This window comes from Streptomyces sp. NBC_01476, from assembly GCF_036227265.1.
Classification (GTDB): Bacteria; Actinomycetota; Actinomycetes; order Streptomycetales; family Streptomycetaceae; genus Actinacidiphila.
Genome location: NZ_CP109446.1, coordinates 1,687,501 through 1,742,897, shown reverse-complemented (window position 1 = coordinate 1,742,897; position 55,397 = coordinate 1,687,501). Strand labels below are relative to the sequence as shown.

56 protein-coding genes, 3 pseudogenes and 1 riboswitch (2 of these 60 only partly in view) are annotated in these 55,397 nt (G+C 72.6%); of the genes and pseudogenes, 32 read left to right on the top strand and 27 right to left on the bottom strand.

The window, feature by feature from the left end; all coding sequences use genetic code 11:
* The 5 genes from cobN to OG552_RS07635 all read right to left on the bottom strand — a co-directional run.
* Positions 1-1,124: the 5' end (the start) of a cobaltochelatase subunit CobN gene (cobN, locus tag OG552_RS07655; RefSeq protein ID WP_329130563.1), read on the bottom strand. Its footprint begins 2,581 nt before the window's first position; 1,124 of the gene's 3,705 nt are visible here — the first part of the coding sequence; its start codon is at positions 1,122-1,124; its stop codon lies off the left edge, out of view.
* The gene (locus OG552_RS07650; RefSeq protein ID WP_329130561.1) at positions 1,121-2,626 is read right to left on the bottom strand and encodes a cobyric acid synthase; all 1,506 of its coding nucleotides are present in this window, start codon (positions 2,624-2,626) and stop codon (positions 1,121-1,123) included. The genes cobN and OG552_RS07650 overlap by 4 nt, the downstream gene beginning before the upstream one ends.
* Entirely contained in the window at positions 2,623-3,621 is a 999-nt protein-coding gene (locus OG552_RS07645; RefSeq protein WP_329130560.1) for a cobalamin biosynthesis protein, read from the bottom strand. The genes OG552_RS07650 and OG552_RS07645 overlap by 4 nt, the downstream gene beginning before the upstream one ends.
* Before the next feature lie 138 nt (positions 3,622-3,759).
* Positions 3,760-3,889: riboswitch (cobalamin riboswitch) on the bottom strand.
* Between the two features lie 120 nt (positions 3,890-4,009).
* Positions 4,010-4,207 (bottom strand): hypothetical protein, encoded by a 198-nt coding sequence (locus OG552_RS07640; RefSeq protein ID WP_329130558.1) that lies wholly within the window; start codon positions 4,205-4,207, stop codon positions 4,010-4,012.
* 19 nt (positions 4,208-4,226) lie between these two features.
* On the bottom strand, positions 4,227-5,459 hold the full coding sequence (locus OG552_RS07635; protein ID WP_329130556.1) for an inorganic phosphate transporter: 1,233 nt from the start codon (positions 5,457-5,459) through the stop codon (positions 4,227-4,229).
* Positions 5,460-5,564: 105 nt separating this feature from the next.
* Here OG552_RS07635 and OG552_RS07630 point away from each other — a divergent pair, with 105 nt between their 5' ends.
* From OG552_RS07630 to OG552_RS07620, 3 genes are all read left to right on the top strand, one after another.
* Entirely contained in the window at positions 5,565-6,335 is a 771-nt protein-coding gene (locus tag OG552_RS07630) for a class II aldolase/adducin family protein (protein ID WP_443070886.1), read from the top strand.
* 159 nt (positions 6,336-6,494) lie between these two features.
* Positions 6,495-7,610: an alpha/beta hydrolase gene (locus OG552_RS07625; protein ID WP_329130552.1), complete on the top strand. Its 1,116-nt coding sequence runs from the start codon at positions 6,495-6,497 to the stop codon at positions 7,608-7,610.
* A 75-nt stretch (positions 7,611-7,685) separates the two neighbouring features.
* Positions 7,686-9,086 carry a hypothetical protein gene (locus OG552_RS07620; protein ID WP_329130550.1) on the top strand — a complete coding sequence of 467 codons (1,401 nt, stop codon included), beginning with the start codon at positions 7,686-7,688 and terminating at the stop codon, positions 9,084-9,086.
* A 16-nt stretch (positions 9,087-9,102) separates the two neighbouring features.
* On the opposite strand, the gene OG552_RS07615 is transcribed toward OG552_RS07620, so the two are convergent.
* Entirely contained in the window at positions 9,103-9,513 is a 411-nt protein-coding gene (locus OG552_RS07615) for a VOC family protein (protein WP_329130548.1), read from the bottom strand.
* 206 nt (positions 9,514-9,719) lie between these two features.
* On the opposite strand from OG552_RS07615, the gene OG552_RS07610 reads away from it, so the two are divergent.
* From OG552_RS07610 to OG552_RS07600, 3 genes are all read left to right on the top strand, one after another.
* Positions 9,720-11,318: an ABC-F family ATP-binding cassette domain-containing protein gene (locus OG552_RS07610; protein ID WP_329130546.1), complete on the top strand. Its 1,599-nt coding sequence runs from the start codon at positions 9,720-9,722 to the stop codon at positions 11,316-11,318.
* Between the two features lie 422 nt (positions 11,319-11,740).
* Entirely contained in the window at positions 11,741-11,962 is a 222-nt protein-coding gene (locus OG552_RS07605; protein WP_177246478.1) for a helix-turn-helix domain-containing protein, read from the top strand.
* Positions 11,963-12,047: 85 nt separating this feature from the next.
* Positions 12,048-12,839 (top strand): enoyl-CoA hydratase/isomerase family protein, encoded by a 792-nt coding sequence (locus OG552_RS07600; RefSeq protein WP_329130539.1) that lies wholly within the window; start codon positions 12,048-12,050, stop codon positions 12,837-12,839.
* Positions 12,840-12,867: 28 nt separating this feature from the next.
* Here the strand turns inward: OG552_RS07600 and OG552_RS07595 are convergent, their stop codons facing one another.
* Positions 12,868-13,620 (bottom strand): nucleopolyhedrovirus P10 family protein, encoded by a 753-nt coding sequence (locus OG552_RS07595; RefSeq protein WP_329130538.1) that lies wholly within the window; start codon positions 13,618-13,620, stop codon positions 12,868-12,870.
* Positions 13,621-13,753: 133 nt separating this feature from the next.
* On the opposite strand from OG552_RS07595, the gene OG552_RS07590 reads away from it, so the two are divergent.
* The 5 genes from OG552_RS07590 to amaP are packed head-to-tail and all read left to right on the top strand — an operon-like array spanning position 13,754 to position 16,186.
* Positions 13,754-14,257, top strand: coding sequence for an Asp23/Gls24 family envelope stress response protein (locus tag OG552_RS07590; RefSeq protein ID WP_329130537.1), 504 nt, complete (start codon positions 13,754-13,756; stop codon positions 14,255-14,257).
* A 51-nt stretch (positions 14,258-14,308) separates the two neighbouring features.
* Entirely contained in the window at positions 14,309-14,521 is a 213-nt protein-coding gene (locus tag OG552_RS07585; protein ID WP_329130535.1) for a hypothetical protein, read from the top strand.
* Positions 14,521-14,892, top strand: coding sequence for an Asp23/Gls24 family envelope stress response protein (locus OG552_RS07580; RefSeq protein WP_329130533.1), 372 nt, complete (start codon positions 14,521-14,523; stop codon positions 14,890-14,892). The genes OG552_RS07585 and OG552_RS07580 overlap by 1 nt, the downstream gene beginning before the upstream one ends.
* Positions 14,889-15,575 carry a DUF6286 domain-containing protein gene (locus OG552_RS07575; RefSeq protein WP_329130531.1) on the top strand — a complete coding sequence of 229 codons (687 nt, stop codon included), beginning with the start codon at positions 14,889-14,891 and terminating at the stop codon, positions 15,573-15,575. The genes OG552_RS07580 and OG552_RS07575 overlap by 4 nt, the downstream gene beginning before the upstream one ends.
* An 11-nt stretch (positions 15,576-15,586) precedes the next feature.
* Positions 15,587-16,186: an alkaline shock response membrane anchor protein AmaP gene (amaP, locus tag OG552_RS07570; protein WP_329130530.1), complete on the top strand. Its 600-nt coding sequence runs from the start codon at positions 15,587-15,589 to the stop codon at positions 16,184-16,186.
* A gap of 42 nt (positions 16,187-16,228) precedes the next feature.
* Here the strand turns inward: amaP and OG552_RS07565 are convergent, their stop codons facing one another.
* The 5 genes from OG552_RS07565 to OG552_RS07545 form a co-directional block, all read right to left on the bottom strand.
* Positions 16,229-18,022: a glycoside hydrolase family 15 protein gene (locus OG552_RS07565; protein ID WP_329130528.1), complete on the bottom strand. Its 1,794-nt coding sequence runs from the start codon at positions 18,020-18,022 to the stop codon at positions 16,229-16,231.
* 119 nt (positions 18,023-18,141) lie between these two features.
* Positions 18,142-18,972 carry an SURF1 family cytochrome oxidase biogenesis protein gene (locus OG552_RS07560; RefSeq protein WP_329130527.1) on the bottom strand — a complete coding sequence of 277 codons (831 nt, stop codon included), beginning with the start codon at positions 18,970-18,972 and terminating at the stop codon, positions 18,142-18,144.
* A 70-nt stretch (positions 18,973-19,042) separates the two neighbouring features.
* The gene (locus OG552_RS07555) at positions 19,043-20,068 is read right to left on the bottom strand and encodes a DEDDh family exonuclease (protein WP_329130524.1); all 1,026 of its coding nucleotides are present in this window, start codon (positions 20,066-20,068) and stop codon (positions 19,043-19,045) included.
* Between the two features lie 216 nt (positions 20,069-20,284).
* Positions 20,285-21,811, bottom strand: a complete 1,527-nt coding sequence (locus tag OG552_RS07550) for a S8 family serine peptidase (protein ID WP_329130522.1) — start codon at positions 21,809-21,811, stop codon at positions 20,285-20,287.
* Between the two features lie 144 nt (positions 21,812-21,955).
* Positions 21,956-22,162 (bottom strand): hypothetical protein, encoded by a 207-nt coding sequence (locus OG552_RS07545; protein WP_329130520.1) that lies wholly within the window; start codon positions 22,160-22,162, stop codon positions 21,956-21,958.
* A 225-nt stretch (positions 22,163-22,387) separates the two neighbouring features.
* On the opposite strand from OG552_RS07545, the pseudogene OG552_RS07540 reads away from it, so the two are divergent.
* From OG552_RS07540 to moaA, 3 genes and pseudogenes are all read left to right on the top strand, one after another.
* Positions 22,388-22,705: pseudogene (locus OG552_RS07540) on the top strand (DUF485 domain-containing protein); the annotation flags it as partial.
* 101 nt (positions 22,706-22,806) lie between these two features.
* Positions 22,807-24,429, top strand: a complete 1,623-nt coding sequence (locus OG552_RS07535; protein ID WP_329130516.1) for a solute symporter family protein — start codon at positions 22,807-22,809, stop codon at positions 24,427-24,429.
* Positions 24,430-24,579: 150 nt separating this feature from the next.
* A complete protein-coding gene (gene moaA / locus OG552_RS07530) occupies positions 24,580-25,569 on the top strand; it encodes a GTP 3',8-cyclase MoaA (RefSeq protein ID WP_329140628.1) in 990 nt (329 codons plus the stop codon).
* Here moaA and OG552_RS07525 read toward each other — a convergent pair.
* On the bottom strand, positions 25,552-25,863 hold the full coding sequence (locus OG552_RS07525) for a hypothetical protein (RefSeq protein ID WP_329130514.1): 312 nt from the start codon (positions 25,861-25,863) through the stop codon (positions 25,552-25,554). The genes moaA and OG552_RS07525 overlap by 18 nt on opposite strands.
* Positions 25,864-26,110: 247 nt before the next feature.
* Complete coding sequence (locus tag OG552_RS36400; protein WP_443070885.1) at positions 26,111-26,638, bottom strand: DUF3099 domain-containing protein; 528 nt, start codon at positions 26,636-26,638, stop codon at positions 26,111-26,113.
* Positions 26,639-26,855: 217 nt separating this feature from the next.
* On the opposite strand from OG552_RS36400, the gene OG552_RS07515 reads away from it, so the two are divergent.
* The gene (locus OG552_RS07515) at positions 26,856-27,140 is read left to right on the top strand and encodes a GlsB/YeaQ/YmgE family stress response membrane protein (protein WP_329130512.1); all 285 of its coding nucleotides are present in this window, start codon (positions 26,856-26,858) and stop codon (positions 27,138-27,140) included.
* Positions 27,141-27,210: 70 nt separating this feature from the next.
* On the opposite strand, the gene OG552_RS07510 is transcribed toward OG552_RS07515, so the two are convergent.
* From OG552_RS07510 to OG552_RS07500, 3 genes are read right to left on the bottom strand one after another with little or no spacing between them, the layout of a single operon-like run.
* Positions 27,211-27,762, bottom strand: coding sequence for an RNA 2'-phosphotransferase (locus tag OG552_RS07510; RefSeq protein WP_329130510.1), 552 nt, complete (start codon positions 27,760-27,762; stop codon positions 27,211-27,213).
* Between the two features lie 5 nt (positions 27,763-27,767).
* Entirely contained in the window at positions 27,768-29,159 is a 1,392-nt protein-coding gene (locus OG552_RS07505) for a metallopeptidase TldD-related protein (protein ID WP_329130508.1), read from the bottom strand.
* Positions 29,156-30,679 (bottom strand): TldD/PmbA family protein, encoded by a 1,524-nt coding sequence (locus OG552_RS07500; RefSeq protein WP_329130506.1) that lies wholly within the window; start codon positions 30,677-30,679, stop codon positions 29,156-29,158. Before OG552_RS07500 ends, OG552_RS07505 begins: the two co-directional genes overlap by 4 nt.
* A gap of 209 nt (positions 30,680-30,888) precedes the next feature.
* Between OG552_RS07500 and OG552_RS07495 the strand changes: the two genes are divergently transcribed.
* The 3 genes from OG552_RS07495 to fabI all read left to right on the top strand — a co-directional run bounded on the left by OG552_RS07495 (position 30,889) and on the right by fabI (position 33,416).
* Complete coding sequence (locus OG552_RS07495; protein ID WP_329130504.1) at positions 30,889-31,779, top strand: lytic polysaccharide monooxygenase auxiliary activity family 9 protein; 891 nt, start codon at positions 30,889-30,891, stop codon at positions 31,777-31,779.
* Positions 31,780-31,899: 120 nt separating this feature from the next.
* The gene (fabG, locus tag OG552_RS07490) at positions 31,900-32,619 is read left to right on the top strand and encodes a 3-oxoacyl-[acyl-carrier-protein] reductase (protein ID WP_329130503.1); all 720 of its coding nucleotides are present in this window, start codon (positions 31,900-31,902) and stop codon (positions 32,617-32,619) included.
* Positions 32,620-32,624: 5 nt separating this feature from the next.
* On the top strand, positions 32,625-33,416 hold the full coding sequence (fabI, locus tag OG552_RS07485) for an enoyl-ACP reductase FabI (RefSeq protein WP_329130501.1): 792 nt from the start codon (positions 32,625-32,627) through the stop codon (positions 33,414-33,416).
* Positions 33,417-33,491: 75 nt separating this feature from the next.
* Here the strand turns inward: fabI and OG552_RS07480 are convergent, their stop codons facing one another.
* Complete coding sequence (locus OG552_RS07480; RefSeq protein WP_329130498.1) at positions 33,492-34,169, bottom strand: FadR/GntR family transcriptional regulator; 678 nt, start codon at positions 34,167-34,169, stop codon at positions 33,492-33,494.
* Between the two features lie 22 nt (positions 34,170-34,191).
* On the opposite strand from OG552_RS07480, the gene OG552_RS07475 reads away from it, so the two are divergent.
* From OG552_RS07475 to OG552_RS07460, 4 genes are all read left to right on the top strand, one after another.
* Complete coding sequence (locus OG552_RS07475; RefSeq protein ID WP_329130496.1) at positions 34,192-35,565, top strand: CynX/NimT family MFS transporter; 1,374 nt, start codon at positions 34,192-34,194, stop codon at positions 35,563-35,565.
* A gap of 42 nt (positions 35,566-35,607) precedes the next feature.
* Complete coding sequence (locus OG552_RS07470; protein WP_329130494.1) at positions 35,608-35,730, top strand: SGM_5486 family transporter-associated protein; 123 nt, start codon at positions 35,608-35,610, stop codon at positions 35,728-35,730.
* 192 nt (positions 35,731-35,922) lie between these two features.
* The gene (locus tag OG552_RS07465; protein ID WP_329141383.1) at positions 35,923-36,165 is read left to right on the top strand and encodes a hypothetical protein; all 243 of its coding nucleotides are present in this window, start codon (positions 35,923-35,925) and stop codon (positions 36,163-36,165) included.
* A 411-nt stretch (positions 36,166-36,576) separates the two neighbouring features.
* Positions 36,577-37,098: a SixA phosphatase family protein gene (locus tag OG552_RS07460; RefSeq protein WP_329130493.1), complete on the top strand. Its 522-nt coding sequence runs from the start codon at positions 36,577-36,579 to the stop codon at positions 37,096-37,098.
* 18 nt (positions 37,099-37,116) lie between these two features.
* On the opposite strand, the gene serB is transcribed toward OG552_RS07460, so the two are convergent.
* Complete coding sequence (serB, locus tag OG552_RS07455; protein WP_329130491.1) at positions 37,117-38,364, bottom strand: phosphoserine phosphatase SerB; 1,248 nt, start codon at positions 38,362-38,364, stop codon at positions 37,117-37,119.
* Between the two features lie 83 nt (positions 38,365-38,447).
* Entirely contained in the window at positions 38,448-40,085 is a 1,638-nt protein-coding gene (locus OG552_RS07450) for a streptophobe family protein (protein WP_329130489.1), read from the bottom strand.
* Positions 40,086-40,319: 234 nt separating this feature from the next.
* Between OG552_RS07450 and OG552_RS07445 the strand changes: the two genes are divergently transcribed.
* Complete coding sequence (locus OG552_RS07445) at positions 40,320-43,004, top strand: FHA domain-containing protein (RefSeq protein WP_329130487.1); 2,685 nt, start codon at positions 40,320-40,322, stop codon at positions 43,002-43,004.
* A gap of 87 nt (positions 43,005-43,091) precedes the next feature.
* Here OG552_RS07445 and OG552_RS07440 read toward each other — a convergent pair whose 3' ends face one another.
* The 3 genes and pseudogenes from OG552_RS07440 to OG552_RS07430 form a co-directional block, all read right to left on the bottom strand.
* Positions 43,092-43,976 (bottom strand): transglycosylase SLT domain-containing protein, encoded by an 885-nt coding sequence (locus OG552_RS07440; RefSeq protein ID WP_329130485.1) that lies wholly within the window; start codon positions 43,974-43,976, stop codon positions 43,092-43,094.
* Between the two features lie 262 nt (positions 43,977-44,238).
* A pseudogene (locus OG552_RS07435) lies at positions 44,239-44,993 on the bottom strand (S-adenosylmethionine:tRNA ribosyltransferase-isomerase).
* Between the two features lie 44 nt (positions 44,994-45,037).
* Positions 45,038-45,355, bottom strand: a pseudogene (locus OG552_RS07430) (SDR family NAD(P)-dependent oxidoreductase); the annotation flags it as partial.
* 226 nt (positions 45,356-45,581) lie between these two features.
* Between OG552_RS07430 and OG552_RS07425 the strand changes: the two are divergent.
* The 3 genes from OG552_RS07425 (at position 45,582) to OG552_RS07415 (ending at position 47,770) form a co-directional block, all read left to right on the top strand.
* Entirely contained in the window at positions 45,582-46,733 is a 1,152-nt protein-coding gene (locus OG552_RS07425) for a GAF domain-containing sensor histidine kinase (protein ID WP_329130482.1), read from the top strand.
* Positions 46,734-46,737: 4 nt separating this feature from the next.
* Complete coding sequence (locus OG552_RS07420) at positions 46,738-47,379, top strand: response regulator transcription factor (RefSeq protein WP_329140626.1); 642 nt, start codon at positions 46,738-46,740, stop codon at positions 47,377-47,379.
* 145 nt (positions 47,380-47,524) lie between these two features.
* Positions 47,525-47,770 carry a chaplin gene (locus OG552_RS07415; protein ID WP_329130480.1) on the top strand — a complete coding sequence of 82 codons (246 nt, stop codon included), beginning with the start codon at positions 47,525-47,527 and terminating at the stop codon, positions 47,768-47,770.
* A gap of 81 nt (positions 47,771-47,851) precedes the next feature.
* Here the strand turns inward: OG552_RS07415 and OG552_RS07410 are convergent, their stop codons facing one another.
* A complete protein-coding gene (locus OG552_RS07410) occupies positions 47,852-48,643 on the bottom strand; it encodes a hypothetical protein (RefSeq protein WP_329130478.1) in 792 nt (263 codons plus the stop codon).
* A gap of 122 nt (positions 48,644-48,765) precedes the next feature.
* On the opposite strand from OG552_RS07410, the gene OG552_RS07405 reads away from it, so the two are divergent.
* The 4 genes from OG552_RS07405 to OG552_RS07390 all read left to right on the top strand — a co-directional run bounded on the left by OG552_RS07405 (position 48,766) and on the right by OG552_RS07390 (position 52,014).
* Entirely contained in the window at positions 48,766-49,557 is a 792-nt protein-coding gene (locus tag OG552_RS07405; protein ID WP_329130477.1) for an ABC transporter ATP-binding protein, read from the top strand.
* Between the two features lie 56 nt (positions 49,558-49,613).
* Positions 49,614-50,036: an NfeD family protein gene (locus tag OG552_RS07400; RefSeq protein ID WP_443070884.1), complete on the top strand. Its 423-nt coding sequence runs from the start codon at positions 49,614-49,616 to the stop codon at positions 50,034-50,036.
* Between the two features lie 129 nt (positions 50,037-50,165).
* Positions 50,166-51,143 carry an SPFH domain-containing protein gene (locus OG552_RS07395; protein ID WP_329130475.1) on the top strand — a complete coding sequence of 326 codons (978 nt, stop codon included), beginning with the start codon at positions 50,166-50,168 and terminating at the stop codon, positions 51,141-51,143.
* 97 nt (positions 51,144-51,240) lie between these two features.
* A complete protein-coding gene (locus tag OG552_RS07390) occupies positions 51,241-52,014 on the top strand; it encodes a sulfite exporter TauE/SafE family protein (protein WP_329130473.1) in 774 nt (257 codons plus the stop codon).
* Positions 52,015-52,047: 33 nt separating this feature from the next.
* On the opposite strand, the gene OG552_RS07385 is transcribed toward OG552_RS07390, so the two are convergent.
* The 3 genes from OG552_RS07385 to OG552_RS07375 form a co-directional block, all read right to left on the bottom strand.
* A complete protein-coding gene (locus tag OG552_RS07385) occupies positions 52,048-52,551 on the bottom strand; it encodes an HNH endonuclease (protein ID WP_329130472.1) in 504 nt (167 codons plus the stop codon).
* Positions 52,552-52,775: 224 nt separating this feature from the next.
* Positions 52,776-53,315: a YbhB/YbcL family Raf kinase inhibitor-like protein gene (locus OG552_RS07380; protein WP_329130470.1), complete on the bottom strand. Its 540-nt coding sequence runs from the start codon at positions 53,313-53,315 to the stop codon at positions 52,776-52,778.
* A 114-nt stretch (positions 53,316-53,429) separates the two neighbouring features.
* A complete protein-coding gene (locus OG552_RS07375) occupies positions 53,430-54,227 on the bottom strand; it encodes a sporulation protein (protein ID WP_329130468.1) in 798 nt (265 codons plus the stop codon).
* Positions 54,228-54,361: 134 nt separating this feature from the next.
* Between OG552_RS07375 and OG552_RS07370 the strand changes: the two genes are divergently transcribed.
* Both OG552_RS07370 and tyrS read left to right on the top strand, forming a co-directional pair.
* A complete protein-coding gene (locus tag OG552_RS07370) occupies positions 54,362-55,000 on the top strand; it encodes a DNA-3-methyladenine glycosylase (protein ID WP_329130467.1) in 639 nt (212 codons plus the stop codon).
* An 81-nt stretch (positions 55,001-55,081) separates the two neighbouring features.
* On the top strand, positions 55,082-55,397 hold the start of the coding sequence (gene tyrS, locus OG552_RS07365) for a tyrosine--tRNA ligase (protein WP_329130465.1). It continues 956 nt past the right edge of the window; the window shows 316 of its 1,272 coding nt (coding positions 1-316); the start codon lies at positions 55,082-55,084; the stop codon falls past the right edge of the window.

The window sequence follows — 55,397 nt, the reverse complement described above, 5'->3', positions numbered from 1 at the left end:
GCGGAGGCGGGCGTGTCGAGGCCGACCGCGTTGCCGACCCGGGAGTGCTTCGTCGGGTACGCGGTGAAGACCAGGGCGATTTTCTTCTCGGCGTTGGGGGTGTACTTCAAGGCCGCGTGCCGCACCGCGATCCCGGCGACCCGCGCGGCGCGCTCCGGATCGGCCACGTACACCGGCACATCGCCCTCGCCGGTCTCCTTGAAGGAGAACGGCACGGTGATCAGCCGGCCGTCGAACTCCGGGATCGCCACCTGCATCGCCGCGTCCATCGGGGACAGGGCCGCGTTCGACTCCTGCCAGGTCTTGCGGGAGGAGGTCAGGCACAGCCCCTGGATGACCGGCACGTCGAGGTCGGCGAGCGCCCCGATGTCCCAGGTCTCGTCGTCGCCGCCCGCGCTCGCCTCGGACGCGACCGTGCCGCCCGCCGCCAGCACTGTGGTGATGATCGCGTCGGCCCGGCCCAGCAGGTCGTACAGGCCGTCGCCGTCGGGTGCCCCGTCGGACGCGGCCTCCGCCGTCCGCTGCGTCTCCGCCAGGCCGCGCAGCGAACCGCAGTACACCGGCAGCGCGTTGGCGCCCTTCGCCTCGATCGCCTCGCACAGGGTCTCCACGAAGCCGGTGTTGCCGGAGAGTTCGTGTGCCCGGTAGAAGAGCACCGCGACCGTCGGCCGGCCGTCCCGCTGGGCGAAGGACCCGTGCCGGCCGAACTCCGGCATGGCGTGCGGTGGTTCGAAGCCCTCCCCGCTCATCAGCACGGTGTCGGAGAGGAAACGGGCGAGTTCGGCGAGGTTGCCGGGACCGCCGGCCACCAGATAGCGCAGCGCCTCCGCGACGACGCCGGCCGGCACCGACGACAGCGCCATCAGCTCCGCGTCGGGCACCGGCTCGCCGCCCAGCAGCACCGTCGGCACGCCCGAGGCGGCCAGCACCTCAAGACCGCGCTCCCAGGCGCGGCGCCCGCCCAGCAGCCGGACGACCGCCAGGTCCGCCCCGTCCAGCAGGGCCGGCAGTTCGCTGTCCGGGTCCACCCGCGAGGGGTTGCCGATGCGGTACGCGGCTCCGGCGGCGGCCCGCGCCGCGAGCAGGTCGGTGTCGGCGGTGGACAGCAGCAGAACGGTGGTCATGGTGCCCCCGGTGCGATGAAGGGGAGGCCGGCGGGCGCGCCGTCCTCGATGAGCCGCAGCAGTGCGGCGGTGTCCATGTGCTCCTCGACCAGGTCGCCGAGCAGGTCCAGCTGCGCCTCGCGCAGCGCCTCGAAGGACGTGTCCGGCGCCGGTACGAACCGCCGGCCGGCGACCGCCGCCACCTCGCGCAGGAACGCCCGGCGGAAGGCGTCGCTCTCCAGCGAACCGTGCCAGTGCGTGCCCCAGACCGCGCCGACCCGGCAGCCGTCCAGGAACTCCTCGCCGCCACCGAGCAGTTCGGCCACCCCGTGGTGGATCTCGTAACCCGCCACCGGCTCGCCGTAGGCGCTGCCCACCGGCCGGGCCAGCGTCTTGCCGGCCGCGAACCTGACCCGCACCGGCAGCAGTCCGAGGCCCGGGACCGTACCCGCCCTCGACTCCACGTCGTCGTCGATGCGTTCGGCGAGCATCTGGAAGCCGCCGCACACCCCGAGCACCGGGCGGCCCTCCGCGGCACGCCGCCGGATCGCGTCGGCGAGGCCCCGGGCGTGCAGCCATTCCAGCGCGCGGACAGTGCCGCGGGTGCCGGGCAGCACCACCAGGTCGGCGTCCGCCAGCTCCTGCGGGCGGTCCACGAACCGGACGACGACGCCCGGTTCCGCGGCGAGGGCATCCACGTCGGTGAAGTTGGACATCAGGGGGACCGCGGCGACCGCGACTCGCAGCAGGTCCTGGCCGTGCGGGGCAGCCACCACCGACGCGCGGACGGCGCCGCGCAGCGACACCCGCAGGCCGTCCTCCTCGTCGATGCCGAGCCCGTGGGTGTACGGCAGCACGCCGAGGGTGGGGCGGCCGGTGAGCCCCCGCAGCATGTCGAGGCCGGGCTGGAGCAGGGCCGGGTCGCCGCGGAATTTGTTGACGACATAGCCGCAGATCAGGGCCTGGTCGGCGGGGGAGAGCAGGGCGGTGGTGCCGAAGAAGGAGGCGAAGACCCCGCCCCGGTCGATGTCGCCCACCACCAGGGTGGGCAGGTGGGCGCGGCGGGCCAGGGCCATGTTGACGATGTCGGTGCGGCGCAGATTGATCTCGGTGGGGCTGCCGGCGCCCTCGCAGATCACGGCGTCGTAGGCGGCCCCCAGCTCCTCCAGGCACCCCACCACGGTGTCGAGCAACTCGGCCTGCCGGCCGCCGTGGTAGCCGCGGGCGCTCAGCTCGCCGACCGCCGTGCCCAGCACGATCACCTGGCTGCTCCGGTCGCTGCCGGGCTTGAGCAGCACCGGGTTCATCAGCGCGGTGGGTTCCACCCGGGCGGCCCGCGCCTGCATGGCCTGCGCCCGGCCGATCTCGGCGCCCTCCTTCGTCACGAAGGAGTTCAGCGACATGTTCTGGCCCTTGAACGGGGCGACCCGCACGCCCTGGCGGACCAGGTAGCGGCAGATCCCCGCGGTGAGCACGCTCTTGCCGGCGTCACTGGTCGTACCGGCGATCAGCAGTCCCTTCACCGGATGCCCCCTCGCTGCCGCGGCCGTGCCGGCACGGCGGCGAACCCCGGCCGGCCGGACCTGCGGCGGCCGGCGACCGCGGAGGCGGCGACGCAGACGGCCAGGGCAAGGGCGTTGACCCGCCGGGACAGGCGGACGGCGCGTTCGATGTCCGGCGGGCCGGGCGGGGAGAAGCAGGCCCCCATGACCGGGCGGTGCTCGGTGCGGCCCGCGTAGGACAGGGTGCCGCCCAGGCGGAGCCGGAGGGCGCCGGCGAACGCGGCTTCCACCGGGCCCGCGTTGGGGCTGGGATGGCGGCGGGCGTCCTGCCGCCAGGTGCGCAGCGCGGCGCGGGGCGCGCCCCCGGCCAGCACCGCGAGGCAGGCGGTGAGGCGGGCCCCCGGGTAGCCCAGCACGTCGTCGAGGCGGGCCGCGGCCCAGCCGAAGCGCAGATGGCGGGGGGATTTGTGGCCGACCATGGCGTCCAGGGTGTTGGCCGCGCGGAAGCCCACCAGTCCCGGCACCCCGCCGAGGGCGCCCCAGACCAGCGCCCCCACCACGGCGTCCGAGGTGTTCTCGGCGACCGACTCGACCACCGCCCGGGCGATCCCGTCGGCGTCCAGCCCCTGCGGGTCCCGTCCGCACAGATGCGGAAGCCGCCGCCGGGCCGCCGCGAGATCCCCCGCCTCCAGCGCCGCCGCCACCAGCCGCGCCTCGCGGGCCAGCGACGTACCGCCCAGCACCGACCAGGTGGTGAGCGCGGTGAGCCCGGCCGACAGCACAGGGGAGCCGCGCAGCGCCCGCCCGGCGAGCGCGGCGCAGCCCAGCGCCCCGCCGAAGCTCAGCGCGGCGAAGGCCGCGCCGCTGCCGCGGTCGTCCCGCCACATCCGGCGCTCCAGCGCGCCCGCCGCCCGGCCGAACCCCGCGACCGGGTGGCCGCGGCGCGGGTCGCCCGCGACGAGATCGCCGAGAAAGCCGAGCGTGGCACCGTACGCGAACACGCGATCGGCACGCATCAGCTCAGACCGCCGTCACGCTCCGGGCGGGAAAAGGACCGTAAGGCCGTTCACAGAGACGTTCGCGTACGCGCGTGCCGGGCATGGCATGGGTCCTCACTCAGGGTCCGCGCCCTGGCTCGACGTGACCGGCGGTGAGAGTCTCCTGGCTCCCGGATCAACGCACTCCCGGTCTTCCAGCCGGACCAGCCGGCCGTGACGTTCGGGTTGGGAGTGCACTCCCCGGTGACAGTGGCGGGACCGCGCCGGATTCGCACCGGACTTCCTCTCCTGCCGCCGTATGGCTCCCGGCAGTTCACCACGCCCGCCAAAGCCCGTCAACCTGCCCTTGACCTGCGGGGACGGAGTGTGGTGAGCGGCACACGCGCCGGCCGCGCCGGCCGGGGGGTCAGGAGACGATCAGGTCGATGCCGTAGCCGACCGCCGCCGCGCAGGCGGCGAAGCACAGGCAGGCGCCGGTACGGGTGAGCGCCGCGGTCTGCCGGGAGAGGCCGACCACGCCGAGGGTGAAGACGCCGACCAGGCCGACGGTGGCGACGAGGGTGACGGCGAAGACGCTGCCGAGGGCGTGCCAGTCGATGCTCATAACAGGGGTCCTCAGCGGTTCAGGCCGTGGTCGGCGTGGTGGTGGGGGTGGCCGGCGGCGGGATGACCGCCGCGATCGCCGCGGACCCGGCGGCCGGCAGCGGGGCGGCGGCGGTGGGCGCCACCGGAAGCCGCGCGGGCTCCGTGGCCGCCACGTCATTGACGTTCGCGTAGGTGACCGGCCGGCGCCTGGACGCCGCCCACACCGCCGCGCAGCCCGCCAGGCCGATCACCGCGACCGCGGCGATACCCCAGTTCCCGCGGTCCGCCAGCAGCGCGGCCCCCGCGGCGACCAGTCCCGCGGCGGGCAGGGTGAGGCCCCAGGCCACGACCATCCGGCCTGCGGTGCCCCAGCGCACCACCGACCCGCGCCGCCCCACGCCCGCGCCGAGCACCGCGCCCGAGCAGACCTGGGTGGTGGACAGGGCGAACCCGAGGTGGGAGGAGGTGAGGATGGTGACGGCCGCGCCGGTCTGCGCGCTGAAGCCCTGCTGCGGTTCGATGTCGGTGAGCCCGCGGCCCATGGTGCGGATGATCCGCCAGCCGCCGAGATAGGTGCCCAGCGCTATCGCGCTGCCCGCGGTGACGATGACCCACAGCGGCGGGTCGGAGTCCGGGGCGATGGCGCCGCCGGTGATCAGTGCCAGGGTGATGACACCCATGGTCTTCTGCGCGTCATTGGTGCCGTGGGCGAGCGAGACCAGGGCGGCGGAGGCGATCTGCCCGGCCCGGTACCCCTTGGCGGTCGCCCCGGGGTCGGCCCTGCGGCCGAGCCGGTAGCTGAGACGGGTGGCGAGCATCGCGGCCAGACCGGCCACGACGGGCGCCGCCACCGCCGGGATCAGCACCTTCATGACGACCGCGTCGCCGTTCACCCCGTGGGTGCCGACGGAGACGAGGGTGGCGCCGATCAGGCCGCCGAAGAGGGCGTGCGAGGAACTGGACGGCAGGCCGGCCAGCCAGGTCAGCAGATTCCACAGGATCGCCCCGACCAGCCCGGCGAAGATCACCTCGGGTCTGATGCCGGCCGACTCGTCCACGATGCCGCCGGAGATCGTCTTGGCGACCTCGACCGAGAGGAAGGCACCGACCAGGTTGAGGACCGCGGACATGCCCACCGCGACCCGGGGCCCCATGGCACCGGTCGAGATGGTGGTGGCCATCGCGTTCGCGGTGTCGTGGAAACCGTTCGTGAAGTCGAACACGAGTGCGGTGACGATCACGATTCCGATCAGGAGCGTGATGTGTTCCATGGACCCAGGATTCGTTCGGTTGGGCAGGGGCGAGCTGACCGTACGGATCATTGGTGAACGGGAGGTTAACTGTCAGCGTACTCACGGTGCTGACGTGAATCGGCCATGAACGGTGCGATAACGCCGGACGGCCGCCACCGGGCGCCGTGGTGTACGGGGGCCGCCGCGCATAATGCCTCTGCGGCAGCGAGCGAGACGAACCACGACGGACGAGCGAGGTGGCCGACGGTGCAGGACGCGGTGGAACAGACCTGGTCGGACCTGCTGGCCACGGCCCGGCGCAGCGTCGCCGACGGGCTGGTGGTCGGCACCTCGGGCAATGTGTCGGCCCGGGTCGGCGACCTGGTGCTGATCACCCCGAGCGGGGTGCCGTACGACCGGCTGGGTCCCGGGGAGGTGGTGGCGGTCGGCCTCGACGGGCGGCAGCTGCGCGGGACGCTCACCCCCAGCAGCGAGCTGCCGATGCACCTGGCCGTATACCGCGAGACCCCGGCCCGCGCGATCGTGCACACCCACGCGCCCCACGCCACCGCCGTGTCCACCCTCGTCGACAAGCTGCCCAACGTCCATTACATGGCCGCGGTGATGGGTGGTCAGATCCAGGTGGCGCGCTACGAGCTGTACGGCACCGAGGAGTTGGCCCGCTCGGTGCTCAAGGCGCTGCGGGACCGCACCGGTTGCCTGATGCGCAATCACGGCACCCTGGTGTACGGCGACAGCCTCGGCCAGGCCTACGACCACACCGCCCAGCTGGAGTGGATGTGCCGGGTCTGGCTGATGGCCAGGTCCGCCACCGACACCGGCTCCCCGCGCACCCTCTCGCACCGGGACATGACCAGGGTCGCCGCCAAGCTCAAGGGCTACGGGCAGCGCTGAAGGCCCTGGGGAGCCACCGCCGGGATCGAGGCCGCCGGCCCGGTCCGGGACCGGCGCGGAACCCACCCAATCAGCGAATCCTTCCCCGGATCCGCCCGCGTCACCCAACCGCGGTCCTCCCCTGGCAGGTCCGCCGCCGACCGCCCACACTGGAAGGCGATGCGCCTACGAAACGTGGCAGCCGTGGCTGCGATCGCCCTGGTGGGTGCCGGTACGGCCGCTCTGGCGGCGGGCCGGTACGGGTCGGCGTTCGCCCTCAAACCGTCGGTCGCCGGGCCCGCCCCCGGGGGCCTGATCCGGGTCCGCTCCATCGGCCGCGACCAGGTGGTCCTGGACCGCACCGAGGCGTCCGCGAGGCCCGGTGTGTACGGACTGACCGGGATCGGCGTGCACGCCACCGTCGGCCGGGTGGTCGACGGGGACGCCCACACGGTGACCCGGCGGCTGCTGCGGGTCGACAAGGGCGCGCTCGGCCGCGACACCTTCGTCCGGATCACCCCACAGGTCTATACCGGTGACCCGGGCAGCGCCCTCGCGCTGGAGTACACCGAGGTCCAGGTGACGGGCGAACTCGGGCCGCTGCCCGCCTGGTTCGTGCCCGCCACCCGCACCACCTGGGTGATCGCCGTGCACGGAGTGGGGTTCACCCGCGAGGCCACCTTGAACATGGTGCCCACCCTGCACCGCCTCGGCCTCCCCGTCCTGGTCGTCAGCTACCGCAACGACCCCGGCGCCCCCGCCTCTCCCGACCGGCTCGGCCACCTCGGCGACACCGAGTGGCGCGACCTGGACGCGGCCATGCGGTACGCCGTGGACCACGGCGCCGGCCGGATCGTGCTCTACGGCTGGTCCACCGGCGCCACCATGGCGCTGCGCGCCTCCCAGCAGTCGCCGGTACGGGACCGGGTCGCCGGGCTCGTACTGGACTCGCCGGTGCTCGACTGGCGGTCGACGGTGAAGGCCGCGGTCACCCAGCACCGGCTGCCCGCCGCGCTGACCCCGCTCGCCGTACGCGCCGCCGAGGGCCGTACCGGACTGCGGGCCACCCACCACGCCGAGGCCACGGACCCCGGAAAACTGACCGTGCCCACCCTCCTCGTGCACGGCCCGGACGACACCTTCGCCTCCTGGGACGCGACCCGGGAACTCGCCGCGCGGCGGCCCGACGTGGTCTCCCTGCACCGGGTCCCCGACGCCCCGCACACCGCGATGTGGAATGTCGACCCGCACGGCTACGAGGAGACCCTGCGGCGCTTTTTGACCCCGCTCATGTGAGCGGCTCCGGCCCGCCGAGCGCTCCATATCCCGCTCCGTTTGGGATTCCGGGCCCTGAGAAGCGAGACTGCTCCAGTGACGTCCCGTAGCCCGCGAGACACTCCGCTCCGCCTCGTCCCCCGCCGGCCGCTCACCGCCGCCCGCCGGACCGCCACGACGCGCAGGCCCAGGCCTCCGCGCCCGCCCGAGGGCACGCCCTCGGTGCCCGATCTCGCCCGGCTGGCCCGGGTCGAACTCGACGACGCCGTACGGCTCGCCCGCTGGGCCGGCACCGGCCCCGGCACCGCGGGCCCGACCGGCATACTCGACGACCCGGTCCTCAAAGAGGCCGCCGCCGCCCTCGACCTGACACCGGGCCAGATCCGCGCCGCCTGGGACCGCGCGCGGCTGGCCGGCCTGATCGAACTGCACGGCGGCGCCGCCCGGCCCGGCTGGCGGCTGCGCGCCTGGGACAACGACGACACCGCGGTGCTGCGCGGCTGGGTCGCGCTCTTCGACGCCTGGTCGCTGGCCCACCCCTTCCTGCCGCACCGCACCGCCCCCGCGGCCCCCGCGGCTCCGGAAACCGACGGCACCGACCCGGCGCTGGTCGCCGAAGTCATCGAGGCCGCACCGCAGTTGCTCTCCTTTCTGCACCTGTCGAACGGCCCGGTGCCGATCGACACCCTGCTGGACCTGCTGCGCCAGCGCGTCGCGGAACTCCGGTCGGAACGCCATGAACCGCCCACCGACGGAGCCCACGACCCGCTGCCGGCGCTGCTCGACTGGATCCTGGACGCCGCCGCCCTCGTCGGCGCGCTGCGTCCGCGCGACCGGCACCGGCCCGACGAGGTGGCGCTGACCGAGCTGGGCAGTTGGGCGGTCTGGGTGAAACTGGAGCAGATCTGCGTCGCCGCCCAGGGGCCGGCCGGGCACATGGAGCAGTCCGCGGAGACCATGCTGCGCGCCTGCGCCCGGCTCTCGCCCGGCCCGGCCCGCGCCGAGTACCGCGCCTGGCTCGCGGCCCGCCCGGTCGCCCCCGCCGTCGCGGAACTGCTGGACACCGCGCGCGGCGACGACGCCCTGCTGCGGGGCCTGGCCTTCGAGGCGCTGCGGGTCGTCGGCGACCCGGCCGAGGCGGCGGTACGCGCCGGAGTGGACGAGCCGGTGCTGCGCCCGTACGCGGTGCTGTGGCTCGCCGAGCTCGGCGGCAGCGACCCGGACGACGCCACCGCGCTGCTCACCCGGGAGGAGGCCACCTGGCTCTGGGTGGACACCGCGGCGGCCGTCGCCGACCACGGCGAGGACCACCTGCTGGTGAGCCATCTGGAGACGGCCGTGCAGGGCTCGGTCCCCGGCCTGCTGGAGGAGGTCCGCAACGTCGGGCACCCGCGGACCGTCCAGGTGCTGGTCGCGCTGGCCGCGGCCCACCCGGACCCGGCGGTGGCCAAGGCGATGCGCCGGGCGGCGTTCCAGGTGCACACCGGCGAGGCGTGACGCGGCGGGCAGAGGCTTAGCTGTTCTGTCCGGGCAGCTCCGGCGCATAGGTGCCGAAGGTCCACAGGTTCCCCTCCGCGTCCCGCACGATGTAGTCCCGTGAGCCGTACTCCTGGTCGGTGAGCGGCATCACGACCTTCACGCCGTACGACACCGCACGGGCGTGGTGCACGTCCGCGTCCTCGACCGCCACGTACACCGAGACCGGTCCCAGGTCCCTGGCCAGCTCACCGAACCGGCCCTCGGCGCGGGCCGTGCCGAGCATCACCATCCCGTTGCCGTAGGCGAGTTCGGCGTGCGCGACGGTGCCGTCCTCGTTCTCGTACACCGCGACCTCGGTGAAGCCGAACGCGTCCTTCAGCATCGTGATGGCGGCTCTGGCGTCCTGATACCGCAGAGTGGGGTACACGCTGAGCTTGTTCGTCATGGCCCCATTGTCTGTGATTCGGCTCACAGCCGCGTCTCCGAGGCCGTGGCCGCCCGCCCGTGGCCCCGCCCGGCGGCCCGCCGGACAGTAAACCGGTTGCCGGCCGCCAGTAGACTGGCGGCATGGCAGTTTTCCTCCTCGATTAGCCGCGGCGTACGACCTCGACGCCCCCTGACCGTCGCCCGTCCCGCCCTGGAGCTTTTCCCGTGATCACTGCCACCGGTATCGAGTTGCGCGCCGGCGCCCGCGTCCTCATCGAGTCCGCCTCCTTCCGTGTCGCCAAGGGCGACCGCATCGGCCTGGTCGGCCGCAACGGAGCCGGCAAGACCACCCTCACCAAGGTGCTGGCCGGCGAGGGCCAGCCCGCCGCCGGCAGCGTCACCCGCAGTGGTGAGGTCGGCTACCTGCCGCAGGACCCGCGCACCGGCGACCTGGAGACCCTCGCCAGCGACCGCATCCTGTCCGCCCGCGACCTCGACACCGTGCTGCGCAAGATGCGGGAGAACGAGGAGCGGATGGCCAATGGAAAAGGCGCCACCCGGGAAAACGCGATGAAGAAATACTCGCGTCTGGAAACGGAATTCCTCACCAAGGGCGGTTACGCCGCCGAGGCCGAGGCCGCCACCATCGCCGCCGCGCTGGGCCTGCCCGACCGGGTGCTCGGCCAGCAGCTGCACACCCTCTCCGGTGGTCAGCGGCGCCGCGTGGAGCTGGCCCGGATCCTCTTCTCGGACGCCGACACCCTGCTGCTCGACGAGCCGACCAACCACCTGGACGCCGACTCCATCGCCTGGCTGCGCGACTACCTGAAGTCGTACCGCGGCGGATTCATCGTCATCTCCCACGATGTCGCGCTCATCGAGACGGTCGTCAACAAGGTCTTCTATCTCGACGCCAACCGTTCGCAGATCGACGTCTACAACATGGGCTGGAAGCTTTACCAGCAGCAGCGGGAAGCCGACGAGAAGCGCCGCAAGCGGGAACGCGCCAACGCCGAGAAGAAGGCCGCCGCGCTGAATACGCAGGCCGACAAGATGCGTGCGAAGGCCACCAAGACGGTCGCCGCGCAGAACATGGCCCGCCGCGCCGAGAAGCTGCTCTCCGGGCTCGAAGCGGTCCGCGCCTCCGACAAGGTCGCCAAGCTGCGCTTCCCGGACCCGGCGCCCTGCGGCAAGACCCCGCTGATGGCCTCGGGCCTGTCCAAGTCGTACGGCTCGCTGGAGATCTTCACCGACGTCGACCTGGCGATCGACCGCGGCTCCCGGGTGGTCATCCTCGGCCTCAACGGCGCCGGCAAGACCACCTTGCTGCGGCTGCTGGCCGGGGTGGAGAAGCCCGACACCGGTGAGGTGACCCCCGGCCACGGTCTCAAGCTCGGCTACTACGCGCAGGAGCACGAGACGCTCGACCCGCAGCGGACGGTGCTGGAGAACATGCGCTCCGCCGCCCCGGACACCGATCTGGTGGAGATCCGGAAGATCCTCGGCTCCTTCCTCTTCTCCGGCGACGACGTGGACAAGCCCGCGGGGGTCCTCTCCGGCGGTGAGAAGACCCGGCTGGCGCTCGCCTCACTCGTCTGCTCCAGTGCGAACGTGCTGCTGCTCGACGAGCCCACCAACAACCTCGACCCGGCCAGCCGTGAGGAGATCCTCAGCGCCCTGCACTCCTTCACCGGCGCGGTGGTGCTGGTGACCCACGACGAGGGCGCGGTCGAGGCGCTGCAGCCGGAGCGGATCATCCTGCTCCCCGACGGCGTGGAGGACCTGTGGGGACAGGACTACGTCGACCTGGTGGCGCTGGCCTGAGCGGGCCGGCCTGAGGGCCGCCCCGGGCGCGGCCCGGGGCGTTCGCGGGGCCCCGCCGCGGCCCGTCCGGTCGGATGATCATGTGGATTGGATCATTCGGCCCATCGAAGATCCTTCATCTGCATGAGTCGCCCTGGTACCGGCGCCGCCTGACGCCGGTGGCGCCCGGGGCGCCAGGTGATCAGTGGTGTGATGTCGGCAAACTCCTTACCGACCACTGCTGACCTGCCGGTATTCCGGCCAAACCGTTCCGCGGCCGGAATTTCCCGCCCGTAAATTCCCCGCCTCCCCCGTTCCGCGGGCGCTATCGGGGCATTCACCTTGCGAATGTCGCGTGATGGACCTTGTCGAATGGGTGGCCAGGAAGGCGCTTAGGGGTGATCATGAGAGTTCGACAGCGCACTTCCCTAGAGGAGGCACGGGTGGCCGAGACTCTGAAGAAGGGCAGCCGGGTAACCGGCGCCGCGCGCGAGAAGCTCGCGGCAGACCTGAAGAAGAAGTACGACTCCGGCGCGAGTATCCGGGCGCTGGCCGAAGAGACCGGCCGCTCCTATGGATTCGTGCACCGGATGCTCAGCGAGTCCGGCGTGACCCTGCGTGGTCGCGGCGGGGCGACACGGGGCAAGAAGGCCACCGCGGCCTGATCCCCGCACAGGGCCGGGGCCCCTCCGCCGGACCGGCATGGTTACTCTTCGGTAATCATGTCCGTGGTCCGCTCGGAGGTTCCCGATGCCCGAAGAGAACACCCTGCTCGAACGTGACGGGGTCCGGCTCACCGTCGATGACGCTGTCGCGACGGTGACCTTGTGCCATCCGGCCAAGCGCAACGCGCAGACGCCCGCCCTGTGGCGGGCGTTGACCGAAGCGGGGCGGCTGGTGCCGGGGCAGGTGCGCGTTGTGGTGCTGCGCGGCGAAGGCGCGTCCTTCTCCGCGGGGCTCGACCGGCAGGCGTTCACGCCCGAGGGCTTCGACGGCGAGCCCTCGTTCCTGGACCTCGCGCGCGGCTCCGACGCGGAGCTCGACGCGGCCATCTCCCAGTACCAGGAGGCCTTCACCTGGTGGCGGCGCACCGATCTGATCACGGTCGCCGCTGTCCAGGGACACGCGATCGGTGCCGGCTTCCAGCTCGCGCTCGCCTGCGACCTGCGGATCTGCGCCGACGACGCGCAGTTCGCCATGCGGGAGACCAGTCTCGGCCTGGTCCCCGACCTCACCGGCACCAAGCCGCTCGTCGCGCTGGTCGGCTACGGACGCGCGCTGGAGATCTGCGCGACCGGCCGCTACGTGCACGCCCCCGAGGCCGAACGGATCGGCCTGGCCAACCTCGTGGTCCCCGCCGCCGACCTCGACGCGGCCGTCGCCGACCTGGCCGCCGCCCTCCTGGCGCCCCCGCGTGACGCGGTCAACGAGACCAAGGCGCTGCTCCGTTCCGCCGTGACGACGCCCGAGGCCGCCCAGTACGCCGCCGAGCGCGCGGCCCAGGGCCGCCGGCTGCGGGACCTGGCCGGGGTGGGGGAGTAGGGCGCTGCCCCGCGCCCGCCGCGGCGGATCAGCCCACGTCCGTGACCACCACCGCCGACGTCACCGGGCCCGGCGCACCGGGCGCCGCCGCGTCGGCGATCGCGACGGCCACCGCGCGGGCGACGGCCAGCGGCAGGTGCCCGGGGCCGGTGGCGATCTGGGCCTGGACGTGGCGGGACGGGGACCGGCCCTCGGCGGTGTCGTCACGCACCCGGATGCCCGGGCCGAGGCCGGCCAGCCGGCGGGTCAGGCGCCGCACCCCGGGCACCGCGCGGGCGGCAGCGGCGACGGCCTCCGCGCTGCCGGGTTCGACCAGCGCCGGGCCGGGCTCCGGCTCCGGGTCGAGCACCCTGCCCTCCAGCGGGCCGCCCGGCGCCGGCGGCCCGTCGTCCAGCAGCCCGGACACCTGGAGGTCCACCGCGGCCACCACCAGGCCGAGCCGGGGCCCGGCCGCCTCCCACAGCACATCGCGCAGCCGCTCGGCGGTCACCGGCAGCGGTTCGTCGGCCGCCGCGTCGAACTCCGCCTCGATGCGCACCGGCAGATGCGGCAGCGCGCCCACCGGAGCGGCGGGCGGTACGCTGGGCGCGCCGCCGGCGTCGACCAGCACCACATCGACATCCCGCAGCCGTACCCCGCGCATCCCGTCGGCGGCACCGCGCAGCGCCAGCACGGCGGCGTTCTCGGTGATCCACACCGGGTCGTCGGGCCCGCCGAGCGGAAGAAGCCGGCCCAGGGCAACCTGCTCCCGTACGGTGCGGGTCAGTCGGTCCATGGTCATCCGGCATCGCCTTCCCAGTGCCGACCACTCATCCGGGGGGTCGGCGGTACCCTTCGGCCGCATCCCCTGAGCGCTTCGGGGAACGCCCACCTAGTGTGGGACACGCACGACCCAGACGAAGGGACGACTCGCGATGACGGACGCGCAGCAGGGCAGGCCGGAACCGGATGGCCCGTCATACTCCACCGAGGGCAGGACCTTGGACAAGGGCAGCACCGGCGTGTCCGGTCGCAAGGCCCTCGGTGATCCGGCCACGCGCGGCCGCACCACCATCGCCGACGGCGTGGTGGAGAAGATCGCCGGCCTCGCCGCGCGCGATGTCGTCGGGGTGCACGCGATGGGCACCGGTCTGTCCCGTACCTTCGGTGCGGTGCGCGACCGGGTGCCCGGCGGCAGGACCTCGGTGAGCCGCGGCGTCAAGGCCGAGGTCGGCGAGGTGCAGACGGCGCTCGACCTGGACATCGTCGTCGAGTACGGCGTCTCGATCGTCGAAGTCGCGCGCGCGGTGCGGGAGAACGTGATCGCCGCGGTGGAGCGGATGACCGGTCTCGAAGTGGTCGAGGTCAATGTCGCCGTCGGCGATGTGAAACTCCCCGACGAAGAGGACGAGGACGACCGTGAGTCGCGGGTCCAGTAGCCGGACACCCGACTGCCGGGCGCGGAACCTCAAGGGGACGGAGAGCGCGGAATGAGCATGGCGGTGATCGGACTGGCCGTCGGAATGGCGCTCGGCTTCGCCGGGTATTTCGGCGGTTTCGGGGCTTTTCTGCTGGTGGCGGCGCTCGGTGCGATCGGTTTCGTGGTGGGCAAGTTCATCGACGGCGACATCGAACCGGGGGAGTTCTTCCGGCCGCGCGACCGTGACCGCGACCGTGACCGCGACCGCGACCGGCGGCGCTGATGGCGGCAGCCGTCCCGGGGCAACTGCCGCCCGCCGAGCGGGGTTCGCTGCGGATCGCCGACCGGGTGATCGCCAAGATCGCCTCCCAGGCGGCCGGTGAGGTGCTCTCCGGCGCGCCGGGCGCCGACCTGGTGCCGCGGGAGGCCGCCGCCCATGCCACGGTGTCGGTGCGCAAGAACACCGCCCGGCTGCGGCTCGCCCTGGAGCTCGGCTACCCCGCGGACCTCGGTGCGGTGAGCGCGTCGGTACGCCGCCATGTCGCGGTCCGGGTCGAGGAACTGACGGGCATGCAGGTCCCCGAGGTGGCCGTCGAGATCGAGCGGCTGCACTCGGCGACCGCCCGCCGCAAGGACGAGGGGAGGGTGCGGTGAGCCACCCCGGCCCGCCGGCCGGCCCCGAGCCGGAGCGCGGCGACTCCGCCACCCGGGACACCGCGGTGGACATCCGCGAGCAGGTGACCGCCGGCGGCCTCCGCCGCGCACCCGCCCAGGACGAGGCGAACGCGGTCGGTGTCAGGCGGTTCTGGTCAGCGCGCCGGGTGCCCTCGGCGATCACCGCCGCGGTGGTGGTCGGCCTGTCCGGGCTCTTCCTCTACGACGTGTCGTCGGTGCGCGCCGACCGGAAGGCGATGAGCTGGCGCAAGAGCCTCGCCCGCCAGCTGGCCACCCGGCATCTGGACGACACCTGGGTCATCCTCGGCGCCTCGGTGTGCGCGGTGCTCGGGCTGTGGCTGCTGGTGCTGGCCGTCACCCCCGGTGAGCGCGGGGTGCTGCCGATGGCGCGCCGCGGACCGTCGGGTGTCCGCGCCGGGCTCGACCGGCACGCCGCCGAACTGGTCCTGCGCGACCGGGCGATGGAGGTCTCCGGCATCCGCTGGGCGCGGGTCGCGGTCGGCCGCCGCCACATCAGGGTCCGCGCCACCTCGCACTTCCGCGAACTGACCGACGTACGGCGGGACCTGACCGATGCGCTGGACCAGGCGGTCCGTCAGCTCGGCCTCGCCAAGCCACCCCGCCTGCGCGTGTCCGTCCAGCGCGCCGACAAGAACGCGTGAGGAGAAGCCCGATGCGGCGCACCGCGGTCAACCGGATCCTGCTCGCTCTCATCGGCCTGGTGCTGCTCGCGCTGGGCGTCGCGGTGCTGATCGGCAGCCTCGACCTGCAGCGGCACTGGGACTTCACGCTGCCCTCCTCGTGGCCGTTCGACGGGCCCAAGGACGTGCTGCTCAGCGACCATGACCGGACCCGCTACCGCTCGGACGACTGGTGGTGGCCGGTGGTCATCGCGGCGCTCGCGGTGATCTTCGTGATCGGCCTGTGGTGGCTGCTGGCCCAGGCCCGCACCCGGCGGCTGCGCCAGCTGCGGATCGACAGCGGCGACGGCCAGGGCGCACTGGTCCGCGGCCGGGCCCTGGAAAGCGTGCTCACCGTGGAGTCCGAGGCCTACGAGGGCGTGGAATGGGCCGGCGCGGCCCTCGTCGCCCGGCACGGCGCACCCCAGGCCCGGCTGGTGCTGGGCCTGGCCCCCCACGCCACCCCCGTCGACGTCGTGGCCGGCCTGGACGCGGCGGTACTCGCCCACGCCCGCTCCTCGGCCCGCCTCGACGAACTCCCCACCGAAGCAAGGCTGCGAGCCGTCCGCCACCGCGCCCGCCGGGTCAGCTGAAAGCTCTTCCGCCCTCTCCTGGTCCCCGGCCTCCTGCCCGGGTCACTCCGCCGGGAGGCGGATGGGGGAGTCGGAGAGGGCCAGCGCCGTGTTGACCAGACCGATGTGGCTGAACGCCTGGGGGAAGTTCCCCAGTTGGCGGCCCGCGACCGGGTCCCACTCCTCGGCGAGCAGCCCCACGTCGTTGCGGACCGCCAGCAGCCGTTCGAAGAGCTCCACCGCCTCGTCCCGGCGGCCGGTGGCGTGCAGGGCGTCCGCGAGCCAGAACGAGCAGGCCAGGAAGGCGCCTTCACCGCCCGGCAGGCCGTCCACGTTGTCCGCCTCGGGTGTGTAGCGGCGGACGAAGCCGTTGTGGTCCAGCTCGCGGCGGACCGCCTCGACGGTGCCCAGCACCCGGCGGTCGGTCGGCGGCAGGAAGCCCACCTGCGGGATCAGCAGCGTCGCCGCGTCCAGCTGGGTGGAGCCGTACGCCTGGGTGAAGGTGTTGCGGACCGGGTCGTACCCCTTCTCGCAGACCTCGGCGTGCACCTGGGCGCGCATGGACCGCCACCGGTCCACGTCGCCCTTGAGTCTGGGGTTGGCCTCCAGGGTGCGCACCGCCCGGTCCGCGGCGACCCATGCCATCACCTTGGAGTGCACGAAGTGCCGCCGCCCGCCGCGCACCTCCCACAGCCCCTCGTCCGGCTCGCGCCACTTGGACTCCAGGAAGTCCATCAGGGTCCGCTGCAGGCTCCAGGCGTGCGACTCGTGCTCCAGGCCGCGCTCCCTGGCCAGGAAGAGCGAGTCCAGCACCTCGCCGTAGACGTCCAGCTGGAGCTGGCCGGCCGCCGCGTTGCCGATCCGGACCGGCGCGGAGCCCTCGTACCCCTTGAGCCAGGGCACCTCGTACTCGGGCAGCCGCCGCTCGCCGGCGATGCCGTACATGATCTGCAGGTCCGCGGGGTCGCCGGCCACCGCCCGCAGCAGCCAGTCGCGCCAGGCGTTGGCCTCCTCCAGGAAGCCGCCGGAGATCAGCGCGTTGAGGGTGAGGGCCGCGTCGCGCAGCCAGCAGTAGCGGTAGTCCCAGTTGCGGACCCCGCCGATTTCCTCGGGCAGCGAGGTGGTCGCGGCGGCCGCGATGCCGCCGCTGGGCGCGTAGGTGAGCGCCTTGAGGGTGATCATCGAGCGCACCACCGCGGGGCGCCAGGGCCCCTCGTAGGCGCACTGGGCGGACCAGGCGTCCCAGTCCGCCAGGCTCTGGTCGAGCGCGGCGTACGGGTCCACCCGCCGGGGCCGCTTCTCGTGCGAGGGGTGCCAGGTGAGTATGAAGGCCAGGCGCTCCCCGGCCGTGACGGTGAAGTCCGCGTAGGTGCGCATGCCCCGGCCGTACATCGGCACCCCCGGGTCGCTGCGCAGCCACACCGAGTCCGGCCCGGCGACGGCCACCCGGTGACCGTCGACCCGGCGCATCCAGGGCACCACGTTGCCGTAGTCGAAGCGCAGCGCCAGCTCGCCGCGCATGGCGACCTCGCCGGTCAGCCCCTCCACGATCCGGATCACGTCGGGCGCGCGGTCGCGCTGCGGCATGAAGTCGGTGACCTTGACGGTGCCGGTCGGGGTCTCCCAGAAGGTGTCGAGGACCAGGGTGTCGCCCCGGTAGGTACGGCTGTCGCAGCGGTCGGCGTCACGCGGGGCGAGCCGCCAGCGGCCGTTGTCCGAGTCGCCGAGCAGGGCCGCGAAGCAGGCGGCCGAGTCGAAGCGGGGCAGGCAGAGCCAGTCGATGGAGCCGTCAAGGCCCACCAGCGCGGCCGTCTGCAGGTCGCCGATGAGCGCGTAGTCCTCGATGGGTCCTGGCACGTTCCGCCTCGCCGCCTTCTTCTGTTTCTGGTGTCCGGGTGTTCCGGTGTTCCGGTGTCCTGAGGTCCGCGAGGCGCCCGCCGTGGGCGGCCCAGCGCTCCAGCGTGCCCGCCGGCCGGTCAGACCGCCAGAGCCGCGCCGTTGTGCGGGCGGTGCGGCGGGTCGCCGCCGTCACCGCGCTGCCCGGCGCGTTCCGCCAGGATCTCCGCGCGCCGGCGGCGCACCAGCACCACCCAGCCCACCGGGACCATGGCGGCGAAGAGCCACCACTGGACCGCGTAGGCCAGGTGCGGGCCGATGCCGCTGTGGTCCGGTTCCGGGATCAGTTCGGGCTGCGGGCCCTTGGCGCCCGGTGTGGTCCCGACCAACTCCAGGTAGCCGCCGAGCAGTTCGCCCGGCACTTGCTGCTTGGCCGCCTCGGCGCCGCTGATCAGCTGAATCTGACGGGCCGGCAGGCCGTGCTTGTTGCGGATACCGGTGGCCTTGCTGGTCTCGTCCGGCCGCAGCCGGCCGGTCACGGTGACCTCGCCGGCCGGCGGCCCGGGGATCTCCGGGAAGGCGGTGAGATCGTCGCCGGGCGCGATCCAGCCCCGGTTGACCAGCACCGTCCGGCCGTTCGCCAGCGTCAGCGGGGTGATCACGTGGTACCCGATCCGGTTCCCGTCGGCGTCGGTACGCTGCCGGGCGACGACCTCGTGCGCGGTGTCGAAACGCCCGGTGGCGGTCACGGTGCGGTAGAGGTCCTGTCGCGGCACGGTGGCCCCCGGCCCGGTCACCGACTCCACCGGGGCGGGGGCGGTCCGCAGGCTCGCCGCGATGATCTTGTTGTTGGCCACCCGGTGGTCGTGCCGGTGCAGCTGCCAGAAACCCAGCTCGGCCATCGCGGGGATCATCACCAGCCCGAGCAGGGTGAGGAACACCCACTGCCGGGACAACAAGAAGCGGTACACCCCCCGACCGTACCGCCCGCCCGTCCACCGCCCGCCTCCGGCCTGCCCGGCCGGGCACCGGCGCCGGGTGTCAGCCGTGGACCCCGGAGGCGGGCAGGACCGCCTTGAGGAGCTCGGCGAACTGCCGCTCGTCGATGACCGGGGTGCCGAACTCCCGTGCCTTGGCGGCCTTGGTGGTGAAGGAGTCCGGGTCGTTGGTGACCAGCAGGCTGGTGAGCCGGCTCACCGAGGAGGCGACGTGCAGCCCGGCGTCGGTCGCGCGGTCCTCCAGCAGCTCGCGGTCTATTCCGGTGTCACCGGAGAAGGCCACCCGCATGCCCTGGACCAGCGGCCCGCCGGGGACCAGCCGGCCCGGGTTGGGGTACGGACAGGGCGGGCGCTTGCGGGCCGGCCGCCAGGTGCGGTAGCCGGAACCGTGGATGCGGCCGTGGCGGGGCTCGGGGACCTGGGCGGCCGGGGACGCGCCGGATGCCGGGGACGCCGGGGTCTCAGTCCATTCGGTGAGCGGGCGGCAGGCGTGCAGGGGCAGCGGCAGCTCCGCCGCCGCGGCCAGGTGCAGGCTCGGCCGGAACGCCTCGGCCAGCACGCGCGCGTCGTCCAGCGCGTGGTGGGCGCGCCGCTGCACCACGCCGTAGTGCGCGGCCAGCGACTCCAGCTTGTGGTTGGCCAGCGGCAGCCGCAGCTCCTTGGCCAGCACGATCGTGCACAGCCGGTGCTCGACCGGCGCGGTGGACCGGGCGCGGGCGTACTCCCGGGCCAGCATCGACCAGTCGAAGACCGCGTTGTGCGCCACCAGGACCCGCCCGGCGAGCCGCTCGGCCAGCTCCCCGGCGATCTCCGGGAAGAGCGGCGCGTCGGCGAGCATCGCGCCGGTCAGCCCGTGGATCCACACCGGGCCCGGGTCGCGCTGCGGGTTGACCGGGGAGTACCAGTGGTCCTGGACCTCACCGCGGGCGTCCAGCCGGTAGACGGCCGCGGACACTATCCGGTCGTCCCGGCCGAGCCCGGTGGTCTCCACGTCGACCACGGCATAACCCTCGGGGTAGCCCGCGGGCCACGGCGTCGGGTGCGAGGGCCCGGTCAGATTGTCCAGCATGGTCACCGAGGATAAGCGCCGCCACCGACAGCATCGACCGCGGCACCGCCCCGACCGTGTTCCGCGTCCGCCGGATCCGCCGGGCGCCTGCCGCGAGTTGGCACCAGAACGCCGCCTTACCCGTCGGTAACAGGGGCGGGCGCACCGCGCCCGAGCCGCTGATCAGGCTCTGAGCGCGGTGCGCCGCGGGTGACCGCGGGCCGGAAGCGGTGGCGGTTACCTGGTCACCGCGTCCAGCGCGTCCACGATGCCGGCGCCGTAGAAGCTGTTGAGCCGCTTCGGCCCGGTGCAGGTGGCGTCCTGCACACCGTTGCCGTCCGGGTCGTACAGGCCGGTGGGGCAGCCGGGGTTGTCCGCCTCGGCCTTGAGCAGCGCCTGGAGCACCCGCGGGCTGGCGGCCGGGTGCCTGCTCTTGATCAGCGCGGCCACCGCGACGACATGCGGGGTGGCCATCGAGGTGCCCTGCAGGTAGCCGTAGGCGTTGCCCGGCAGGGTGGACAGGATGCGGCCGTTGCCGGACGGGGTGTCCGGGATCTGGAAGGCGTCGCCGCCGGGCGCGGCCACGTCGATCACGCCGAGGCCGTAACTGGAGTAGTACGACTTGAGGTTCTGCACGCCGGTCGCGGAGACCGTGACGACGCCGGGGAGTTGGGTCGGCAGGTCCCAGCAGACGTGCGGGTCGACGGTCCGGGTGACCGGGGTGCTGTCGTCCGGGCTTGAGGTGTCGGTCAGGGCGTGCGAGCCGAGGTCGTCGTCGCTGTTGCCGGCCGCGGCGACGCTGAGCACGCCCTTGCGGGCGGAGTAGTCGGCGGCGCGCTTGACCGCGTCCACGATGGCCCGCTGGTCGGGGTCATTGGGGCAGTTGTAGAGCCAAGGGTCGATGTAGTAGCTGTTGTTGGTGACCGCGATGCCGTGGTCGGCGGCGAACACGAAGGCGCAGACGACGCTTTCGGGGTAGAACAGCGCGGTGCCGGGCTCGCTCACCTTGATCGCGGCGATCTTCACGTTCGGCGCGACACCGGCCACGCCGACGCCGTTGCGGGCGGCGGCGATCTCTCCGGCGACATGCGTGCCGTGGTAGTCCTCCGCCGGGTCCCAGGGCCGCCAGGCGCCCGGCGAGGTGTCGGCGACACCGCCGACGCAGTTCGCGGACTGCCCGGCCGAGAAGTTGGCGGCGAGGTCCTGGTGGGTGTCGTCCACGCCGGTGTCGATGATGCCGACGGTCACCCTGCGGCTGCCGGGGTTCACCGCGGCGGCCTTGTCGGCGCGGATGGCCCGCAGGTCCCACTGATCGGCCTCCAGCGGCTCCTGCCCGGGTCCGGCGTGCGCGCCCGCCCGCGCGGCCTGGACCGCGGTCAGCGGTTCGGGGGCGCCGATTTCACCGGTGGCCGTCGGGGCGATGGCGGCGGTCCTGGTGGCGCCCGCGCTCTGCACCCCGCGCACCCGCCGGATGGTGCCGGCGAAACCGGGATCGGACGCGTGGACGACGATCACGCCGATGCGGTCGTAGGCGATCACCACCTGCCCGCCGGCCCGGCCGATCGCGCGCTCCACCGAACGCAGCGTGCCGGGCCGGGAGTCGGTGTTGACCACGTACGACAGCAGCGGTCCTTGCGGGGCGGCGTGCGCCGCGCCGGGTGTCCGGGCCGACGCGGTGCCGGGCAGGACGGCGAGGGTGACGGTCAGCGCCAGGCCGGCGGCAGCCGCGAGCAGTCGCCGGCGCGGTGGGGGGAGCGGAGCCATGGGATCTCCATTCGTCCGGAGTCCTCGTCCGGCGGCGGGGTTGCCTTGGGACGGGTACATGACGAGCGAAGCTAGCGGCCGGCCGCCCCGCGCAGCAGGGGAGTGGCCGAAAAACCACGGAATCCCCTCAGCGGCGGCGGTGGTTCAGCCATCGCGGTGGCCGGATCGCAGCGCCGCGATGCTCAGCAGCGGCAGCCGGACCCGGTCCGGGTGCCAGTGGCCGAGGGCGGCGCGCGGGGCGGTGGCGGGACACGGGAGCGGAAGCGGCCCCGCGGGCAGCGTGATGCTCCCGAAGGGCCTGCGGGCCGGGAGGTGGGGCCCGGACGGCGGCGGGGGCGGTGAGGTGTTCACGGCGGTCTTCCTCGGTGCGGCGCGATGGCGGCCTGGTGCGCTGTTCAACGAAGCGACCGGGCCGTGGTGTCGCCCGGGCGCCCCGGATGCCGCGTCCGGGCGCTGCTGTCGCCGCCTCAGTTTTCAACTCCCGCCCCCTGTTGCACGACATTGCCTTTCCTTTACGATTCGGCATCCGCGCTGATGTGACGGACATCACGTCACGCCCGCCCCTGGGGAGGACTTGTGGCAACACCACCGGAACCGGCCGGCTACTCGGCAGTGGAGGGCAGCGCGGAGTTCCGCGAACTGCGCCGCTCCTACCGGGTGTTCGCGTTCCCGGTCACCGTCGGCTTCATCAGCTGGTACCTGCTCTACGTACTGCTGTCGAGCTTCGCCGACGACTTCATGTCCACCAAGCTCGTCGGTCACCTGAACGTGGCGTTCTTCCTGGGCATCGCCCAGTTCGTCACCACCTTCCTGATCGCCTGGCTCTACGCCCGGTACGCCGACCGGCGGCTCGACCCGCTGGCCGGGGTGCTCAAGTCCCGGCTCGAGGGCGGCGGCCCGCCTGACCAGCCGCAGGTCCCGCCCGCCCGGGAGGGCTCGGCGCCGCCGCAGGACCCGCAAGGACCGACCACCACGGCGACTTCGGAGGAGACGGCATGAGCGGGCACGGCATCACCCTCGCCGCCGGGGCCGGCGACCACCGCGCGCTGATCATCACCCTCTTCTCGGTGTTCGTCGCGATCACCCTGGCGATCACCGTCTGGGCCGGCCGGCAGACCAAGGACGCCACCGACTTCTACGCCGGCGGCCGTACCTTCACCGGACTGCAGAACGGCCTGGCGATCTCCGGCGACTACATGTCCGCCGCGTCCTTCCTCGGCATCGCCGGATCCATCGCGCTGGCCGGCTACGACGGCTTCCTGTACTCGATCGGCTTCCTGGTCGCCTGGCTGGTGGCACTGCTGCTGGTCGCCGAACCGCTGCGCAACTCCGGCCGCTTCACCATGGCTGACGTCCTGGCCTACCGGCTGCGGCAGCGCCCGGTGCGGACCGCGGCCGGCGCCTCCACCATCGTGGTGTCGATCTTCTACCTGCTGGCCCAGATGGTCGGCGCGGGCGCGCTGGTCACCCTGCTGCTCGGCGTGCACGGCGACGGCGCCAAGAAGCTGGTCGTCGCGCTGGTCGGCGTGGTGATGGTGCTCTACGTGACCATCGGCGGCATGAAGGGCACCACCTGGGTGCAGATCGTCAAGGCGGTGATGCTGATCCTCGGCACCCTGCTGATCACCGTCCTGGTGCTCAACAAGTTCCACTGGAACCCGTCCAGCCTGCTCGGCGCCGCCGCCGACCGCAGCGGCAAGGGCTCGTCCTTCCTGGAACCCGGGCTGAAGTACGGCATCGACACCACCAGCAAGATCAACTTCATCTCGCTGGGCCTCGCCCTGGTGCTCGGCACCGCCGGACTGCCGCACATCCTGGTCCGCTTCTACACCGTGCCCACCGCCAAGGTAGCCAGGAAATCGGTGAACTGGGCGATCGGCATCATCGGCGCCTTCTATCTGATGACCATCGCGCTCGGCTTCGGCGCCGCCGCCCTGGTCGGCCGGGACGCCATCGTGGCCAGCGACGCGGCCGGCAACACCGCGGCCCCGCTGCTCGCCGAGAACGTCGGCGGCGGCGCCGGCACCACCGGCGGCGCGATCCTGCTCGCGGTGATCTCCGCGGTCGCCTTCGCCACCATTCTCGCGGTGGTGGCCGGCCTCACCCTGGCGTCCTCGGCCTCCTTCGCGCACGACCTGTGGGCCAACGTCATCAAACGCGGCAAGGTGACCGAGAAGGGCGAGGTGGCCACCGCCAAGATCGCCGCGGTGGTGATCGGCGCGGTCTCCATCGTGCTCGGCATGTACGCCACCAAGCTCAACGCCGCCGCACTGGTCGCCCTGGCCTTCGCGGTGGCCGCCTCGGCCAACCTGCCGACCATCCTCTACAGCCTCTACTGGAAACGCTTCACCACCAGCGGCGCCACCTGGTCGATCTACGGCGGGCTGGTCTCCGCCCTGGTGCTGGTGATCTTCTCGCCGGTGGTCTCTGGCGCCGACGACGCGCTCTTCGCCGGCAGCGACTTCCACTGGTTCCCGCTCACCAACCCCGGCATCATCTCCATCCCGCTCGGTTTCCTGCTCGGCTGGCTGGGTACGGTGCTCGGCCGCGAGCAGCCGGACGCCGAGAAGTACAAGGAACTCGAAGTGCGGTCGCTGACGGGCGCCGGCGCGCACTGACGCTCCCACCAGCGGATTCAACAAACTGTTGCCATCGGGGTCCAGCGCGTACGCCGCCGCGGTACGCGCTGGACCCGCGCTCTTTCGCCGCCGGGTCATACGCTGGTGGGGTTACGGCGCGCCACAGGCGCCCGAAGAGAGGCGGTGCCCGTGCTCATCGACACCTACGGCAGGGTGGCGACGGATCTGCGCGTCTCGCTCACCGACCGGTGCAATCTGCGCTGCACCTACTGCATGCCGGAAGAGGGCCTGCAGTGGCTCGCCAAGCCGGAGTTGCTCACCGACGACGAGATCGTCCGGATGGTACGGATCGCGGTCACCGAACTGGGTGTCACCGATGTGCGCTTCACCGGCGGCGAACCGCTGCTGCGGCCCGGCCTGACCGGCATCATCCAGGCCTGCGCCGCCCTCGGACCACGGCCCAGGATGTCACTGACCACCAACGGCATCGGCCTGCGCCGTACCGCTTCCGCGCTGCGCGAGGCGGGGCTGGACCGGGTCAATGTCTCGCTTGACACCCTGCGCCCCGAGGTCTTCCACACCCTGACCCGGCGCGACCGCCACCACGACGTGCTGGCCGGCTTGGAAGCGGCGACCGCGGCGGGCATGGCCCCGGTGAAGGTCAACACCGTGCTGATGCGCGGGCTCAACGACGACGAGGCCCCCGAACTGCTCTCCTGGGCGCTCGACCACGGCTACGAACTGCGCTTCATCGAGCAGATGCCGCTCGACGCCCAGCACGGCTGGCAGCGCACCGACATGGTCACCGCCGACGAGATCCTGACCGCGCTCGGCAGCCGCTTCCGGCTCACCCCGGAAGGCGAGTCGGTCCGCGGCTCCGCGCCCGCCGAGCGGTGGCTGGTGGACGGCGGCCCCGGCCGGGTCGGCGTGATCGGCTCGGTCACCCGGCCCTTCTGCCGGGCCTGCGACCGCACCCGGCTGACCGCCGACGGGCAGGTCCGCAACTGCCTCTTCGCCCGCGAGGAGTCCGACCTGCGCACCGCGCTGCGCTCCGGCGCCTCCGACGCGGAGATGGCCGCGCTCTGGAAGGCCGCGATGTGGGGCAAGAAGGCGGGCTCGGGTCTGGACGACCCGGCGTTCCTGCAGCCCGAGCGGCCGATGTCAGCGATCGGCGGCTGACTCACCGGCGGGGTCGCCGCTCGGGTCACTGGCGGGGTCGCCGGTCAGGGCGCCTGCTGCGTCGCCGTTCGGGTCGCCGGCCGCCGCGGCCCGGTCCCATTCCTCCAGCGTCACCACGTCCTTGAGGAACCCCCGCATGCCCAGGAACTGGGCCAGATGTTCGCGGTGTTCGTCGCACGCCAGCCAGGTCTTGCGCCGCTCGGGCGTGTGCAGTTTGGGGTTGTTCCACGCCAGCACCCACACCGCGGGGGCGCGGCAGTCCTTGGCCGAGCAGATCGGCTTCTCGTCGCTCACAGGGCCCAGTAAACAGGGCCGGAGGGGCCGCACGGCGGTCGGGTGAACATGGCGACGCCGGGCAGCCACGGGGGGAGCCGCCCGGCGTCGGTCCGTCGCTCCGACGGGGGATGCGGAGCGCGTACGAAGTATGTCACGCGCTCAGCCCGGCGTGGAGAGGAATCCGTACGATTGATCTGAGCATTTCTTGAGGTTCCGGCTCCACTTTCACAGGTCCAGACCGCAGGGTCCTGGGGACCTGCCGGGATCACACGGCGTCGGGTCCTTCGGCCGCCTCCGTGGCTGATTCAGCGCCCGATTCGGCGCCTGATTCAGCGGCCGGTTCGGCGGCCCGCCGGGTGCCCGGCTCGGTCGTCCGGCCGGCGCCCGTCGCACCGCCTGACGCGCCCTCTGACGCACCGCCCGACGCGCTGCCCGGCGTACCGTCCTGCGCCGCGAACGGGTCGGTGCCGCGGTCCGCCGAGGACTCCACCTTGGTCGCCTCCAGCGCCGGCCGCACCGGCTGCGGGATGTAGGCGGTCCTGGGGGCGATCGGGGTGTTCTCCCGGCCCGCGTTGGCGAAGACCACGGCCACGTACGGCAGCAGCACACCCAGTACCAGGGTCCCCCAGGCCAGCGGCCGCTCGACGTTCCACAGCACCACGGTCAGGATCACCGAGAGGGTGCGGATCGACATCGAGATCACATAGCGGCGCTGCCGGCCGCGTACATCCTCGGTGAGTCCGGTACGCGCCCCCGAGATCTGATAGACCCCCGGGCCGCCCTTCTTCGCCATGCCGCTCCACCGCCCGCTCGCCTCGGCCGGACCGCACTCGGCACCGGTCAGGCAACACCGTACGCCGGGATGCGCCCCGGCAGCAGAGCGGGGCGGCGGCCTTTCGCCCGGCCGGCGGACGGCCGCGGCCGACATGCGGGGCGGACCGGCCGGACGCAGACTGGCGAAACCATAACCGGACGAGTCCGTTCCGACGGGTTCCGAGGAGGCGAGTGAGATGGGTTGGCTGTGGGCGATCATCGTCGGCCTGGTGCTCGGTCTGATCGCCAAGGCGATCATTCCCGGGAAGCAGGCGCTGCCGCTGTGGCTCACCGTGATCTGCGGTATGGGCGGCGCCGCGCTCGGCAATGGCGCCTCCACCTGGATCGGCGTCAACGACACCAAGGGTTTCGACTGGACCCGCCACGCCCTGCAGCTCATTGGCGCGATCCTGCTGGTGGCACTCGGCGACGCCCTGTGGGCGGCGTTCAAGGGCCGCGACCGGACCGCCGCCCCGCGCTGATCAGCCGGTCAGGACCGTTCAGCCGGTCAGGACCGTTCAGCCGCCCGGTCGGTCCAGCCGCCCGGTCGGTTCAGCCGGATATCCGCCGCAGCCGCTCCGGCGGCACCGCGTCCGTCAGCCATACGCCATTGGCGCTGACCCGGAACTCGTGACCGGCCGCGGCCAGCGCGGCGGCGTCCACCGCCAGCACCACCGGCCGGCCGTGCCGCGCCCCGACCCGCACGGCCGTCTCCGCGTCCGCCGACAAATGCACGTCCTGCCGTGACATCGGTTTCAGGCCCTCGCGCATGATCGCCCCGACCGAGGCCGCCGCGGTGCCGTGGAAGAGGACGTCCGGCGGGACGGCGGCGGCCAGTCCCAGCCGTACCTCCACCGAGTGGCCCTGACTGGCCCTGATCCGCCGGCCGTCCGGCGAGTAGGCGAACCGCTTCTTGTTGTTCGTCGCCACCACATGGTCCAGCTCGGCCCGTGAGAAGCGACGGCCCCGGGTGGCGCACGCGGCGATCAGCTCGTCCACGTCCACCCAGCCGGCCTCGTCGAGCACGATGCCCACCGCCTCCGGCCGGTGCCGCAGCACCATCGACAGGAACCGCGACACCCTGACCGTCCGCTTCTCGTCCACCGCTGTCAGACCCCCTGACTGACCGAACTCATGTTGAAGTCCGGGATCCGCAGCGCCGGCATGGCGGCCCGGGTGAAGTAGTCGCTCCACTCGCGCGGCAGCGTCCGCTCGGTGCGGCCCGCCTCGGTGGCCCGGCCGAGCAGGTCGACCGGCGACTCGTTGAACCGGAAGTTGTTCACCTCGGCAGTCACCTCGCCGTTCTCCACCAGATAGACACCGTCACGGGTGAGGCCGGTGAGCAGCAGCGTGGCCGGATCGACCTCGCGGATGTACCACAGGCAGGTCAGCAGCAGACCCCGCTCGGTGCCGGCCACCATCTCCTCCAGCGACCGCTCGCCGCCGCCGTCCAGGATCAGGTTGTCCGTCTCCGGGGCCACCGGCACCCCGGTCAGCGCGGCGACGTGCCGCGTGCCGAGCAGCCGGTTGAGGGTGCCGTCCCGCACCCAGTCGACCGGGCCGATCGGCAGCCCGTTGTCGAAGACCGAGGAGTCGTCGCCGGAGGCGTGCGCGATCACGAACGGCGCGGATTCCAGGCCGGGTTCGGCCGGGTCGCTGCGCAGCGTCAGCGGCAGCGCGGCCAGCTTCTCGCCGATCCGGGTGCCACCGCCCGGCTTGCTGAAGACGGTGCGGCCCTCGGCGGCGGACCGGGCGTTGGCCGACCACAGCTGGTAGATCATCAGGTCCGCGACCGCGGTGGGCGGCAGCAGCGTCTCGTACCGCCCGGCGGGCTGTTCCACCCGGCGGGCCGCCCAGGACAGCCGCCTGGCCAGATCGGCGTCGAGTGCCAGCGGGTCCACGTCGGTGAAGTCCCGGGTGGCAGCGCCGGCCCAGGCCGACTTCGTCCGGTCCGGGGACTTCGCGTTGAGCTCCAGGGTGCCGGTGGGCTGGTCGTGCCGCAGCCGCAGCCCGGTGGAGGTGCCCAGATACGTCGAGGTCACCGTGTGGTGGGCGAAGCCGTACAGCTCCCGGTCGCCGGCCCGTGCGAGGGCGAACGCCTCGCCGAGCGCCGGGGCGAAGGAGGCGAAGACCTCGGACGTCGTCTCGGCGGGGGCGTCGGTGAAGCCCGCCGACCGGGGCACCCCGGTGACCAGCGGCTGGGCGTCCTCGGCGGGACCGGCCTCCCGGGCCGCCGCCTCGGCAGCCCGCACCAGCGGTTCGAGTTCGTCCGCGGTCACCGCGGAGCGCGACACCAGGCCGGTGGCGGTGCCCTGCCCGCCGTCCACGGTGGCGATCACGGTGAGCGTCCGGCCGCGGGAGACGCCGTTGGTGGTCAGCGAGTTCGCCGCCCAGCGGAGATTGGCACTGGACTCCTCGTCGGCGATCACCACGCAGCCGTCCGTCCGGGACAGCTCCAGGGCCCGCTCGACGATCTCGTGCGGCTTCGTCGTGATGCTCATCGCCCCGCCTCCTGGGTGGTGTTGAGTACGTTGACGTCCCGGAAGAGCGCCGACGGGCTGCCGTGGCTGACCGCGGCGACCTGGCCTGGCTGGGCCTTGCCGCAGTTGAACGCGCCACCGAGCACATAGGTCTGCGGGCCGCCGACCGCCTCCATCGAGCCCCAGAAGTCGGTGGTGGTCGCCTGGTAGGCGACGTCTTTGAGCTGGCCGGCCAGTTTGCCGCCCTCGATCCGGAAGAACCGCTGCCCGGTGAACTGGAAGTTGTACCGCTGCATGTCGATGGACCAGGAGCGGTCGCCGACCACGTAGATCCCCCGGTCGACGCCGGCGATCAGCTCCTCGGTCGAAGGGCCGTCCGGATCCGGCTGGAGCGAGACGTTCGCCATCCGCTGGACGGGTACATGGGCGGGGGAGTCGGCGAAGGCGCAGCCGTTGGACCGCTCGAAGCCGGTGAGCCGGGCGATCCGCCGGTCCAGCTGATAACCGACCAGGACGCCCTCCTTGACCAGGTCCCACGACTGGGCGGCGACACCCTCGTCGTCGAAGCCGATGGTGGACAGGCCGTGTTCCGCGGTGCGGTCACCGGTCACGTTCATCCGCGGCGAGCCGTACTTCAGCGTGCCGAGCTGGTCGAAGGTGGCGAAGGAGGTGCCCGCGTACGCCGCTTCGTACCCCAGCGCGCGGTCCAGTTCGGTGGCGTGGCCGACCGACTCGTGGATGGTGAGCCAGAGGTTGGACGGGTCGATCACCAGGTCGTAACGGCCCGCCTCCACCGAGGGGGCGCGCATCTTCTCAGCCAGCAGCCCGGGGATCGCGGCGAGTTCGGCGTCCCAGTCCCAGCCGGTGCCGGTGGCGTATTCCCAGCCGCGGCCGGCCGGCGGGGCGAGGGTCCGCATCGAGGCGAAGTCGCCGCTGTCCGGGTCGACCGAGACGGCGGTCAACTGCGCCTGCAGCCTGACCCGCTGCTGGGTGGTGGTGGTCCCGGCGGTGTCGGCGTAGAACTTGTTCTCGCGGACCGTGAGCAGGTCGGCGTCGGCGTGCGAGACGCCGTCGGCGGCCAGCAGCCGGCTGCTCCAGTCGGCGAGCAGCGCGCTCTTCTCGGCGTCCGGCACGTCGAACGGATCGATCTCGTACGACGACACCCAGACCTGGTCGGGGTGCGCCGGCTCGTCGGCCAGCTCCACCCGCTCGGTGGACCCGGCCGCCGCGATCACCTTGGCGGAGAGCTTGGCCATCGCGACCGCCTGGCCGGCGACCCGCGCCGCGGCGTCCATCGTCAGATCCACTCCTGCGGCGAAGCCCCAGGCCCCGCCGTGCACCACCCGCACCGCATAGCCCAGTTCTGTGCTGTCCGAGCTGCCGGCGGGCCGGGCGTCCCGCAGCCGCAGCGAGGCGCTGCGCACCCGCTCCAGCCGGAAGTCCGCGTGCTCGGCGCCCAGCGCGCGCGCTCGCGCCAGCGCCGCGTCGGCGAGCGCCCGCAGCGGCAGCGCCAGAAATGACTGATCGACCTCATGAGGCACGACGGGGTTCCCCTTCGACCGTTCGACAGGTGTCCGACAGGTAACGGCAGTGAACCACGTCACCACCGCCCCCTGCTCGGCCATTTGCCGCCGCCTGTGGATAACTTCCGCGGCCGGCTCTTGGCTTGGTCCAGACCAATTAGTATGCTCATGACAACCGCCCTCCTTGTCCGCAGAGCACCACCTCAGGCACGACAGGAGCCCCCCACATGTCAGTACGCCGCAACACCGCCACCATCAGTGCGGTCGGCGCCACCGCACTGATCATCGGCGCCCTCACCCCCGGCCTGGCCGACGCCCACGGCGCGCTCAGCACCCCGGTCAGCCGGGTCTCCGGCTGCTACGCGGAAGGCCCGGAGAACCCCAAGTCCCAGGTCTGCAAGGACCTCGTCGCCGACAGCGGCACCCAGCCGCTGTACGACTGGAACGAGGTCAACATCGCCGACGCCAACGGACAGAGCCGCACGATCATCCCCGACGGCCACCTCTGCTCGGCCAACCGCGACAAGTACCGGGCGCTGGACTGGGCCCGTACCGACTGGCCCGCCACACCCGTCACCGCCGGGCAGCGGAGCATCAGCTTCCGGGTCACCGCCCCGCACCGGGGCACCATGACGCTCTACATCACCAAGCAGGGCTACGACCCGACCAAACCGCTGAAGTGGTCCGACCTCGACACGACGCCGATCGCGGCCTACGACACCGTCCCCTCGGCGCCCAGCGGCTACTACACCTTCAACGCCACCCTCCCGGCGCGCACCGGGCGGCAGTTGATCTACCAGGTGTGGCAGCGCAGTGACAGCCCCGAGGCCTTCTACGGCTGCGCGGATGTCGTCTTCGGCCAGACGGGTGCCGCGGCGCTCAAGGCCGCGCCCCAGGCGCCCACCGACGCCCAGATCGCCGCGGGCGAGTCGAGGTCCACCGTCAGCCACCACGGCCACGGCGGCACCGAGCCCATCGCGACCAGCGACGTCGCCACCGCCACGCCGAGCAGTGCGACGCTCCAAGCCGCCCTGTCCGCCAGCGCGGTGCTCGCCTCCGGCGCCCTGGGGCTGCTCTTCTGGAGCCGCCGCAGGGCAGGATCACGCGCCGGGAACTGAGCGGTCGCTGTAGGAACCCGACAGGCTGCCGCTGGTCAGCCTGTCGGGGCCGATTCCCCGGAACGCGGGCCGGACCGATAGCTTTCCCTGGACAGGCTGTCTAGTGGGAAGGGTGATCCGTTGAGCCGCTCGGTTCTCGTCACCGGAGGAAACCGGGGCATCGGCCTCGCCATCGCCCGGGCATTCGCCGAGGCGGGCGACAAGGTCGCCATCACCTACCGCTCCGGCCGGCCGCCGGCCGACCTCACCGACCTCGGTGTGCTCGCGGTCCGCTGCGACATCACAGAAACCGAGCAGGTCGAGCAGGCCTACAAGGAGATCGAAGCCGCGCACGGCAATGTCGAGGTGCTCGTCGCCAACGCCGGCGTCACCAAGGACCAGCTGCTGATGCGGATGACCGAGGACGACTTCACCTCCGTCCTCGACACCAACCTCACCGGGACCTTCCGGGTCGTCAAGCGCGCCAACCGCGGCATGCTGCGGGCCCGCAAGGGCCGGGTCGTGCTGATCTCCTCCGTCGTCGGGCTGCTGGGCCAGGCGGGCCAGGCCAACTACGCGGCCTCCAAGGCCGGTCTGGTCGGCTTCGCCCGCTCGCTCGCCCGTGAGCTGGGCTCGCGCAACATCACCTTCAACGTCGTGGCCCCGGGCTTCGTCGACACCGACATGACCCGGGCGCTCAGCGACGAGCAGCGCAGCGGCATCGTCGCCCAGGTGCCGCTCGGGCGCTACGCGCAGCCGGAGGAGATCGCCGCCGCCGTGCGCTTCCTCGCCTCCGACGACGCTTCGTACATCACTGGAGCCGTCATCCCCGTTGACGGCGGATTGGGCATGGGTCACTGATCACCATGAGCGGAATCCTCGACGGCAAGCGGGTCCTGATCACCGGTGTGCTGATGGAGTCCTCCATCGCCTTCCACACCGCCAGGCTGGCGCAGGAGCAGGGTGCCGAGATCATCCTGACCGCCTTCCCCCGGCCCACCCTCACCGAGCGGATCGCCAAGAAGCTGCCCAAGCCGGTCAAGGTGATCGAGCTGGACGTCACCAACGACGAGCACCTGAGCGGTCTGGAGAGCGTCGTCCGCGACGAGCTCGGCGGCCTCGACGGCGTCGTCCACTCGATCGGATTCGCGCCGCAGGACGCGCTCGGCGGCAACTTCCTCAACACGCCCTTCGAGTCCGTCGCCACCGCGATGCACGTGTCGGCGTACTCGCTGAAGTCCCTCACCATGGCGTGCCTGCCGCTGATGTCCGCGCCGGACAGCGCCACCGGCACCGGCGGCGGCTCGGTGGTCGGCCTCACCTTCGACGCGCAGTTCGCCTGGCCGCAGTACGACTGGATGGGCCCGGCCAAGGCCGCGCTGGAGGCCACCTCCCGCTACATCGCCCGCGACCTGGGCAAGCAGAACGTGCGCTGCAACCTCATCTCAGCCGGCCCGATCGGCTCGATGGCCGCCAAGTCCATCCCCGGCTTCGCGGAACTCGCCGACGTCTGGAACCACCGCTCCCCGCTGGAGTGGAACATGTCCGACCCCGAGCCGGCCGGCCGCGGTGTCGTCGCGCTGCTCTCGGACTGGTTCCCCAAGACCACCGGCGAGATCATCCACGTGGACGGCGGGCTCCACGCGGTGGGCGCCTGACACCGCACCCGGACCGCGACGCGGCACCCCGTACCCGAGTCGGTGCGGGGTGCCTTCGTGCGGGTGCCAGGGCGGTCAGGAGTTGGTGAAGCGGCAGTGGAAGGCGTGGTCGCGGGCCTCCGCGGCGGCGCGGTCCGGGTCGCCGGCCCGGATGGCGGCCACCAGCCGGGCGTGGTCGAGGTGGTCCTCCGGCCGCAGTTCGGTGCCGACGTCGGCCCGCAGGAAGTCCCGCAGCACCTGGCCGAGGTCGGCGTAGAGGGCGGCCAGCACCTCGTTGTGGGAGGTCGCGACCACCGCGAGGTGGAGGGTGGCGTCGGCCTCCACGAACGCTTCCGCGTCGCCCGAACGCCACGCCTCCTCCCGGCGCTCCAGCAGTGCGTCCAGGTGCCGCAGATCCGCCTCATCGCGGCGCTCGGCGGCCAGCGCCGCGGCGGTCGCCTCCAGCGAGCCGCGCAGCTCGGCGACGTGCAGCGGATCGGCGCCGGCGAACCGCTGCCCCATCACCCCGGCCAGCTCACTGGTCGCCAGCACATAGGTGCCCGAGCCCTGCCGGATGTCGAGCAGCCCGTTGTGGGCCAGCGCCCTGACCGCCTCCCGCACCGTGTTGCGGGCCACCCCCAGCCGCTCCACCAGTTCCGGTTCGGTGGGAATGCGCGAGCCCACCGGCCACGCCCCTGAGGCGATCTCGGCGCGCAGCCGGGCGATGACCTGATCGGCGAGCGCCGAGGCACGGGGGACGGGTCCGAGAGTCATCCCATGATTCTATGATGGTGTGATGCAAGAAGACGAATCAGTGACCCTCGACCGGACCCGCGTGCCCCGGGAGGCCGTTCCCGGCGCTCCTCCCGCACCGCGGAACACCCTGGCGCCCTGGGTACGCCGCCTCGTCGTCGCCGGGCTCCTGCTCGCGGCCGTCAACCTGCGCCCGGCCGTCACCAGCCTCGGGCCGCTGCTCAAGGAGGTCCGCGCCGGACTCGGTATGAGCGGCGCGATGGCAGGACTGCTCACCTCCGTCCCCGCGGCCTGCTTCGCCCTCTTCGGCTTCGCCGCGCCCCGGCTCGCCCGCCGCTACGGCCCCGGCGCGGTGATCTGCGCCGGCATGGCCGCCATCGCCGCCGGGCTGGGCTTGCGTCCCCTCGCCGGCGGCACCGCCGTCTTCCTGGCTGCCAGCGCGCTGGCCCTGGCCGGCATAGCCGTCTCCAACGTGCTGATGCCGGTGATCGTCAAGCGCTACTTCCCCGACCGGGTCGGCGCGGTCACCGGCCTGTACTCGATGGCGCTCTCGCTGGGCACCGCGGTGGCCGCCGCCGTCACCGTGCCGCTCACCGACGCGCTGGGCGGCAACTGGCGGCTCGGCCTGGCCGTGTGGGCGGCGCCGGCCGCCGTCGCGGTGCTGCCCTGGCTGCCGCTGGTACGGGACAGGTCGGCCGCGCCCCGGCCGCCGGCCGGCACTCCTGGTGTACGCGGCACCGCCCCGGCCACCGGGAACGGCGCACTCGGCGAACACAGCGCACGCAGCGAGCACCGCGGTGGCGGCGCTCTCGGCGAACACGGCGCGCACGGCCGGATCACCCGCAGCCGTACCGCCTGGATGCTCGGCGCCTTCTTCGGCCTGCAGGCCACCGGCGCCTACGTCACGATGGGCTGGATGCCGCAGATCTTCCGGGACGCCGGAGTCTCCGCGGACACGGCCGGCCTGCTGCTCGCCGTCACCATGGTGATCGCCGTGCCGCTCTCCTTCGTGCTGCCGGCGCTCGCCGCCCGGATGCGCTCGCAGGGCCCGATCGTCGTGGTGCTGGCCGGCTTCCAGGTGGCCGGCTTCGCCGGGCTGTGGGCCGCGCCCGCCGCCACCTCCTGGCTGCCCTGGCTGTGGGCGCTGCTGCTCGGCGTCGCCAACTGCGCCTTCCCGCTGGTGCTCACCATGATCGGGATGCGGTCCCGGTCCGGTGCCGGAGTGGTGCGGCTGTCGGCGTTCGCACAGAGCACCGGCTATCTGCTGTCGATCCCCGGGCCGATCCTGGTCGGCGTGCTCAACCAGGCGAGCGGCGGCTGGGGACTCCCGATGGCGCTGATGATCGCCCTGGTCGTGCCGCAGGTCTTCTGCGGGGTGTCGGCCGGGCGCAGGCGGCACATCGAGGACGAACTGTGACCCCGCCGCGGTCCGCCGTACCGCCGGTGCCAGACTGATCCCATGCCCGTACTCGAACCGAATCCCCCGCAGCCCCAGCGGCGCCTGCTGATGATCTTCGGGATGATGATGGCGGTGCCCGCGATCGTCGCGGTGGTCGCGATCTTCGCCTCCCGGATGGGCTGACCGCCCGGCCGCAGGACCGGACCCGGTCCTTCCCCCTGAGCGGGGGGTGGGGACAACCCCACCATCCCTAGGGGGCCAGGGTCAGGGTCAAGTGGGTGGACGACCGGATGGGGCCGCCCGCCCCGCCCCCGTAGCGTCGAACTGCACGCAGGAACAAGGCACTTCGACGGTCCAACCACGGAGGCGGTCACCGTGACCACGCAGTCCCCGCACCTCTGCGCCCGGCGCGGCGGTCCGGCCGCTCCCGGCCCGGAGAAGGCCGCCCGGGTGCAGACCCGGCTGCCGTGGTGGGCCATCGCCCTGCCCGCCGCCGCCTTCGCCACGCTGCTGGCGCTGCTCAGCGCCGGCCCGGCGGACGCGTCGGCCCTCCCGGCCGGGGACACCCTCACCCACCTCGCCACCGCACTCGGCGCCCTGCTGCAGCACCTGCTGTAACGACCCGAGCCCCGGACGCACCCCGGCCCGGCGGCCGGACCGGTCCTGGCTCGGCCCTCGCAGCGGCTGCGAACCGGCTGCGACCGACGCCGGTCGACCGTGGACCAGCTCCCGAACTGGCTGCGGACCGACCCTGGACCAGCCCCCCGACTGACGCCGGCCGTGCCCCGGACCAGCTCCCGGACCGGCTGCGGACCGACCCTGGACCAGCCTCTGGGCCGGCTCTGGACGCACCCGGGGCCGGGCCCCGGCCCGACCCCCGGACGCGCCCCGGCTCGGGCTCCGGCCCGGTCCCGGCCCGGGCTCCGGACCGGCTGCGGCGCTGGTCACAGCGCCCCCTGGCGGCGGTGAGTGGCCGGTGGTGGGGGCCAGCCCGCGCCTGGGCGCGGGTTTTCTGGAAAGCTGAGAGGCATGAGCGCCGATTCGCCCCGCACCCTCGTCCTGCTCCGGCACGCCAAGGCCGACTGGCCCTCGGTCCCGGACCATGAGCGGCCGCTGGCCGACCGCGGCCGGCTGGACGCCCCAGCCGCCGGCCGCCGCTTCCTCGACGACGGCATCACCTTCGACCTCGCCCTGTGCTCCACCGCCGCCCGCACCCGCGAGACGTGGAAGCTCGCCTCCCACGAACTGGACCACCGGCCCAGGACCGTCTACGAGGAGCGGCTCTACGAAGCGAGCCTCGGCGACCTGCTGGCACTGCTCAACGAGACCCCCGACGAGATCGGCTCGCTGCTGGTGGTCGGGCACAACCCCGGGATGCACGCGCTGGCCGACGCGCTGGCCGGCTCCGCCGAAGGGGACGCCAGGACCCGGCTGGACCAGATCGGCTTCCCCACCGCGGCCTTCGCGGTGCTCACCTTCGCGGGCTCCTGGAAGACCGTGGAGCACGGCGTGGGCACGTTGACGGGGTTCTGGACCCCGCACGAGGCGTAGCCGCGGCGCACCGCCGGGTCAGCCGGTGACCACACCGTCCAGCTCGTCGGCCGCCTCGATTTCCTCCCGGGTGATGCCCAGCAGATACAGCACCGTGTCGAGGAAAGGTACGTTCACGGCGGTGTCGGCCGCCTCACGGACGACGGGCTTGGCGTTGAAGGCGACGCCGAGCCCGGCCGCGTTGAGCATGTCCAGGTCGTTGGCACCGTCACCGACCGCGACGGTCTGGCTCAGCGGAACCCCGGCCTGCTCGGCGAAGCTGCGCAGCAGCCGGGCCTTGCCGGCGCGGTCCACGATCGGCCCGGTCACCCGGCCGGTCAGCCGGCCGTCCACCACCTCCAGGGTGTTGGCGGCGGCGAAGTCGAGGCCGAGCCGCTCCTTGAGGTCGTCGGTGACCTGGGTGAAGCCGCCGGAGACGATGCCCACCTGGTAGCCGAGCCGCTTGAGGGTCCGCACCAGGGTGCGGGCGCCCGGGGTCAGCCGCACCTGCGAGCGGACCTTCTCCACCACCGAGACGTCCAGGCCCGCGAGCAGGGCGACCCGGGCGTGCAGCGACTGCTCGAAGTCCAGCTCGCCGCGCATCGCGGCGGCTGTCACCTCGGCGACCTCCGCCTCGCAGCCGGCGTGCGCGGCGAAGAGTTCGATCACCTCGTCCTGGATCACGGTGGAGTCCACGTCCATCACGATCAGCCGCTGCGCCCGGCGCTGCAGTCCGGCCTGCACCACTGCGACGTCCACCCCGCGGACCGCCGCCTCCGGGGAGAGCGCCGAGCGCAGGGCCCCGGCGCTCGCACCGGACACCGCGAACTCCACGGCGGTGACCGGGTACTTGGCCAGCCGGAAGATCCGGTCGATGTTGCCGCCGGCGCCGGTGATCAGTGCGGTTATGGCGGCGGTGTCCTCGGCGGTGAGCGGGCTGCCCAGCACGGTGACGTGGCTGCGGCCCTCACCGCGCGGGCGGTTGTCGCCGATGCCCGAGATGATCTCGGCCTGCATCCGGGACGCCTCGGCCCAGCTGTGCACGGTCGCGCGCAGCTCGCCCTCCGCGCCGCGGGCGGCCGGCGCGGTGACCAGGGCGCAGAGCACCATCCGGCCCCGCGTCACGACCTGCTCGATGTCCACCACGTCCACACCGAACCCGGCGAGGGTGTGGAAGAGGCCGGCGGTGATGCCGGGGCGGTCCTTGCCGAAGATCTTGACCAGCAGGGTGGGGGTGCCGGCCGGCGGAACCTCGGCGGCGGGGCTGCTCTGCGGGGCGTCGTTCATGGTGTCTCCACGGTATCCGCCCCGTGGATCAGTCAGCCTCCCCGTCCCGCCTTGCGGACAGGGCCCCCGCGACCTGGGGTTCGTCAGGACACGGGCGGAGGCGGTGGCGGCCACTTGTCGGCGGCCGGGGGAGAAGGCGGCCGGCCGGGCGGGGGCGGGGCGAGGGCGGTGGGCTCGTCGGGCGACGGGGAGGCGTACGAGTTGTGCTCCTGCTCGGGGCGGTAGGCGGGGGAGGGGAGGTAGGGGCCCGGCTGGTAGGCCACCGCGGGATACGTACGGGCGGAGTCGTCCGTGGCGGCGGGCACCGCGGGGTACGTACGGGCGGGGTCGTCCGTGGCGGCGGGCACCGCGGGGTACGTACGGGCCGGGTCGTCCGCGGGGGCGGGCACCGGGGGCCGTTCAGGTGCCGGCGCCGCCAGGGCGGCGACCTGCCGGCCGGCCGACCCCGTCGCCAGGGCGAGCAGCGCGCCCACGGCGCCGGCCGCGGCTCCCCACGCCGCACCGAGCAGCACGGCCAGCCCCGCGTTCCCGTGCAGGTCGAGCCCCGCCCCCACCGCGTCGATCCCGAAGACCGACAGATTCGCGTTGACCTTGATCCCGGTCACCTGCACCAGCAGCGGCAGGGCCAGTGCCGTGACCACCCCGAGCCGCACCGCGCACGCGGCCACGTATCGCCCCCTGGGCTCCTCCAGCGGGGTGCGGGTGGCGGTCAGTGCCCCCGCGAGCAGCATCATCACCGCGATGGCCACCGGCAGCAGCCACACCCGCCCGTCGAGTCCGGCGAGGCCGCCCGGTGTGATCGTGGCGCCGTCGTGCCCGGCCAGGAACTTCGGCAGCGGATCGGGCAGGAAGGAGGCCAGCGGGCCGGAGACCGTCCCCTTCCACGGCACGAAGAGCCCGAGCGGGACCGCGAGCCACACCCCGTTGGGCGTCCCGAGCAGTGCCGCCCCCATGATCCGCCCCGGCTGGTCACCGGTCAGGGCCGCGTACACCGCCGCCGCGAAGCCGGCGAAGACCGCCACCAGCAGCACCAGCGTGAGCGCGGACGCCGCCGGCCGTACCACCCGGTGCACGGCGCGCCACTGGGCCGGCAGCGGCGTCCGGCGCGACGCGAGCAGCGCGATCACCAGCACGACCAGCACCCACACCGCCGCCCCGAGCAGGCTCCGCCCGGTCTCCACATGGAACTTTACCGATGTCTGGGTCTTGACGATGTCCTGCAGCCCGTCGGCGAGCCCGCCGCTGATCCTGCCGATCCCGGGCAGATTCCCCAGCAGGTCGTCGGTGGCGCCCTTCGGCGGCCCGACCGACCCCGCGTCGATCGCCACCGTGTCCTGCCCGGCCCACGCCAGGCCGCCGACCAGCGCCACGAAGAGCACCGCGGTCGCCGTGACCCGCGCGGCCAGTTCACCCGGCGGGACGACAACTCCCGCCCTGCGCAGGGACCGCAGGAACACCCAGGCCAGCAGCAGCGCCCCGACCAGGCCGACACCCAGCGGCGCGATGCCCAGCGCGGCCTGCGTCTGCGACCCGCTCAGCCCGAACGCCCCCACGTCCCCGGTCGGCCGCACCTTGCCGCCGATGGCCATCGCGACCACCGCCGCGGTCATCGGTCCCAGCGAACCCGACGCATCGGCGCCCAGCAGGTGAAGACCGAGCGCCGCGACGCCGATCATCCCCGCGAACGCCCAACTCACCGCGGCCAGTGCGCTCAACAGCACTCGCACCCACGGTGTGCGCCGTGCACTCATACCTGACCCCCCGAGGCCGTCGTCCCCCAACGCCCGCAACTGTCCCCAACTGTCGTGGTGCGCGGGGAGCGTCGTCAACGATCTGATGCCAAACCCGTACCGGAAGCGGTTTTCTGTTACGAGACCGGAGCCTGTGACAGTTCCTCCCGCAGTTCGCTGTCCCTAGACTCCCCTCCACAAGGGGGACTACTCGGGGGACAACACATGGGGCTTGGGGTGCCTGAACTCGTACTCGAATGGAACGGACAGACCTGGACGCTGGACGCGGCCCGGTCGTACAGCCTGGGGCGCGACCCGCAGGGCGATGTGGTCTTCGACGACGCACGGGTGTCGTGGCGGCACGCCACCGTCCGCCGTGGCGACGGCGGTTGGGTGATCGAGGACCTCGGCAGCACCAACGGCACCTTCGTGCGGGGGCAGCGCGTCCAGCAGTCGCAGGTCGCGCCCGGCGCGGCCGTCCACCTCGGCAACGCCACCGACGGGCCGCGGCTTGACTTCCGCGCCGCCGCGGCGCCGCAGGCAGCGGCGGGCGCTGTCGCCGGAGCGGCGGCGGGGCACGTGGTGCAGCCGCAGTACCAGCCGCCGGCCGCGCAGCCGCAGCCCGCGGTTCAGCAGCAGGCGCAGCCCGCGGCCCGGCAACAGCCGTCCGCGCAGGCGCAGATGTACGCGGCACCGGCGCAGGCCGCACCGCAGCCCGCGCAAGCCGCACCACAGCCCGCACCGGCCGCCGCTCAGCCGGGCGCGCCCGCGGCCGGCGCGTGGGGCGGCGCACCACCCGCGCAGGTCCCGCCGCAGCAGGCCGGCTGGGGCGGGCAGCCGCCGGCGCCGCAGGCCCAGCCGCGACCGCAGGCCGCGCCGGCCGGCGGCGGACCGGGGTTCAACGTCCGCAACCCGACCACGTTCCACCGGCTCGATCTCGGCCGGGTGATGAAGATCGGCCGTGCGCTGGAGAACGACCTGGTCGTCTCCGACCTCCAGGTCTCCCGTTTCCACGCGGAGTTCCGGGCGCACCCCGACGGCCGCTACGAGATCGTCGACCTGGGCAGCCACAACGGCACCTACGTCAACGGCCAGTCGATCCAGCGCCACCTGCTGGGCCCCAATGACATCGTCGGCGTGGGGCACTCCACCTTCCGGCTGGTCGGCGACCGGCTGGAGGAGTTCGTCGACACCGGCGAGGTGTCCTTCTCGGCCCGCCGCCTCACGGTCACCGTGCCGCACGGCAAGACCACCAAGACGATCCTCAAGGACGTCTCCTTCGGTGTCCCGGAGAAGTCGCTGATCGGCGTGATCGGCCCGTCCGGGTCCGGCAAGTCCACCCTGCTGCGGGCACTCACCGGCTACCGGCCCGCCGACGAGGGCGAGGTGCTGTACGACAACCGGAACCTGTACAAGCAGTTCGCCGAGCTGCGCCAGCGCATCGGCCTGGTCCCGCAGGACGACATCCTGCACAAGGAACTCCAGGTCAAGACGGCACTGCGGTACGCGGCCAAGCTCCGCTTCCCCGGTGACACGCAGTCCGCCGAGCGTGAGGCACGGATCAACGAGGTGCTGGGCGAGCTGAAGCTCGACATCCACGCCGACAAGCGCGTCACCTCGCTCTCCGGCGGCCAGCGCAAGCGCGTCTCGGTCGCCCTGGAGCTGCTCACCAAGCCGTCGCTGATCTTCCTGGACGAGCCGACCTCCGGGCTCGACCCGGGCATGGACCGCGATGTGATGAAGCTGCTGCGCGGTCTGGCCGACGACGGCCGAACCGTCCTGGTGGTCACCCACTCGGTGGCCGAACTGGCGCTCTGCGACAAGCTGCTGGTGATGGCGCCGGGCGGCTCGGTGGCGTACTTCGGCCCGCCGGACGAGGCGCTGACCTTCTTCGGCTACGAGACCTGGGCCGATGTCTTCTCCGCCTTCGAGAACTACCGCGACTACGACTGGTCGGGACGCTGGCGCGGCTCGCAGCACTACCAGATGTACGCCGCCGAACTCGACTCGGCCGCCCCGCAGGCAGCCCCGTACATCCCGCACCAGGTGGCCAAGCCGCCCAAGCCGACCGGCTGGACGGCGCAGCTGTTCACGCTGATCCGCCGGTATCTGTCGGTGATCTCCTCGGACCGCGGCTTCATCGCGCTGATGTTCATCCTGCCCGCCGTGCTCGGTGTGGTGAGCGTGGTCATCCCGGCGGCCAGCGGCCTCGGCCCGGGGCCGGCGAAGGCGAACGGCATCAACAAGGACGCCGGCACCATCCTGCTGATCCTCGCGGTCGGCGCGTGCTTCTCCGGCGCCGCCAACTCGGTCCGTGAGCTGATCAAGGAACGGGTCATCTACGAGCGGGAACGGGCCACCGGCCTGTCCCGGTCGGCGTATCTGATGTCGAAGGTCATCGTGCTGGGCCTGATCACGGCCCTCCAGGGCGCGATCATCTGCGGGATCGGTTTCGCCCCCCGGACGCTGCCGGTCGAGGGCGTCATCGTGCAGAACCAGCCGGCCGTCGAGATGACCCTCGCCGTCATCGGGCTCGGCTTCACCTCGATGATGTTCGGCCTGATCATCTCCTCGCTGGTGAAGACGGCCGAGAAGACCATGCCGCTGCTGGTCATGTTCGCCATCGTCCAGGTGGTCTTCACCGGTGTGCTCTTCCAGCTCTACGACTCGCCCGGCATCGAGCAGTTCGCCTGGCTGATGCCCGCCCGGTGGGCGGTGGCCGCGCTCGCCGCCACCGCGAATCTGAACCGGGTCATGCCGTGGGACCCGGGCAACCCCGACCCGCTGTGGAACCACACCGCGGGGGCGTGGGGGCTGGACATGGCCGTGCTGATCGCCATCGGCGTCATCTGCGGCTTCGTCGTGTCGCGGCTGCTGCGCCGCCATGAGCCGGAAGTCATGCGGAAGTAGCCGCCGCACAACTCGGCCCATGCGAAGGGGCGGTGGAACCGGAAGGTTCCACCGCCCCTTTGTGCGTTTCTTATTGCGCGGCCGGGATCAGTACGCCGAGTTGACGTTGTCCATCGAGCCGTACACGTGGTACGCGTAATTGCACGCCGCGGTGATGTTGGCCACCGGGTCGTAGATGTTCCACGAGGTTCCGTTGACGTGGTACGTCTGGAAGGTCGGGTCGATCACCTGGAGCAGCCCCTTCGAGGGAATGCCCTTGGCGGCGTTGGAGTCCCACAGGTTGATCGCCTGGGGGTTGCCGCTCGACTCACGGATGATGTTCCGGTAAATGCCGTTGTAGCTGCCCGGAATACCCTTCTCGTGCATGACGGCGAGGGATTCCCTGATCCAGCCGTCGAGGTTGTTGGCGTAGACCGGCGCGGCCGGGGCGGGGGCGGCCTTCCTGACCGGCGCCGGGGCGGGCTTGACGGCGGCCCGCACGGTGGAACGGTTCGCGGCCTGCCTGGCCTGCGCGCGTTCGGCCGCGGCCCGTTCTGCCGCCCGCTTCCTGACGGCGTCGGCGGCGGCCTTCTTCCTGGCGGCGGCGTCGGCTGCCGCCTTCTTCCTGGCCGCTGCCTCGTCCGCCGCCTTCTTCTTCGCCGCTGCCTCGGCGGCGGCCTTCTTCTTCGCGGCGGCCTCAGCGGTCGCCTTCTGCTTCGCGGCGGCGTCGGCCGCTGCCTTCTTCTTCGCCGCGGCCTGGTCGGAGATCGCCTGCTGCGACGCCAGACCGGACTTCGCGCCGAGACTCTTCACCTTGTCGCCGGTGGAGACGGTGTACCCGGTGGGATCGCCGTTGGCAACCGAGGAGGACCCACCGGTCGCCTGGAAACCGGTGACGGCCAGGACAACGGCAGCCGCGGCGGCGGCACCGGCCACCGTGATCTTGCGCTTCTTGGACAGCCGGCCGATCTTCGGGAACGTGGGGAGCTGCATGCGGTGTTACCTCTTCCGATTGCGGGACCTGAGAATTCTTAGAGGGTCCTAAATCGGGGGTCAACGAGACCGGCTACGAATGGAATTCGTAGCCGCCTCGACAACCGCGGCTGCCTTCGCTGTTTCCGGCCGCTTTTCCACCGGGTCATGCGACTAAGCCGCCTAGTATGTGATCCACGTCCTATAGGCCACCTCACACGATTGCGCCCTCCCGGTCGCTCGCGGTGAGCGGGAGGGCGCTTTATGTGATGTCCGAACGGCCTTATGGAAGCAGCAGATTCACATCGCCGAATTCATGCCAGAGATAACGTCCGCGCAGCGCCTGGGCGTACACCGCGGTCAGCAGCCGGTCCCCGGACAGCGCCCGCAGCATCAGCAGATGGGACGCCTCCGGCTCGTGCAGCCCGGTCAGCAGCCCGTCCACCGCCCGCATCCCGCGCTCCGGGGTGATCACCAGCTCGGTCCAGCCGCGCGCCGCGGTCACCACGCCCCGCGGGCCGGCCGCCGATTCCAGGGCACGTACCGCGGTGGTGCCCACCGCCACCACCCGGCCGCCGGCCGCCCGGGCCGCGTTCACCTGCCACGCGGTGCTCGCCGGCACCGCGAACGGCTCCGCGTACGGCGGCTCGTGCGCCTCCGCCGAGGCGACCCCGGTGTGCAGCACGATCGGCGCGATCTGCACCCCCCGGCTGACCAGCTCGGTCACCAGTGCCGCGGTGAAGGGCCGCCCGGCGCTCGGCATCTCCGCCGAGCCCGCCGGGTCGAGCAGTGCACCACCACCGTCTCGGCAGTACCGCTCAGCCGCCCGTCCACCGCCGCCGGCAGCGTCCGCGAGGTGTTCACCACCAGCACGTCCCCGGCCCGCAGCAGCGCCGGCAGCTCCCGGAAGCAGTGGCCGGTCACCTCGTCCCGCGCCTTCCGGCCGACCAGCAGCCGGACCGCGTCCCGCCGGGGCGGCGGCGCCGTCGCCACCAGCTCCGGCGGCAGCCGCAGCCCCGCGAGGCCGGCCGACCCCAGCCGCGCCGCCTCCTGGTCGCAGGTCACGCACCTGACCGCCGCCGTCACCGCGCCCCCAGCAGCACGTCCGCCACGTACCGGCCGCTCGGCGCGTCCTCGTCCAGCAGCCGTACCACCGCCGGCGCCACCTCGTCAGGACACAGCCGCTCCCCGAAGTCCGGGTCGTCCGGCACCGCCGCCGCGTACAGCTCGGTCCGCAGCTCGCCCGGGTCCACCCACCACACCCGCACCCGCGGCTCCTCCTGCGCCAGTACCGCCGACAGCTGGTCGAGCGCGGCCTTGCTCGCGCCGTACCCGCCCCAGGTCGGATACGCCTCCACCGCCGCGTCCGAGCTGATGTTCAGCACCGCCCCGCCGACCGCCCGAGCCCCCGCGACGCGCCCGTGATGATCGCCACCGGCATGATCCCGCCCTCCGTCAGACCGCGCCCCGGCCGGACGCCGGACCACCTGACCTCACCGTAGGAATGCGCCCGCCCCGGCCGCCCGCCGCACCGCACCGGGTCACTTGGGACTAGTCCGTACGGCCGAGCCCGCCCCGTCCGCAGGGCGCATCCCCGCCGTGACAAGCGCCGGTACCGTGGACGACATGTCCAGCCGGACGCCGCGAGGCGGATTCGAAGCGGTCAGTGCCGCACTGCTGGCGATGAACCGCCAGCTGGAGGTGCGCGAGGTGCTGCAGACCATCGTCGCCTCGGCGCGGGAGCTGCTCGGCGCCGAGTACGCCGCCCTCGGCGTGCCCGACGACCACGGCGGCTTCGCCCAGTTCGTGGTCGACGGCGTCAGCGACGAGCAGTGGAAGGCCATCGGCCCCCTGCCGCGGCAGCACGGCGTGCTCGCCGCGATGCTGCGCGAGGGCGCCCCGCAGCGCCTCGACGACGTCCGCACCTTCGAGAGCTTCGCCGGCTGGCCGCGTACCCACCCGGTGATGAAGGACTTCATCGGCATGCCGATCGTGGACGGCGACGAGATCCTCGGCGCCGTATTCCTCGCCAACAAGACCTGCCCCAGGGCACCCGAATCGTCCGGCGGCTTCACCCAGGAGGACGAGGACCTGCTGCGGATCCTCGCCGACCACGCCGCCATCGCCCTCATCAACGCCCGGCTCTACGAACGCAGCCGCGAGCTGACCCTGGCGGGGGAGCGGGCCAGGATCGCCCACGAGCTGCACGACGCGGTCTCGCAGAAGCTCTTCTCGCTGCGGCTCACCGCGCAGGCCGCCGCCTCGCTGGTCGATCACGAGCCGGTCCGCGCCAAGGAGGAGATCCGGCAGGTGGCCGCGCTCGCCGCCGAGGCCGCCGAGGAACTGCGTGCCGTCGTGGTCGAGCTGCGCCCGGCCGGCCTGGACGAGGACGGCCTGGTCGCCACGCTGCGCACCGAGGCCCGCGTCCTGGACCGGGTGCACGACGCCTCCGTCACCTTCCACGCCGAACGGGTACGCGCGCTGCCCGCCGCCCAGGAGGAGGCGCTGCTGCGGGTCGCCCAGGAGGCGATGCACAACGCGCTGCGGCACGCCCGCGCCACGGCCGTCGGCGTCACCCTCGAAGGCCGCGGCACGGGCGCCCGGCTGCGGATCCGCGACGACGGCCGCGGCTTCGACCCGTCGGCGGTCCGCGCGGCCGGCCGGCACCTCGGCCTGGTCTCCATGCGGGACCGCGCCGACGGCGTCAGCGGCCGGCTGACCGTGCAATCGGCGCCCGGCAAGGGCACCGTCATCGAGATGGAGGTGCCCGGTGGCTGACGCCGTGAGCCCCGCGATCCGTGTCCTGCTGGTCGACGACCACCAGGTGGTCCGGCGCGGCCTGCGCACCTTCCTCGAAGTGCAGGGGGACATCGAGGTCGTCGGCGAGGCGGCCGACGGCGCGGAAGGCGTCGCCCAGGCACAGGAACTGCGGCCCGACGTGATCCTGATGGACGTCAAGATGCCCGGCACCGACGGCATCGAGGCGCTGCGGCTGCTGCACGACGCCGGCAACCCGGCCCGGGTGCTGATCGTCACCAGCTTCACTGAGCAGCGCACGGTGGTGCCCGCGCTGCGGGCCGGCGCCGCCGGATACGTCTACAAGGACATCGACCCGGTCGCACTCGCCGACGCCATCCGCTCGGTGCACGCCGGGCACGTCCTGCTCCAGCCCGAGGTGGCCGGCGCCCTGCTCGCCCAGGAACACCACGTACCCGGCAACGGCCGTGGCAACGCCCTCACCGAACGCGAGCGCGAAGTCCTCGGACTGATCGCCGACGGCCGCTCCAACCGGGAGATCGCCCGCGCGCTGGTCCTCTCCGAGAAGACCGTCAAGACCCACGTGTCGAACATCCTGATGAAGCTGGACCTCGCCGACCGCACCCAGGCGGCCCTGTGGGCAGTGCGCAACGGCGTGGGCGACTAGCCACGCGCCGGGGCGGGTGGCGGGCTGAGGTTCATACTGTCGGGTGGATGTCGCTCGAACGGCGTATCTCCTGCGGCGGTGATCCGTTCTGCATGGCGTGCCGCGGCGGACGCCGCGGTGCGTCCCGCAAGGAGGATGTTTTCCAGTGAAGAACCTGAAGAAGGCCGCGACCATCACCCTCGTGGCCGGCGGTCTGGCCGTCGCCGGTGCCGGCGTCGCCTCCGCCGACAGTGGCGCCCAGGCCGTCGGCGGCGCCGTGAAGTCGCCGGGTGTCGTCTCCGGCAACCTGGTGCAGGTTCCGGTGCACGTGCCGGTGAACGTGTCCGGCAACACCGTCAACGTGATCGGTCTGCTCAACCCGGTGTTCGGCAACCACGCCGTGAACCAGTGACCTCGGTCACCTGGTAACCCCCCACCGACCGGGCCCCGCGGCCGACGGCTCACCGTCGACGCGGGGCCCGCGCGCCGCCCCTCACGGCCTGCGCCGCTCGGCCTCCTCCACATACGCGTTGTACGCCGCCACCTGGGCCCGCCGCGCGGTCCGCTCCACCGGGCGCAGCAGCTCCGCCCGCGCGGCGATCTGCGAGGCGCTCACCGCCGCGCCGTGGCCGCCGTCGGCGGCGATGCCCACCAGCGCGGCGACCCGCTGGGCCAGCTCCAGCACCCGTACCGCGCGCGGCGGGTACCCCGGCGCCAGCACCTCGCGCCCGCGCGCCGCCCGCGCCCGGTACGCCTCCAGCGCCGCCTGCGCGGCCGGCCCCGCGCCCGCCACGTCCAGCCGGGCCAGCTCCTCGGTGGCATCCCGCAGCGCCTCCGCCAGCTCCCGCTCCGCCTCGCCCAGCGAGGGCACATCGGCCGGCGGCGCGTCCCGTACCGGCAGGCACTGCCACTCCACCTCGACATGGAGGTCACCCGCCGGACCCGCCTGGTGCACCTGCGGCACCAGGCCGAGGAAGACCCCGCCGACTGTGACCACCGCCTCACCGGCCGCCAGCGCGCGGGCGTTGAACTCCGGCGGTCCGCTGAGCCCCAGCGGGTGCCCGGCCACCGGCAGTGCGAGCCGCAGTCCGGTCGCCCCCAGCGCCCGCAGCCGGCCAAGTCCCAGCGTCAGCCCGACCGGAGCGGGCTCCCCCGGCAGTCCGGAGAGCCGGTGCACGGCGTCGTCCGCCGTGATCCGCTGCGCTACGTCATCGGGAGCGGCAAGTCCGGCAAGCAGGGCATTTCCCCACGCGGTGAGCCGTCCGGAGCGAGGTTCATCAAGCATGGCCCCAGCCTAAGGACTGGACCCGACCGGCGGTGGCGTAAGTTTTCCCCGGGGGTTCCTTCTGGCCCGTGCCGACCGGGGCACACCGGACTGCCGAGACTGCAATGGGAGACAACGCGCTCATGAGCGATGTGCTGGAGCTGGTGGACGTATCCGTGGTCCGCGACGGACGAGCTCTGGTCGACCAGGTCTCGTGGTCGGTCGCCGAGGGCGAGCGCTGGGTCATCCTCGGCCCGAACGGCGCCGGCAAGACGACCCTGCTCAACGTGGCGTCCAGCTACCTCTTCCCGACCAGCGGCACCGTCCAGATCCTCGGGGACAAGCTGGGCAACGTCGACGTCTTCGAGCTGCGCCCGCGGATCGGCATGGCCGGCGCCGCCATGGCGGAGAAGATGCCCCGCCGGCAGACCGTGCTGGAAACGGTGCTCACCGCCGCGTACGGCATGACCGCCACCTGGCAGGAGGGGTACGAGAAGGTCGACGAGGACCGCGCCAAGGCCTTCCTCGACCGGCTCGGGATGAGCGACTTCCTCGACCGGAAGTTCGGCACCCTCTCCGAGGGCGAGCGCAAGCGGACGCTGATCGCCCGCGCGATGATGTCCGACCCGGAGCTGCTGCTGCTCGACGAGCCGGCGGCCGGCCTCGACCTCGGGGGCCGCGAGGACCTGGTACGCCGCCTCGGCCGGCTGGCCCGCGACCCGATCGCGCCCTCCATGATCATGGTGACCCACCACGTCGAGGAGATCGCCCCCGGCTTCACCCACGTCCTGATGATCCGTCAGGGCAAGGTCGTCACCGCGGGCCCCATCGACCTCGAACTCACCTCCCGCAACCTCTCCCTCTGCTTCGGCCTCCCGCTCGTCGTCGAGCGCCGCGGCGACCGCTTCACCGCCGCCGGACTCCCCCTGTCCTAGACCGATCCTCCGTGCGTACTGCCGCAACCAGGGCTCTCCCCCCTACGATTGACGGCGTGGAAGCATGGGTGTGGTGGCTGATAGCCGCGGTGGGACTGGGCATCCCACTGGTGATCACGGCAATGCCCGAATTCGCCATGTTCGCCGTCGGGGCGGTGGGCGGTGCGGCGGCCGCGGGGCTCGGCGGCGGGATCGTGGCCCAGGTCATCACCTTCGTGGTGATCTCCGTCGCGCTGCTGGTCTTCGTCCGCCCGATCGCCTACCGCAACCGCCAACGCCCCGAACAGCGCAGTGGTGTTGACGCCCTCAAGGGCAAACAGGCCGTTGTACTGGAGCGGGTCGACGGCGGGGCCGGCGGCCGCATCAAACTCGGCGGGGAGGTCTGGTCGGCCCGCTCGCTGGAGTCCGACCGGGTCTTCGTCCCGGGACAGCGGGTGGACGTAGTGGAGATCGACGGAGCGACCGCAGTCGTCATGTAAACCGCACCGCAGGCCGGCAATTCACCGAACCGGCCCGCGGCGCACCGGCGTTCTGCGAGAATTGATCATGACAGGGTACGTCGGACGTTCGCATCCAAGCTTGCCGTCAAACGGCGCCGGGAGTTGGCCATGCAGCCCATCATCATCGTGCTCATCATCCTGGTGGTGCTCGTCTTCATCGCCCTGATCAAGACGGTCCAGGTCATTCCGCAGGCCACCGCCGCCATCGTGGAGCGGTTCGGCCGCTACACCCGGACCCTCAGCGCCGGGCTGAACATCGTCGTGCCCTTCATCGACACCATCCGCAACCGGATCGACCTGCGCGAACAGGTCGTCCCGTTCCCGCCGCAGCCGGTGATCACCCAGGACAACCTGGTGGTGAACATCGACACCGTCATCTACTACCAGGTGACCGACGCCCGCGCCGCCACGTACGAAGTCGCCAGCTACATCCAGGCGATCGAGCAGCTCACCGTCACCACGCTGCGCAACATCATCGGCGGCATGGACCTGGAGCGGACCCTGACCTCCCGCGAGGAGATCAACGCCGCGCTGCGCGGAGTGCTCGACGAGGCCACCGGCAAGTGGGGCATCCGCGTCAACCGCGTCGAGCTCAAGGCGATCGAACCGCCCACCTCCATCCAGGACTCGATGGAGAAGCAGATGCGCGCCGACCGGGACAAGCGCGCCGCGATCCTCACCGCGGAAGGCATCCGGCAGTCCCAGATCCTCACCGCGGAAGGCGAGAAGCAGTCCTCGATCCTGCGCGCCGAAGGCGAGTCCAAGGCCGCCGCCCTGCGCGCCGAGGGCGAGGCCCAGGCGATCCGCACCGTCTTCGAGTCGATCCACGCCGGCGACCCGGACCAGAAACTCCTCGCCTACCAGTACCTCCAGATGCTGCCGAAGATCGCCGAGGGCGACGCCAACAAGCTCTGGATCATCCCCAGCGAGCTCAACGACGCTCTCAAGGGCCTCGGCGGCATAGTGAACATCCCCGGCGCCCCCGGCAGCGGCAACGGCGGGGGCAGCACGGGGGGCAACGGCGGCGCGCCCGCCGCGGCCCCGCCCGCCCCGCGCCGCGAGTCCCCGCACTTCGACAAGGACTGAGACACCCCCCCGGCCGGATCACCCCGTTGTGACATGATCGCCGCGCACCCCTCGACCGATGAGGCGGGGAGGACGCGCGGAGATCATGGAGAGCGCTATGTCCCCAGCAGAAGCAGTGGCCGTCCTCGCGGCCGGAATCGGCGCCGGCACCATCAACACCATCGTCGGCTCGGGAACGCTGATCACCTTCCCGGTGCTGCTCGCGGTGGGCCTGCCGCCCGTCACCGCCAACGTGTCCAACACGCTCGGCCTGGTCCCCGGGTCCGTCACCGGAGCCATCGGCTACCGCTCGGAACTCGGCGGCCAGCGCGCCCGGCTGCTCCGCCTCGGCCTGGTCTGCCTGGTCGGCGGCGTCACCGGCGCCCTGCTGCTGGTCACCCTGCCGTCGGGCGCCTTCGACGCGATCGTGCCGGTACTCATCGGCATCGCCCTCGTGCTGGTCGTCCTGCAACCCCGCCTCGCCCGCGCCGTCCAGGCCCGCAGGGACCGCGCCGGCACCACCGCCCCCACCCACGGCGGCCCCGTACTCCTGCTCGGCATGCTGCTCGCCAGCGCCTACGGCGGCTACTTCGGCGCCGCCCAAGGAGTCCTCTACCTCTCCTTGATGGGCCCGCTCCTCGACGAACCCCTGCAGCGCATCAACGGCATGAAGAACGTGCTCGCCGCGACAGTCAACGGCGTCGCCGCTCTCTTCTTCATCTTCGTCGCCCACATGGACTGGGCGGCCGTCGCACTGATCGCCACCGGCGCCACCATCGGCGGCCTGATCGGCGCCCGCGTCGGCCGCCGCCTGCCACCCGCCGCACTGCGCGGCCTGATCGTGGTCGTCGGCGTCGCCGCCATCGTCCAGCTGATCATCAAGGACACCTGAGCCCCGGGCACCACCCGGGACCCAGGCAAGGTCCTACGCCGGCAGCGCCGGCCACTCCGGCAGCCCCTGCCGGTCCCTGATCCCCAGCGCCAGCAGCAGCGCGTCGGCCGGCGTCGGCTCGAACGGCCGCACCAGCAGCTCCATCCCCGCCTGCTCCGGCGTACGGTCCGCCTTGCGCTGGTTGTCCTCCGCGCACGACGCCACCGTGTTCAGCCAGGTGTCCCCGCCACCACGCGACTTCGGCTGCACGTGGTCGACCGTCGTCGCCCGCCGCCCGCAGTACGCACACCGGTGCCGGTCACGCACCAGTACACCCCGGCGCGACCACGCGGCCCGTTGTCGGAAGGGCACCCGCACGTACCGGCAGAGCCGGATCACCTGCGGCACCGGAACCTCGACCTCCGCGGCGCGGATCCGCAGCCCGGGGTGCGCCTGCTCCACGACGGCCTTGTCCTGCATGACCAGCACGACCGCGCGTCGCAGCGACACCGTCGACAGCGGCTCGAAGCTCGCGTTCAGCACCAGCGTCTCACGCATCTCGTCCACCTCCCGGGCCTGCCCCCGCCACCCAGCGGGCGAAGTGGCTCCACTGTGCCCGCGGGCACCTCGGTGGACAACGCAATTTCCCGCCGGAAGACAACAGATGAGCAGGGAAGAAGTTCCCGGCGAACGTTGCCGCAAGCGCAGGAGAAGGCGGCGGCAGCGGAAACGCGGAGCGAAGATACGCCCCGCGCCCCGCCGCCCCGGCCCTCAGCCCCGGCTCAGCCCTCGGCGGGGACCTCGTACTCGCCGATCAGCTGCCCGCGCCCCAGCGCGTGGAACCGCAGGTTGAAGCCGACGAACGCCGGGGACGCGTCCGCGTCCGGGCCCAGCTTCTCCGTGTCCACCGCGTACACCGTGAACACATAGCGGTGCGGGCCGTCCCCGGCCGGCGGGGCCGCCCCGCCGAAGTCACGGGTGCCGTAGTCGTTGCGCGCCTGCACCGCGCCGGCCGGCAGCCCGGAGAAGTCCCCCGACCCCGCGCCGCGCGGCAGCTCCGTCACCGACACCGGCAGATCGAAGAGCACCCAGTGCCAGAACCCGCTGCCCGTGGGCGCGTCCGGGTCGTAGCACGTGACGGCGAAGCTCTTCGTCCCCTCAGGGAACCCCTCCCACCGCAGATGCGGCGAGATGTTCCCCGCCGCGTACACCTGGTCGTCCTTGAGCGTCCCGCCCGGCACCACGTCGTCGCTCACCACAGTGAACGACGGCACCGGCGGGTGGAAGTCATGGGGGAGCGGCCGCCGCGCTTGCTCGGTCACCTCAACACCTCCTGATAGCACTGATCGCAAGAATCGCTCGGAAAAGCCCGAAGCATCACCGACCGAGCCTAAGCCCGCGACCACCGCGAACCCGCCGATGGGGGCACCGCCGGGTCAGAACCAGTTCCGCTTGCCGCCCACCTCGGCGAGCCACGCGTGCAGATACCCCGTCCAGTCCGTCTCGTCGTACGCGTCCAGGCTCATCGTGAACGAGCGGTACGTGTCGCTGCCCACACTGAACAGCCCCGGCTTCTTGTCCATCTCCAGCACCACATCCATCTGGTCGCCGTCCGCGACGAAGGTCAGCTCCACCTGCTTCAGCCCCCGGTACTGGCTCGGCGCGTGGAACTCGATCTCCTGGTAGAAGGGCAGCCGCTGCCGGGTGTCCCGGAGCACGCCCTTCTCCAGATCCGCGCTCCGGAACGCGAACCCCAGCTGCCCGAACGCGTCCAGCAGCGCCTGCTGAGCCGGCAGCGGATGCACATTGAGGGGGTCGAGGTCACCCGCGTCCACCGCCCGGTCGATCGCCAGCTCCGTCGTCACCCCCAGCTTCATCCCGGTCAGATGCCGGCCCAGGAACATCGTCACCGGCGTCTCCCAGGGGATCTCCAGCGTGAACGGCACGAGGTGGACCGCGCCGGCCGCCAGCTCGAACGCCCCGCCGACGGACTGCCGGTGGAACTCGATGTTCTGGTGGTACTCGGTGTCGTTGCCCTGCGCGTCCCGCCGCTCCACCTCGACCCGCGCCTGCAGGCCCACCGAGAGGCCCTCGATGCGCTGCCCGACCGAACCGCCCTGGATCCGCACCTCGCCCTGGACCACCCCGCCCGGCACCACATCGGGCTGCGTCAGCTCCGTCTCCACCGACGCCCCGCCGGCCCCCAGGCTCGCCAGCAGCTTCCTGAACCCCATACGTCCACCTCTCCATGCCGGCCACCGGCCCGGGCGGTCCGCCCCCGGCGCGTGGCTTGCCATCCGTTGCCCGAGTCTTTGCGAACTCTACGAACGCAGGGACCCTCCCGGCGGTTCCACTAAGCTTCCCCCCCGTGATCACGGCACCGGACAGGACCCCACTGGCCCGTTCCTTCTTCGACCGCCCGGTCCTTGAGATCGCCCCCGACCTGCTCGGCCGCGTTCTGGTCCGGGCCACCGACGACGGCCCGATCGAGCTGCGCCTCACCGAGGTCGAGGCGTACGACGGCCCCAACGATCCCGGCTCGCACGCCTACCGCGGCCGCACCGACCGCAACGCCGTGATGTTCGGCCCGCCCGGCCACACCTACGTCTACTTCACCTACGGCATGTGGTACTGCCTGAACATGGTGTGCGGCCCGCAGGGCACCCCCAGCGGAGTGCTGCTGCGCGCCGGGGAGATCACCGCAGGCGCCGCCCTGGCCCGCGCCCACCGGCCGGCCTCCCGCAAGGACAGCGACCTCGCCCAGGGCCCGGCCCGGCTCGCCACCGCTCTCTCCGTCGACCGCTCCCTCAACGGCGCCGACGCCTGCTCGGCCGGCGGCGGCCCGTTCCGTATCCTCACCGGCACCCCGCCGGACCCGGCACTGATCCGCACCGGACCACGGACCGGCGTCGGCGGTGACGGCGCCGCCCACCCGTGGCGGTACTGGATCGACGGCGACCCCACCGTCAGCCCGTACCGGGCCCACGCCCCCCGCAAACGCCGATGAACGACCCACCCGGGACCGCGTACCCTCGGACACGCCGGACCCACCCGGCAGAGCACACCCCTACAGAGGAGACCAGGAACCGTGACGGACATCGTCGACGAGCTGCAGTGGCGCGGACTGATCGCCGTATCCACTGACGAGGACGCACTGCGCAAGGCGTTCGCGGACGGCCCCGTCACGGTCTATTGCGGCTTCGACCCGACCGCGCCCAGCCTGCACCTCGGCAACCTGGTCCAGATCCTCACCGTCCGCCGGCTCCAGCTGGCCGGCCACCGGCCGCTCGGCCTCGTCGGCGGCGCCACCGGACTGATCGGCGACCCCAAGCCGACCGCCGAGCGCACCCTGAACGACCCCGCGGTCGTCGCGGAGTGGGTGGACCGGGTACGGGCCCAGATCG

What these genes read in the sequence shown, in the direction of transcription:
- OG552_RS07635 (WP_329130556.1), bottom strand. Translation starts at nt 5,459, where the DNA reads ATGGAACACATCACGCTCCTGATCGGAATCGTGATCGTCACCGCACTC.
- OG552_RS07395 (WP_329130475.1), top strand. Translation starts at nt 50,166, where the DNA reads ATGCAGCCCATCATCATCGTGCTCATCATCCTGGTGGTGCTCGTCTTC.
- OG552_RS07445 (WP_329130487.1), top strand. Translation starts at nt 40,320, where the DNA reads ATGGGGCTTGGGGTGCCTGAACTCGTACTCGAATGGAACGGACAGACC.
- OG552_RS07385 (WP_329130472.1), bottom strand. Translation starts at nt 52,551, where the DNA reads ATGCGTGAGACGCTGGTGCTGAACGCGAGCTTCGAGCCGCTGTCGACG.
- OG552_RS07475 (WP_329130496.1), top strand. Translation starts at nt 34,192, where the DNA reads ATGCAAGAAGACGAATCAGTGACCCTCGACCGGACCCGCGTGCCCCGG.
- OG552_RS07480 (WP_329130498.1), bottom strand. Translation starts at nt 34,169, where the DNA reads ATGACTCTCGGACCCGTCCCCCGTGCCTCGGCGCTCGCCGATCAGGTC.
- OG552_RS07640 (WP_329130558.1), bottom strand. Translation starts at nt 4,207, where the DNA reads ATGAGCATCGACTGGCACGCCCTCGGCAGCGTCTTCGCCGTCACCCTC.
- OG552_RS07600 (WP_329130539.1), top strand. Translation starts at nt 12,048, where the DNA reads ATGCCCGAAGAGAACACCCTGCTCGAACGTGACGGGGTCCGGCTCACC.
- OG552_RS07595 (WP_329130538.1), bottom strand. Translation starts at nt 13,620, where the DNA reads ATGACCATGGACCGACTGACCCGCACCGTACGGGAGCAGGTTGCCCTG.
- amaP (WP_329130530.1), top strand. Translation starts at nt 15,587, where the DNA reads ATGCGGCGCACCGCGGTCAACCGGATCCTGCTCGCTCTCATCGGCCTG.
- OG552_RS07495 (WP_329130504.1), top strand. Translation starts at nt 30,889, where the DNA reads ATGTCAGTACGCCGCAACACCGCCACCATCAGTGCGGTCGGCGCCACC.
- OG552_RS07375 (WP_329130468.1), bottom strand. Translation starts at nt 54,227, where the DNA reads ATGGGGTTCAGGAAGCTGCTGGCGAGCCTGGGGGCCGGCGGGGCGTCG.
- OG552_RS07515 (WP_329130512.1), top strand. Translation starts at nt 26,856, where the DNA reads ATGGGTTGGCTGTGGGCGATCATCGTCGGCCTGGTGCTCGGTCTGATC.
- OG552_RS07590 (WP_329130537.1), top strand. Translation starts at nt 13,754, where the DNA reads ATGACGGACGCGCAGCAGGGCAGGCCGGAACCGGATGGCCCGTCATAC.
- OG552_RS07410 (WP_329130478.1), bottom strand. Translation starts at nt 48,643, where the DNA reads ATGCTTGATGAACCTCGCTCCGGACGGCTCACCGCGTGGGGAAATGCC.
- OG552_RS07405 (WP_329130477.1), top strand. Translation starts at nt 48,766, where the DNA reads ATGAGCGATGTGCTGGAGCTGGTGGACGTATCCGTGGTCCGCGACGGA.
- OG552_RS07580 (WP_329130533.1), top strand. Translation starts at nt 14,521, where the DNA reads ATGGCGGCAGCCGTCCCGGGGCAACTGCCGCCCGCCGAGCGGGGTTCG.
- OG552_RS07615 (WP_329130548.1), bottom strand. Translation starts at nt 9,513, where the DNA reads ATGACGAACAAGCTCAGCGTGTACCCCACTCTGCGGTATCAGGACGCC.
- serB (WP_329130491.1), bottom strand. Translation starts at nt 38,364, where the DNA reads ATGAACGACGCCCCGCAGAGCAGCCCCGCCGCCGAGGTTCCGCCGGCC.
- OG552_RS07550 (WP_329130522.1), bottom strand. Translation starts at nt 21,811, where the DNA reads ATGGCTCCGCTCCCCCCACCGCGCCGGCGACTGCTCGCGGCTGCCGCC.
- OG552_RS07425 (WP_329130482.1), top strand. Translation starts at nt 45,582, where the DNA reads ATGTCCAGCCGGACGCCGCGAGGCGGATTCGAAGCGGTCAGTGCCGCA.
- OG552_RS07460 (WP_329130493.1), top strand. Translation starts at nt 36,577, where the DNA reads ATGAGCGCCGATTCGCCCCGCACCCTCGTCCTGCTCCGGCACGCCAAG.
- OG552_RS07470 (WP_329130494.1), top strand. Translation starts at nt 35,608, where the DNA reads ATGCCCGTACTCGAACCGAATCCCCCGCAGCCCCAGCGGCGCCTGCTG.
- OG552_RS07555 (WP_329130524.1), bottom strand. Translation starts at nt 20,068, where the DNA reads ATGCTGGACAATCTGACCGGGCCCTCGCACCCGACGCCGTGGCCCGCG.
- OG552_RS07645 (WP_329130560.1), bottom strand. Translation starts at nt 3,621, where the DNA reads ATGCGTGCCGATCGCGTGTTCGCGTACGGTGCCACGCTCGGCTTTCTC.
- OG552_RS07535 (WP_329130516.1), top strand. Translation starts at nt 22,807, where the DNA reads ATGAGCGGGCACGGCATCACCCTCGCCGCCGGGGCCGGCGACCACCGC.
- OG552_RS07505 (WP_329130508.1), bottom strand. Translation starts at nt 29,159, where the DNA reads ATGAGCATCACGACGAAGCCGCACGAGATCGTCGAGCGGGCCCTGGAG.
- fabI (WP_329130501.1), top strand. Translation starts at nt 32,625, where the DNA reads ATGAGCGGAATCCTCGACGGCAAGCGGGTCCTGATCACCGGTGTGCTG.
- OG552_RS07585 (WP_329130535.1), top strand. Translation starts at nt 14,309, where the DNA reads ATGAGCATGGCGGTGATCGGACTGGCCGTCGGAATGGCGCTCGGCTTC.
- OG552_RS07625 (WP_329130552.1), top strand. Translation starts at nt 6,495, where the DNA reads ATGCGCCTACGAAACGTGGCAGCCGTGGCTGCGATCGCCCTGGTGGGT.
- OG552_RS07630 (WP_443070886.1), top strand. Translation starts at nt 5,565, where the DNA reads ATGAACGGTGCGATAACGCCGGACGGCCGCCACCGGGCGCCGTGGTGT.
- OG552_RS07390 (WP_329130473.1), top strand. Translation starts at nt 51,241, where the DNA reads ATGTCCCCAGCAGAAGCAGTGGCCGTCCTCGCGGCCGGAATCGGCGCC.
- OG552_RS07440 (WP_329130485.1), bottom strand. Translation starts at nt 43,976, where the DNA reads ATGCAGCTCCCCACGTTCCCGAAGATCGGCCGGCTGTCCAAGAAGCGC.
- OG552_RS36400 (WP_443070885.1), bottom strand. Translation starts at nt 26,638, where the DNA reads ATGGCGAAGAAGGGCGGCCCGGGGGTCTATCAGATCTCGGGGGCGCGT.